Source organism: Candidatus Limnocylindria bacterium (assembly GCA_036523395.1).
Lineage (GTDB): Bacteria > Chloroflexota > Limnocylindria > P2-11E > P2-11E > CF-39.
In genome coordinates this window covers 1-55,141 of sequence record DATDEH010000056.1, presented here as the reverse complement: position 1 = coordinate 55,141, position 55,141 = coordinate 1, and the positions used below count along the sequence as shown (strand labels likewise).

The 55,141-nt window shown below is 68.4% G+C and carries 66 protein-coding genes and 1 riboswitch (1 of these 67 cut by a window edge); of the genes, 36 read left to right on the top strand and 30 right to left on the bottom strand.

The features are described 5' to 3' along the window. Positions 1–601 carry the beginning of an adenylate/guanylate cyclase domain-containing protein gene (locus VI056_07735; GenBank protein HEY6202920.1) on the bottom strand. Its footprint begins 2,597 nt before the window's first position, so 601 of the gene's 3,198 nt are visible here — the first part of the coding sequence; it begins with the start codon at positions 599–601; the stop codon falls past the left edge of the window. Between the two features lie 31 nt (positions 602–632). On the opposite strand from VI056_07735, the gene lepA reads away from it, so the two are divergent. From lepA to VI056_07715, 4 genes are all read left to right on the top strand, one after another. Further along, complete coding sequence (gene lepA, locus VI056_07730; protein HEY6202919.1) at positions 633–2,444, top strand: translation elongation factor 4; 1,812 nt, start codon at positions 633–635, stop codon at positions 2,442–2,444. Beyond that, positions 2,441–2,941, top strand: coding sequence for a hypothetical protein (locus VI056_07725; GenBank protein ID HEY6202918.1), 501 nt, complete (start codon positions 2,441–2,443; stop codon positions 2,939–2,941). Before lepA ends, VI056_07725 begins: the two co-directional genes overlap by 4 nt. Further along, complete coding sequence (gene hemW, locus VI056_07720; GenBank protein ID HEY6202917.1) at positions 2,938–4,248, top strand: radical SAM family heme chaperone HemW; 1,311 nt, start codon at positions 2,938–2,940, stop codon at positions 4,246–4,248. The genes VI056_07725 and hemW overlap by 4 nt, the downstream gene beginning before the upstream one ends. A 91-nt stretch (positions 4,249–4,339) precedes the next feature. Further along, positions 4,340–4,696, top strand: a complete 357-nt coding sequence (locus tag VI056_07715) for a hypothetical protein (GenBank protein HEY6202916.1) — start codon at positions 4,340–4,342, stop codon at positions 4,694–4,696. Positions 4,697–4,871: 175 nt separating this feature from the next. Here VI056_07715 and VI056_07710 read toward each other — a convergent pair whose 3' ends face one another. Next, positions 4,872–5,789 (bottom strand): hypothetical protein, encoded by a 918-nt coding sequence (locus VI056_07710; protein HEY6202915.1) that lies wholly within the window; start codon positions 5,787–5,789, stop codon positions 4,872–4,874. A gap of 482 nt (positions 5,790–6,271) precedes the next feature. On the opposite strand from VI056_07710, the gene VI056_07705 reads away from it, so the two are divergent. Further along, positions 6,272–6,949 (top strand): Crp/Fnr family transcriptional regulator, encoded by a 678-nt coding sequence (locus VI056_07705; GenBank protein HEY6202914.1) that lies wholly within the window; start codon positions 6,272–6,274, stop codon positions 6,947–6,949. Continuing rightward, entirely contained in the window at positions 6,949–7,335 is a 387-nt protein-coding gene (locus VI056_07700; protein ID HEY6202913.1) for a response regulator transcription factor, read from the top strand. The genes VI056_07705 and VI056_07700 overlap by 1 nt, the downstream gene beginning before the upstream one ends. Here VI056_07700 and mscL read toward each other — a convergent pair. Beyond that, entirely contained in the window at positions 7,332–7,757 is a 426-nt protein-coding gene (mscL, locus tag VI056_07695; protein HEY6202912.1) for a large conductance mechanosensitive channel protein MscL, read from the bottom strand. The genes VI056_07700 and mscL overlap by 4 nt on opposite strands. 144 nt (positions 7,758–7,901) lie before the next feature. On the opposite strand from mscL, the gene hrcA reads away from it, so the two are divergent. From hrcA to VI056_07675, 4 genes are all read left to right on the top strand, one after another. Further along, entirely contained in the window at positions 7,902–8,948 is a 1,047-nt protein-coding gene (gene hrcA, locus VI056_07690) for a heat-inducible transcriptional repressor HrcA (GenBank protein ID HEY6202911.1), read from the top strand. Positions 8,949–8,951: 3 nt separating this feature from the next. Beyond that, positions 8,952–9,500 (top strand): nucleotide exchange factor GrpE, encoded by a 549-nt coding sequence (locus VI056_07685; GenBank protein ID HEY6202910.1) that lies wholly within the window; start codon positions 8,952–8,954, stop codon positions 9,498–9,500. Positions 9,501–9,505: 5 nt separating this feature from the next. Beyond that, positions 9,506–11,425 carry a molecular chaperone DnaK gene (gene dnaK, locus VI056_07680; protein HEY6202909.1) on the top strand — a complete coding sequence of 640 codons (1,920 nt, stop codon included), beginning with the start codon at positions 9,506–9,508 and terminating at the stop codon, positions 11,423–11,425. Between the two features lie 211 nt (positions 11,426–11,636). After that, a complete protein-coding gene (locus VI056_07675) occupies positions 11,637–12,329 on the top strand; it encodes a hypothetical protein (GenBank protein ID HEY6202908.1) in 693 nt (230 codons plus the stop codon). Here the strand turns inward: VI056_07675 and VI056_07670 are convergent. The 4 genes from VI056_07670 to VI056_07655 all read right to left on the bottom strand — a co-directional run bounded on the left by VI056_07670 (position 12,326) and on the right by VI056_07655 (position 15,174). Beyond that, positions 12,326–12,709, bottom strand: a complete 384-nt coding sequence (locus VI056_07670; GenBank protein ID HEY6202907.1) for a cupredoxin domain-containing protein — start codon at positions 12,707–12,709, stop codon at positions 12,326–12,328. The two genes, VI056_07675 and VI056_07670, sit on opposite strands and share 4 nt — an antisense overlap. A gap of 11 nt (positions 12,710–12,720) precedes the next feature. Beyond that, the gene (locus VI056_07665; protein ID HEY6202906.1) at positions 12,721–13,767 is read right to left on the bottom strand and encodes a DUF2330 domain-containing protein; all 1,047 of its coding nucleotides are present in this window, start codon (positions 13,765–13,767) and stop codon (positions 12,721–12,723) included. Positions 13,768–13,830: 63 nt separating this feature from the next. Further along, entirely contained in the window at positions 13,831–14,664 is an 834-nt protein-coding gene (locus VI056_07660) for a hypothetical protein (protein ID HEY6202905.1), read from the bottom strand. Positions 14,665–14,667: 3 nt separating this feature from the next. After that, positions 14,668–15,174 (bottom strand): hypothetical protein, encoded by a 507-nt coding sequence (locus tag VI056_07655; protein ID HEY6202904.1) that lies wholly within the window; start codon positions 15,172–15,174, stop codon positions 14,668–14,670. A gap of 20 nt (positions 15,175–15,194) precedes the next feature. Here VI056_07655 and dnaJ point away from each other — a divergent pair, with 20 nt between their 5' ends. From dnaJ to VI056_07640, 3 genes are read left to right on the top strand one after another with little or no spacing between them, the layout of a single operon-like run. Continuing rightward, positions 15,195–16,301 carry a molecular chaperone DnaJ gene (gene dnaJ / locus VI056_07650; GenBank protein HEY6202903.1) on the top strand — a complete coding sequence of 369 codons (1,107 nt, stop codon included), beginning with the start codon at positions 15,195–15,197 and terminating at the stop codon, positions 16,299–16,301. Next, complete coding sequence (prmA, locus tag VI056_07645) at positions 16,298–17,167, top strand: 50S ribosomal protein L11 methyltransferase (GenBank protein HEY6202902.1); 870 nt, start codon at positions 16,298–16,300, stop codon at positions 17,165–17,167. Before dnaJ ends, prmA begins: the two co-directional genes overlap by 4 nt. Beyond that, on the top strand, positions 17,167–17,874 hold the full coding sequence (locus VI056_07640) for an RsmE family RNA methyltransferase (GenBank protein ID HEY6202901.1): 708 nt from the start codon (positions 17,167–17,169) through the stop codon (positions 17,872–17,874). The genes prmA and VI056_07640 overlap by 1 nt, the downstream gene beginning before the upstream one ends. Positions 17,875–18,257: 383 nt before the next feature. Here the strand turns inward: VI056_07640 and VI056_07635 are convergent, their stop codons facing one another. Further along, the gene (locus VI056_07635) at positions 18,258–18,923 is read right to left on the bottom strand and encodes a glycerol-3-phosphate acyltransferase (protein ID HEY6202900.1); all 666 of its coding nucleotides are present in this window, start codon (positions 18,921–18,923) and stop codon (positions 18,258–18,260) included. Between the two features lie 20 nt (positions 18,924–18,943). On the opposite strand from VI056_07635, the gene VI056_07630 reads away from it, so the two are divergent. From VI056_07630 to VI056_07600, 7 genes are all read left to right on the top strand, one after another. Beyond that, entirely contained in the window at positions 18,944–19,279 is a 336-nt protein-coding gene (locus VI056_07630) for a histidine triad nucleotide-binding protein (GenBank protein HEY6202899.1), read from the top strand. A gap of 133 nt (positions 19,280–19,412) precedes the next feature. Further along, positions 19,413–19,580, top strand: coding sequence for a 30S ribosomal protein S21 (rpsU, locus tag VI056_07625; GenBank protein HEY6202898.1), 168 nt, complete (start codon positions 19,413–19,415; stop codon positions 19,578–19,580). A gap of 64 nt (positions 19,581–19,644) precedes the next feature. Beyond that, on the top strand, positions 19,645–20,139 hold the full coding sequence (locus tag VI056_07620) for a GatB/YqeY domain-containing protein (protein HEY6202897.1): 495 nt from the start codon (positions 19,645–19,647) through the stop codon (positions 20,137–20,139). Further along, entirely contained in the window at positions 20,136–21,095 is a 960-nt protein-coding gene (locus tag VI056_07615; protein ID HEY6202896.1) for a PhoH family protein, read from the top strand. Before VI056_07620 ends, VI056_07615 begins: the two co-directional genes overlap by 4 nt. Continuing rightward, positions 21,092–23,209, top strand: a complete 2,118-nt coding sequence (locus VI056_07610; GenBank protein ID HEY6202895.1) for an HDIG domain-containing metalloprotein — start codon at positions 21,092–21,094, stop codon at positions 23,207–23,209. The genes VI056_07615 and VI056_07610 overlap by 4 nt, the downstream gene beginning before the upstream one ends. Next, a complete protein-coding gene (gene ybeY / locus VI056_07605; GenBank protein HEY6202894.1) occupies positions 23,107–23,718 on the top strand; it encodes an rRNA maturation RNase YbeY in 612 nt (203 codons plus the stop codon). The genes VI056_07610 and ybeY overlap by 103 nt, the downstream gene beginning before the upstream one ends. Further along, complete coding sequence (locus VI056_07600; GenBank protein ID HEY6202893.1) at positions 23,715–25,400, top strand: serine hydrolase; 1,686 nt, start codon at positions 23,715–23,717, stop codon at positions 25,398–25,400. The genes ybeY and VI056_07600 overlap by 4 nt, the downstream gene beginning before the upstream one ends. Positions 25,401–25,410: 10 nt before the next feature. Here VI056_07600 and VI056_07595 read toward each other — a convergent pair whose 3' ends face one another. After that, a complete protein-coding gene (locus VI056_07595) occupies positions 25,411–26,571 on the bottom strand; it encodes a glycosyltransferase 87 family protein (protein ID HEY6202892.1) in 1,161 nt (386 codons plus the stop codon). 74 nt (positions 26,572–26,645) lie between these two features. Between VI056_07595 and VI056_07590 the strand changes: the two genes are divergently transcribed. Further along, positions 26,646–27,446 carry a class I SAM-dependent methyltransferase gene (locus VI056_07590; GenBank protein ID HEY6202891.1) on the top strand — a complete coding sequence of 267 codons (801 nt, stop codon included), beginning with the start codon at positions 26,646–26,648 and terminating at the stop codon, positions 27,444–27,446. On the opposite strand, the gene VI056_07585 is transcribed toward VI056_07590, so the two are convergent. The 3 genes from VI056_07585 to VI056_07575 all read right to left on the bottom strand — a co-directional run bounded on the left by VI056_07585 (position 27,382) and on the right by VI056_07575 (position 30,000). Then, positions 27,382–28,182: a glycosyltransferase gene (locus VI056_07585; GenBank protein HEY6202890.1), complete on the bottom strand. Its 801-nt coding sequence runs from the start codon at positions 28,180–28,182 to the stop codon at positions 27,382–27,384. The two genes, VI056_07590 and VI056_07585, sit on opposite strands and share 65 nt — an antisense overlap. A gap of 70 nt (positions 28,183–28,252) precedes the next feature. Next, positions 28,253–29,071, bottom strand: a complete 819-nt coding sequence (locus tag VI056_07580) for an ABC transporter permease subunit (protein HEY6202889.1) — start codon at positions 29,069–29,071, stop codon at positions 28,253–28,255. Next, complete coding sequence (locus tag VI056_07575; GenBank protein HEY6202888.1) at positions 29,071–30,000, bottom strand: ABC transporter ATP-binding protein; 930 nt, start codon at positions 29,998–30,000, stop codon at positions 29,071–29,073. Before VI056_07575 ends, VI056_07580 begins: the two co-directional genes overlap by 1 nt. A gap of 40 nt (positions 30,001–30,040) precedes the next feature. Between VI056_07575 and VI056_07570 the strand changes: the two genes are divergently transcribed. From VI056_07570 to VI056_07550, 5 genes are read left to right on the top strand one after another with little or no spacing between them, the layout of a single operon-like run. Beyond that, positions 30,041–31,681, top strand: a complete 1,641-nt coding sequence (locus VI056_07570) for a GAF domain-containing protein (GenBank protein ID HEY6202887.1) — start codon at positions 30,041–30,043, stop codon at positions 31,679–31,681. Next, a complete protein-coding gene (locus tag VI056_07565) occupies positions 31,678–32,346 on the top strand; it encodes a response regulator transcription factor (protein HEY6202886.1) in 669 nt (222 codons plus the stop codon). The genes VI056_07570 and VI056_07565 overlap by 4 nt, the downstream gene beginning before the upstream one ends. Before the next feature lie 25 nt (positions 32,347–32,371). Further along, a complete protein-coding gene (locus VI056_07560; protein ID HEY6202885.1) occupies positions 32,372–32,923 on the top strand; it encodes a hypothetical protein in 552 nt (183 codons plus the stop codon). Further along, positions 32,920–33,855, top strand: coding sequence for a saccharopine dehydrogenase NADP-binding domain-containing protein (locus VI056_07555; protein ID HEY6202884.1), 936 nt, complete (start codon positions 32,920–32,922; stop codon positions 33,853–33,855). Before VI056_07560 ends, VI056_07555 begins: the two co-directional genes overlap by 4 nt. A 10-nt stretch (positions 33,856–33,865) precedes the next feature. Further along, positions 33,866–35,581 carry an ATP-binding protein gene (locus VI056_07550; protein ID HEY6202883.1) on the top strand — a complete coding sequence of 572 codons (1,716 nt, stop codon included), beginning with the start codon at positions 33,866–33,868 and terminating at the stop codon, positions 35,579–35,581. A 9-nt stretch (positions 35,582–35,590) separates the two neighbouring features. On the opposite strand, the gene VI056_07545 is transcribed toward VI056_07550, so the two are convergent. After that, a complete protein-coding gene (locus VI056_07545) occupies positions 35,591–35,785 on the bottom strand; it encodes a hypothetical protein (GenBank protein HEY6202882.1) in 195 nt (64 codons plus the stop codon). Between the two features lie 90 nt (positions 35,786–35,875). Here VI056_07545 and VI056_07540 point away from each other — a divergent pair, with 90 nt between their 5' ends. The 7 genes from VI056_07540 (at position 35,876) to VI056_07510 (ending at position 41,668) form a co-directional block, all read left to right on the top strand. Continuing rightward, positions 35,876–36,568, top strand: a complete 693-nt coding sequence (locus tag VI056_07540) for a response regulator transcription factor (protein HEY6202881.1) — start codon at positions 35,876–35,878, stop codon at positions 36,566–36,568. A 130-nt stretch (positions 36,569–36,698) separates the two neighbouring features. Next, on the top strand, positions 36,699–37,844 hold the full coding sequence (pstS, locus tag VI056_07535; protein HEY6202880.1) for a phosphate ABC transporter substrate-binding protein PstS: 1,146 nt from the start codon (positions 36,699–36,701) through the stop codon (positions 37,842–37,844). A gap of 5 nt (positions 37,845–37,849) precedes the next feature. Then, positions 37,850–38,788, top strand: coding sequence for a phosphate ABC transporter permease subunit PstC (pstC, locus tag VI056_07530; GenBank protein ID HEY6202879.1), 939 nt, complete (start codon positions 37,850–37,852; stop codon positions 38,786–38,788). Between the two features lies 1 nt (position 38,789). Further along, positions 38,790–39,674 (top strand): phosphate ABC transporter permease PstA, encoded by an 885-nt coding sequence (pstA, locus tag VI056_07525; protein ID HEY6202878.1) that lies wholly within the window; start codon positions 38,790–38,792, stop codon positions 39,672–39,674. Between the two features lie 34 nt (positions 39,675–39,708). After that, positions 39,709–40,566, top strand: a complete 858-nt coding sequence (gene pstB / locus VI056_07520) for a phosphate ABC transporter ATP-binding protein PstB (GenBank protein ID HEY6202877.1) — start codon at positions 39,709–39,711, stop codon at positions 40,564–40,566. Next, complete coding sequence (gene phoU / locus VI056_07515; GenBank protein HEY6202876.1) at positions 40,563–41,261, top strand: phosphate signaling complex protein PhoU; 699 nt, start codon at positions 40,563–40,565, stop codon at positions 41,259–41,261. The genes pstB and phoU overlap by 4 nt, the downstream gene beginning before the upstream one ends. Then, positions 41,258–41,668, top strand: a complete 411-nt coding sequence (locus tag VI056_07510) for an arsenate reductase ArsC (GenBank protein ID HEY6202875.1) — start codon at positions 41,258–41,260, stop codon at positions 41,666–41,668. Before phoU ends, VI056_07510 begins: the two co-directional genes overlap by 4 nt. On the opposite strand, the gene VI056_07505 is transcribed toward VI056_07510, so the two are convergent. From VI056_07505 to VI056_07460, 10 genes are all read right to left on the bottom strand, one after another. Continuing rightward, entirely contained in the window at positions 41,665–42,279 is a 615-nt protein-coding gene (locus VI056_07505; protein ID HEY6202874.1) for a VOC family protein, read from the bottom strand. The two genes, VI056_07510 and VI056_07505, sit on opposite strands and share 4 nt — an antisense overlap. A 37-nt stretch (positions 42,280–42,316) precedes the next feature. Then, the gene (locus VI056_07500; GenBank protein HEY6202873.1) at positions 42,317–43,069 is read right to left on the bottom strand and encodes an energy-coupling factor transporter transmembrane component T; all 753 of its coding nucleotides are present in this window, start codon (positions 43,067–43,069) and stop codon (positions 42,317–42,319) included. Then, positions 43,066–44,490: an ABC transporter ATP-binding protein gene (locus VI056_07495; GenBank protein HEY6202872.1), complete on the bottom strand. Its 1,425-nt coding sequence runs from the start codon at positions 44,488–44,490 to the stop codon at positions 43,066–43,068. Before VI056_07495 ends, VI056_07500 begins: the two co-directional genes overlap by 4 nt. A 16-nt stretch (positions 44,491–44,506) precedes the next feature. Continuing rightward, a complete protein-coding gene (locus tag VI056_07490) occupies positions 44,507–45,088 on the bottom strand; it encodes an ECF transporter S component (protein HEY6202871.1) in 582 nt (193 codons plus the stop codon). After that, on the bottom strand, positions 45,085–45,735 hold the full coding sequence (locus VI056_07485) for a thiamine diphosphokinase (protein ID HEY6202870.1): 651 nt from the start codon (positions 45,733–45,735) through the stop codon (positions 45,085–45,087). The genes VI056_07490 and VI056_07485 overlap by 4 nt, the downstream gene beginning before the upstream one ends. Before the next feature lie 37 nt (positions 45,736–45,772). Then, positions 45,773–45,878: riboswitch (TPP riboswitch) on the bottom strand. A gap of 140 nt (positions 45,879–46,018) precedes the next feature. Continuing rightward, positions 46,019–46,144, bottom strand: coding sequence for a hypothetical protein (locus VI056_07480; protein ID HEY6202869.1), 126 nt, complete (start codon positions 46,142–46,144; stop codon positions 46,019–46,021). An 11-nt stretch (positions 46,145–46,155) separates the two neighbouring features. Beyond that, positions 46,156–47,385: an ammonium transporter gene (locus tag VI056_07475; GenBank protein ID HEY6202868.1), complete on the bottom strand. Its 1,230-nt coding sequence runs from the start codon at positions 47,383–47,385 to the stop codon at positions 46,156–46,158. A gap of 133 nt (positions 47,386–47,518) precedes the next feature. Further along, positions 47,519–47,866: a VOC family protein gene (locus tag VI056_07470; GenBank protein HEY6202867.1), complete on the bottom strand. Its 348-nt coding sequence runs from the start codon at positions 47,864–47,866 to the stop codon at positions 47,519–47,521. Between the two features lie 16 nt (positions 47,867–47,882). Continuing rightward, complete coding sequence (locus VI056_07465; GenBank protein ID HEY6202866.1) at positions 47,883–48,347, bottom strand: SRPBCC domain-containing protein; 465 nt, start codon at positions 48,345–48,347, stop codon at positions 47,883–47,885. Beyond that, the gene (locus tag VI056_07460; protein ID HEY6202865.1) at positions 48,322–48,657 is read right to left on the bottom strand and encodes a metalloregulator ArsR/SmtB family transcription factor; all 336 of its coding nucleotides are present in this window, start codon (positions 48,655–48,657) and stop codon (positions 48,322–48,324) included. Before VI056_07460 ends, VI056_07465 begins: the two co-directional genes overlap by 26 nt. Before the next feature lie 262 nt (positions 48,658–48,919). Here VI056_07460 and glnA point away from each other — a divergent pair, with 262 nt between their 5' ends. Then, positions 48,920–50,299 carry a type I glutamate--ammonia ligase gene (gene glnA, locus VI056_07455; GenBank protein HEY6202864.1) on the top strand — a complete coding sequence of 460 codons (1,380 nt, stop codon included), beginning with the start codon at positions 48,920–48,922 and terminating at the stop codon, positions 50,297–50,299. Positions 50,300–50,309: 10 nt separating this feature from the next. Further along, positions 50,310–50,495 (top strand): hypothetical protein, encoded by a 186-nt coding sequence (locus VI056_07450; protein ID HEY6202863.1) that lies wholly within the window; start codon positions 50,310–50,312, stop codon positions 50,493–50,495. Between the two features lie 3 nt (positions 50,496–50,498). Here VI056_07450 and VI056_07445 read toward each other — a convergent pair whose 3' ends face one another. The 7 genes from VI056_07445 to VI056_07415 form a co-directional block, all read right to left on the bottom strand. Beyond that, positions 50,499–50,630, bottom strand: a complete 132-nt coding sequence (locus VI056_07445) for a hypothetical protein (protein ID HEY6202862.1) — start codon at positions 50,628–50,630, stop codon at positions 50,499–50,501. Next, positions 50,612–50,827 carry a hypothetical protein gene (locus VI056_07440; protein ID HEY6202861.1) on the bottom strand — a complete coding sequence of 72 codons (216 nt, stop codon included), beginning with the start codon at positions 50,825–50,827 and terminating at the stop codon, positions 50,612–50,614. Before VI056_07440 ends, VI056_07445 begins: the two co-directional genes overlap by 19 nt. A 27-nt stretch (positions 50,828–50,854) precedes the next feature. Further along, positions 50,855–51,556, bottom strand: a complete 702-nt coding sequence (locus VI056_07435; protein ID HEY6202860.1) for a cyclase family protein — start codon at positions 51,554–51,556, stop codon at positions 50,855–50,857. 9 nt (positions 51,557–51,565) lie between these two features. Then, complete coding sequence (locus VI056_07430) at positions 51,566–52,396, bottom strand: arginase family protein (protein ID HEY6202859.1); 831 nt, start codon at positions 52,394–52,396, stop codon at positions 51,566–51,568. Between the two features lie 66 nt (positions 52,397–52,462). After that, positions 52,463–52,612 (bottom strand): hypothetical protein, encoded by a 150-nt coding sequence (locus tag VI056_07425; protein HEY6202858.1) that lies wholly within the window; start codon positions 52,610–52,612, stop codon positions 52,463–52,465. A gap of 57 nt (positions 52,613–52,669) precedes the next feature. Next, positions 52,670–53,773 (bottom strand): aminotransferase class I/II-fold pyridoxal phosphate-dependent enzyme, encoded by a 1,104-nt coding sequence (locus VI056_07420; protein ID HEY6202857.1) that lies wholly within the window; start codon positions 53,771–53,773, stop codon positions 52,670–52,672. A gap of 22 nt (positions 53,774–53,795) precedes the next feature. Beyond that, positions 53,796–54,398 (bottom strand): hypothetical protein, encoded by a 603-nt coding sequence (locus VI056_07415; protein ID HEY6202856.1) that lies wholly within the window; start codon positions 54,396–54,398, stop codon positions 53,796–53,798. Positions 54,399–54,471: 73 nt separating this feature from the next. On the opposite strand from VI056_07415, the gene VI056_07410 reads away from it, so the two are divergent. Continuing rightward, complete coding sequence (locus tag VI056_07410; GenBank protein HEY6202855.1) at positions 54,472–55,065, top strand: glycerophosphodiester phosphodiesterase; 594 nt, start codon at positions 54,472–54,474, stop codon at positions 55,063–55,065. The last annotated feature ends 76 nt before the right edge of the window (positions 55,066–55,141 follow it).

Here is a 55,141-nt window from a genome sequence, read left to right as displayed (position 1 = left end):
GCTGCGCGAGGTCAGTTTCCCGGCCGAGGAACGGCGCGCGCTGCGTGCGCCGTCCCTGGAGCTGCTCGAGCAGGGTCGCGGCGACGAGCGGCGTGGCTTTCCCTTTCGCGCTGACACGTTGCTCGTCGCCGAAACGGAATGCGCCGGCCACCGCACGTCGTGTTCGCTCGCCGACGAGGATCGCTCCCTCTTCCGCGTGCTGCTGAAGGCGAGCGGCGGCGTTCACAGGGTCGCCGGTGACGAGGAAGTCGCCTCCGGCCGTCTCGCGCGCGGCCACCACCTCGCCGGTGTTCACGCCGATGCGAAGACGCAGCGCGGAGGTCAGTGGGTCTGCGGCCACACGCTGCCGCAGTGTCAGGGTTGCGGCGAGCGCGCGGTCGGCATCGTCGCCGTGAGCCTGTGGGATCCCGAACACCGCCATGACCGCGTCGCCGATGAACTTCTCCAGCGTGCCTCCGTGCTCGGCGACGACCTCGCGCGCGATCTCGTAATAGCGGCCGAGGATGGCGCGGACGTCCTCCGCATCACTGGCTTCGCCCATGGCGGTCGATCCCGTCACGTCGGCGAAGACCACGGTCACGACGCGACGCTCCTCGGGCACAGCGGGATTCTGCCACCCTACTCTGGAGGCGATGTCCGACCCACAATCGCGTATCCGTAACTTCTGTGTGATCGCGCACGTCGATCACGGCAAGACGACGCTGTCCGACCGCCTCATCGAGCTGACCGGCACGGTCGCGCTGCGGCAGATGCGGGACCAGCTGCTCGACTCGATGGAGCTCGAGCGCGAGCACGGCGTCACGATCAAGGCCCGCGCCGTGCGCATGGCATGGACCGGCCGCGACGGCGAGATCTACGAGCTGAACCTCATCGACACCCCCGGCCACGTCGACTTCAACTACGAAGTGAGCCGTTCGCTCGCCGCATGCGAGGGCGCGCTCCTCCTGGTCGACGCGTCGCAGGGGATCGAGGCGCAGACGCTCGCGAATGCCTACCTCGCGATCGAGCAGGGCCTCGAAGTGATCCCGGTCATCAACAAGATCGACCTACCGAGCATCGACCTCGACATCGTCCGCGAAGACCTGCGCACGACGCTCGGCTTCAGGGACGACGAGATCCTTCTCGCGTCAGGCAAGACCGGTCAGGGTGTCGCCGACCTGCTCCACGCCGTCGTCGAGCGCGTGCCGCCGCCAAAAGGCGACGCGACCGCACCGCTGCGCGCGCTCATCTTCGATTCGCACTACGACGCCTACAAGGGAGTGGTCGCGCACGTGCGTGTCGTCGACGGCCTTCTCAGCGCCGAGGACCGCATCCTGCCGATGGCGACGCAGAAGGCGAGCGAGATGCTCGAGCTTGGCGTCTTCGCGCCCGAGCCGCGCCCGATCACGCGTCTTGCCGCGGGCGAAGTCGGCTACGCCGCGACCGGACTGAAGGCCGTCGCCGACTGCCGCGTCGGCGACACGCTCACGCTCGCATCGCGACCAGCCGCGGCGCCGCTCCCTGGGTACCGGCCCGCGAAGCCGATGGTCTTCGCCGGGTTCTACCCGCAGCGCGCCGAGGACTACCCATCGCTGCGCGACGCGCTCGAGAAGCTGCGGCTCAACGACGCGTCGCTGATCTACGAGGCCGAGACGTCACAGGCGCTCGGGTTCGGCTTTCGCTGCGGGTTCCTGGGTCTGTTCCACCTCGAGATCATCCAGCAGCGTCTCGAGCGCGAGTACGACATGGATCTCATCGCGACCTCACCCTCGGTCGAGTACCGCGTGATCACGCAAAAGGGCGACGAGGTCGCGGTCGACAACCCCGCGATGCTCCCCGACCCGGGCACGATCGAGGAGATCCGCGAGCCGTGGATGACGACGACGCTCATCACGCCGACCAATTACGTCGGGCCGATCATGGATCTGGCGCAGGGCAAGCGCGGGACGCTCCTCGATATGAGCTACGTCGACCCGACGCGCGCGATGTTGAAGTACGACATGCCGCTGTCCGAGGTCATCGTCGACTTCTACGACCAGCTGAAGAGCCGTTCGCAGGGCTACGCCTCGCTCGATTACGAATTCGCCGAGTACCGCGCCGCCGATCTCGTGCGCCTCGACATCCTCGTCGCGGGAACGCTGGTCGACGCGCTGTCGGTCATCGTGCACCGCGACAAGGCGCAGCACATCGGTCGTCTCCTCGTCCACAAGCTGCGCGGCCTCATCCCCAAGCAGATGTTCGACGTGCGCATCCAGGCCGCGATCGGCGGAAAGATCATCGCCAGCGAGAACGTCAGCGCGAAGCGTAAGGACGTGATCGCGAAGTGCTACGGCGGCGACATCACGCGCAAGAAGAAGCTGCTCGAGAAGCAGAAGGAAGGCAAAAAGCGCATGAAGATGGTGGGATCGGTCGAGATCCCCCAGGAGGCCTTCCTCGCCGTGCTGCGCATCAAGGACGACGCATGAAGCAGCCCAAGCTGCAGTTCGACCATCCGACACAGACGAATGCCTCGACATTCCTACAGGCGATCGCGGCCGGTGACGCCGCGACCGTGTGGGCCTGCCTCTCGCGCGAGACGCGCGGTCTGCTCGAAGGGCTCTACGCGGGGCATGCCGGGCTCGCGCTCCACCGCGCCGCGGGAGTTGGCGAGACCGAGGACGACGCGAGGCTCGTGGAGATCGTCGTGCCGCTGCGAGCGTCCGTGCTCGGTGCGCTCGGCGGGGCCGAGAAGATCGGCGCCTACGGCGTGGCCGGAGCGCGACTCGTCGATCGGAACACGGCGTACGTGTTGTTGCTGCCCGACTTCGGCGACGAGCGCGTCGTGACCGAGGACGAGTGGCGCCCCTCGCACCTGCTCGCCTTCGTGCACGAGTCCCGCGATTGGCTCGTCGACCTTGCGCGAACTTCGGAGCTGTCAGCCGACGCCGAGCTGCCTGATCTTCTCGGAGCCATTCGCCGATGAACGGGATGTCGGTGCGAGACGAGCGAGGCGCGGGCGACGCGCCGAGGGCCCCCGCGCGCGAGGGGTCCCCGTCCCGAAGGGACGGGGTTTCGCGCGTTGAGAGGGTTTCGGCGCGTCGCCCGCCGAAAGCGCTGGGCGTATACGTGCACATCCCGTTCTGCGCATCGCGATGTCCCTATTGCGACTTCGCGACGGCTCCTGCTCGGACTGCGCTCCGCTCGCGTTACCTCGATGCCGTCGACGCGGAGATCAGGCGCGAGGGTCAGCGGTTGGAGAAGCCGCGGGTAACGACGCTGTTCTTCGGCGGCGGAACTCCCAGCCTCCTTGAACCTCGCGAGATCGCGCGGCTCGGAGCCGCTCTCGGGGACGCATTCGATCTCCGACCAGTCGAGGCGACCGTCGAGGCGAACCCAGCGACACTCGATCGCGCGCGGCTCGAGGCGTGGGCCGGCCTGGGGATCACGCGCCTGTCGCTCGGCGCCCAGTCGTTCTCGCCCGCCGGCCTGCGCGCCCTCGGCCGCACCCACCAGCCCGAGGACATCGCGCCCGCGGTGGCCGCCGCGCGCTCGGTGGGTTTAGACGTCAACCTGGACCTGATCTTCGGCTGGCCGGGGCAGACCGCCGCGGGGTGGCGGGAGGACCTCGAGATCGCGACGGCCCTGGGGCCGGACCACCTCTCCTGCTATCCACTGGAGCTCGCGCTCGAGCCGGAGGAGGCCGTGGCCAACTGGCCGGGGGCCGGCTGGCGGTCCGTCGAGCGGTGGCGGCGGCGGTCTGCGGCGGCGCAGCCCGACGAGGACGGGATCGCGACGCTGTACGAGCTGGCTGAGGCGTTCCTGGCACGTAGCGGCTACCGGCACTACGAGATCGCGAACTGGGCGCGTCCCGGCAAGCGCTGCCGCCACAACCTCGGCTACTGGCGTAACGGCGACTGGCTCGGTGTGGGCGCGGGTGCGCATTCGCACGTCGCCGGCGTGCGCTCACGCAACGTGGGAGTGCTGACCGCCTACATCGGCGCGATCGATCGAGGCGATGAGCGGATCGTCGACGCGGCCGCCGACGCCGCGGTGGACGGCGCGATGCTCGCGCTGCGTCTCGACGAGGGCCTCGACCTGGTCCGTTACGGCTCGCGCTTCGGGCCGGACGCGGTGTTGCACGTTCGGAGCGCGCTGCGCTCGCTCGACGGCACGCGCCTCGTGCGTTGGTCCGGCGAGCGCGTGCGCCTCACCGCGCGAGGCCGCTTGCTCGCGAATGAGGTGTTCGTCCGACTGCTTCCCGACGACGTGAACTCGTTGGCACCGGTCTAGTACGACTACGCGCTTGCGGCGAAGTGCCGAACGCGATATGACACGCACAGACAGCACTTCTCCCAGCGCGAAAGAAATTTGGGGAGGCCTCATGCAGGACGAGAACACCGGTAACGATTGGTCATCGCAGAAGCAGCCTGGATCCATCTGGCCCGCACCGCAGCCGTCGGGTACACCGCCAACGCCACCGTCATCGATGGGTGGCGGTTCGATGGGCGGCGCCTCGAAGCCCAGCGCCGGCCGGAAGAGCACCGCCCGCAAGAAGACGACCGCGAGGAAGAAGACGACGGCTCGTAAGAGCACCGGTCGCAAGAAGACCACCGCCAAGAAGAAGACCACCGCGCGCAAAGGCACCAAGCGCAAGTCGACAGCGCGCAAGGCGACGCGAAAGAGCACCGGCCGCAAGTCGACTGCGCGTAAGAGCACCGCACGCAAGCGCCGCCGCTAGTTCGCGTACCCACTGAAACGTGACACGCCGCCCGGAAGGGGCGGCGTGTCTCATTTACCTCAAGAAACCGGCTAGTTGCGCTTGCCGCGACCCATCCCGGGCTTCCGCCCATGGTTGGCCTTCTTGCTGCGCCAGCCCAGCTTGCCGGTCGTCTTCTGCTTCTTTTGCCCCTTGCTCATGCGGCGTCGTGCCCTCCACTGAAGAGATGGAGCTGCAGCGCCCGCGTCGGCGGGGCGATCAGCTCGGTCACGAGCCATTGTGCGATGTCCGCGCCCGGCGCGTCCGCCGCGAGGCCGACGCGCGAGCGCGCGTTCTCGAGGCGCTTTCTCGTCGCGCGGGGATCGAGGCCGATCGCCCGCGCGGTATCGGCGAGCGAACGCTCGAGCACGTCGTGAAGGACGAAAACGCCGAGGTCGGCGCCGCGGAGCGCGTGGCGGCCGACGAGGTCGCGCAGGCCCGCGCCGAACAGGCGTCCGGTCGCCACGGCATCGCGGATCGTCGATGCGGCCGCCCCGTCCAGCTCTCCGATGCGAAGGAGCGCCGCGATCTCGCCATCAGGAAGGTGGCGCGCCTGCTCGAGCGATGCGAGGAAACGCTGGACGACCACATCGTCCGACACGACGGGGAGGGCGGCTCCCGGAGCGATGGCCGCGATGCGCTCGAGGGCCGCGCCCAGCCCGCGTCGGAGTCCGTCGAGGTCTACGAAGCGCACGACCTCGACGACCGCGGGGTTGCCGAGCAGCAGGCGCGATACCGTCCGCTCGCGCTCGACGACGAGGACGACCGGCACGGCGTGCTCGCGTGCGAGCTCGACCTCGATGCCGACGCCGAAGGACGGGATGCCCGCATACGCCACGACGACGCGTGCCGAGGTCACGTGCGCGCGGTCGATGTCGTATACGGCACGCGGTTCCAAATGGGCGGCGGCCACGGGACCCGTCACGCGGTGGGGAAGGTAGGCGCGGAGGCCGACCGACTCCACCACCTCCGCCAGCAGCTCATAAAAGAGCCGCATGCGTGCGCCCTCCTCGAGCGCTGTGAGAGCGCCCGAGACGTACGCCTCGCCGGTGCGGACCGTGGTCTCGCCGTCCATGGGCGGTCGATTGTGGAGTGGCCGTCAAGGGCCGGACAGGAACGGCGACAGATCGAAAGCCGCCGCAACGTAGGCCATCCGATAGCACGTAAGGTGGGCGGAGCGGGCGCCGACGGGATGCGTGACAGCAAGGATGCTCGCCCAGCGTTCACCCGTCGCCCGATGGATATGTGGCGCGGTTCTCGAACGTCACGGGGATCAACCAGACCCTGAGTCCGTCCGGGCACGCCGCGCTTTAGCCCGAACTGCTGGCCGGAGTCGTCCGAGATCTGGAACGGCGGAAGGCCGTTGCACGCGAGGAAGAACGCGCCGCAGGGGCCACCGAGTACAAGGACAAGGCCCAACCATCCGACAAGCCGCCAGCGTGGCGCAGCGCTCATCGGGGCAGGCTCGTTGCTCCACCTTTGCTCCACGCGCATGTGCGCGGTGAATTCCTCGTCGTCCGAGACGCCCTTCGCGGTTCGAATACCTAGAATCGCGCCGTGCCGGAGACACGTCTCCCGGACCACCTGCGGCGCTATCCGCTCTTCGCCAAGCTCGACGATGCCGAAGTTGCGCAGCTTGCCGAGCGGATGCGCATGCGGTCGTTCAAACGCGGCGAGGCGCTCTTCCGTAAGGACGATCCGGGGATGCACCTCTACGTGGTGCTGGCCGGAGCGGTGAAGATCGCGCTCCCGGGCGAGTTCGGTCAGGAGGCGCTGGTCTCGATCATGCGCACCGGCGACTTCTTCGGGGAGCTCGCGCTGTTCGACGGCAGCCCGCGCTCCGCCTCGGCGACGGCGCTCGAGGACACCCGGGCCGCCCTTCTGGCGCGCGACGACTTCCTCGCGTTCCTCGAGGCGCATCCGGCGTCGGTCCGCGTCGTGCTCGATGCGCTCGCGAAGACGATCCGCAGGCTGTCGGATCGGGTCGAGGACCTCATCTTCCTGGACGTGCCGAGCCGGGTCGCGAAGTACCTGCTCGATCTCGCGCAGGCGGACGGCACCGCGAAGCTCGAGCTCACGCTCACGCAGGACGAGCTGGCGGCCTTCATCGGCGCGTCGCGCGTGTCGGTGAACCGTGTGCTCGGGGACCTCGAGCGGCGCGAGATCATCGGGATCCGCCGGCGCCACATCGTCATCGTTGATCCCGAACGGCTTGCGAAGGAGATCCGGGTCTAGTGGCGCGAAAGCGTCCTCTGGTCCTGGTGGTCGAGGACGATCCCGCTCTGGGCGACGTGATCGTCACAGCGCTGCGGGACGACGGCCTTGACTCGAAGCTCGCGAGCGACGGCGACGAGGCGATGCGGCTCGTGGACTCGCTGGAGCCCTCGTGCATGGTCCTCGACCTCATGATGCCGCGACGCGACGGCTTCTCGGTGCTGCGCGAGCTGCGTTCGGATGGCCGTCTCGTGAAGATGCCCGTCGTGGTGGTGACCGCGATGTTCGGCCTGTCCGAGCGCAACTACGCGACGGAGCTGGGCGCGGCCGACTACGTCACCAAGCCATTCGAGCTCGATGATCTTGTCGGCCGCGTCCGCGCGCTGATCAGCCCGACGCCGGTCTAGGTTCGCGCACCCGCCGTCAGCTGGCTGGTGCAGTACCGGCAGCGCGTCGCCGAGGCAAGGATCTCCTCGCCGCAGAACTGGCAGATCTTCGTCGGTGCGCCCTTCGGCACGAACGTTCGCGCGATCACGAACACCACGAAGGCGACGATGATGAACGTGATCACCGTGTTGATGAACACGCCGTAATTGAGCGTCGCCAGCCCCGCGTCCTGCGCCGCCTTCAAGCTCGCGGGATGCTTTCCCGAGAGGTCGACGAACAGGTTGTTGAAATCGACCCCACCGAGGAGCAGCCCCACGGGCGGCATGATGATGTCCTTCACCAGGGAATTGACCACCGCCGCGAGCGCCACGCCGATGATGAACGCGAGAGCCAGCGCGAGCACGTTCGCCTTGAGCAGAAAGTCCTTGAACTCCGACCCCATCGATGGAACCTCCACGCCTACGTCAGTGTGTGGCAATCAGCACGCTGGGTGCCAGCCGAACGACCGGCTTAGCGAGCGTTACAGGCTTGACGACGACTGCGGTGCCTTGCTAGGGTATTAGCACTCTCGATGGGAGAGTGCTAAGTGCCTCAGAAGAGCGATCAGCTCCCACAGCTCGGCGAGCGGCAACGTGATCTGCTGCGCGCCGTCATCCGTGAGTACATCGCCACGGCCCAGCCGGTGGCCTCAGCGGCGCTCGTCCGTCAGTACCGCCTCGATGTCTCGTCGGCCACGGTCCGGAGTGAGCTGGCCGCGCTCGAGGAGATGGGTCTCCTCACGCATCCGCACACATCCGCCGGACGCGTTCCGACAGATCTGGGGTACCGCTACTTCATCGAGAGCCTGATGCCGCGGCCGAGTCTTCATCCGGAGGAGCAGCTCACGGTGAGCCACCAGTTCCAGCAGGCGCTCTCGAACACGTCGGAGTGGCTGCGTCTCGCGGCCTCGACGCTCGCTCGTCTGACGACCGAGGCGGCCATCGTGACGCCACCGGCATCGGGCCGGGCCACGCTGCGGCACGTCGAGGTGGTCCCGATCAGCGAGAGGCGCGCCCTGGTCGTCGTCGTCTTCGAAGGAGGCACGGTGGCGCAGCAGCTGATCGAGCTGCGCGTCGCGACGACGCCCGAGCATCTGCGTTCGCTGTCATCGCGTCTCACCGAGGCGCTGCTATCTCGCGACGCCGCCGGTGTGCGCGGCGCGACTCGGAGCGAGACGGGTGTCGACTCCGAGGTCGCCGGAGCGATCGCGCGAGCGCTGGACGACCACGACGCCGCGCGGACGCATGACGTCTATACCGATGGCATCCAGAACATCCTCGCGCAACCGGAGTTCGCGGCCGGCGGACGGATGCAGGACATGCTGCGGCTCCTCGAGGACCGCACGCGCCTCATCGACCTGCTGCCGCCGACGCTCGGCGACGACGAGGTGCATGTCGCGATCGGCAGCGAGCACCGGCTGGAGCCACTCCGTGGCTGCAGCCTGGTGTTCGGACGGTACGGTGCCGGCACGGAATACCTCGGATACGTCGGCGTCGTAGGTCCGACGCGCATGGACTACGCGCGCACCATCGGCGCGGTGCGCTACGTCGGATCGCTGATGAGCGATCTCGTTCGAGTCATGGAGGGTCACTAGATCATGGACGACAAAGCACGAAAGGCGGAGGAGCTGCTCGAAGAGCGTCTTCGGACGCGGACGAATGGGCCGACCCACGGCGCGGTCGCCGATGTGGAGCCCGAACCGCCCACGACGCAGTCCAAGGTCGAGGAGCTCACGAGCGATCTCCAGCGCATGACCGCGGACTTCGCGAATTACCGCAAGCGCAACGAAAGCGAGCGGAACGAGTTCGCCAAGTTCGCAAAGGCGGATCTCATCGCGAAGCTGCTCGACGTTCTCGACGGCTACGACCGCGCGCTTGGCACGGTGCCGGAGGATCTGAAGGGTCAGCCGTGGGTCGAAGGGATGTGGCTCGTTGAGCGCAAGCTGCGCACGGTCCTCGAGGCCGAAGGCCTCGACGTGATCGACTCGCTCGGCAAACCGTTCGACCCGTATCTGCACCAGGCCGTCGCGTACGTCGAGTCCGACAAGCCCGAGGGCACTGTCATCGAAGAACATCAAAAGGCGTACCGACTGCACGACCGGGTCATCCGCCCAGCGCTCGTCACGGTCGCCAAGAAGAAGGAGTAGCGAACATGCCAAAGGTCATCGGTATCGACCTGGGCACCACCAACTCGGCCGTGGCGTACATGGAAGGTGGAGAGCCCACGATCATCCCGAACGCGGAGGGTGGACGGATCACGCCGTCCGTCGTCGCGTTCACCAAGAGCGGGGAGCGTCTGGTCGGCCAGGTCGCGAAGCGGCAGGCGATCACGAACCCGGAGAACACGATCTACTCGATCAAGCGCTTCATGGGGCGGCGTTTCACCGACCCCGAGGTGCAGCGATCGTTGAAGCAGGTCCCATACAAGGTCGGTCAGGCAAGCAACGGCGGCGTCGAGGTCGTCCTCGCCGACAGCCGCAAGCTCACGCCGCCCGAGGTCTCGGCGATGATCCTCGGCAAGCTGAAGACCGACGCCGAGGCGTTCCTCGGCGACAAGGTCACGCAGGCGGTCATCACCGTTCCCGCGTACTTCGACGACAGCCAGCGTCAGGCCACGAAGGACGCCGGCCAGATCGCTGGCCTCGAGGTCCTGCGCATCATCAACGAGCCCACCGCGGCCGCGCTGGCCTATGGGCTCGACAAGAAGAAGGACGAGCTCGTCGCGGTCTACGACCTCGGCGGCGGGACCTTCGACATCTCGATCCTGCAGCTCGGTGAAGGTGTCTTCGAGGTCAAGGCCACGAATGGTGACACGCACCTGGGTGGCGACGACTTCGACGCGCGGATCATCGACTGGCTCATCGAGGAATTCAAGAAGGATCAGGGCATCGATCTGAAGAACGACCGCATGGCCCTTCAGCGTCTGAAGGAGTCTGCGGAGAAGGCGAAGATCGAGCTCTCGAGCACGCAGCAGACCGAGATCAACCTGCCGTTCATCACGGCGGATCAGGCCGGTCCGAAGCACCTCGTCATCACGCTGACGCGGAGCAAGCTCGAGCAGCTCATCGGTGACCTCGTCGAGAAGACGGTCAGTCCCGTCAAGAAGGCCATCGCAGACGCGGGCGTGAGCGCGGACAAGATCGACGAAGTGGTCCTGGTCGGTGGCATGACGCGCATGCCGCTCGTCGTGGAGACCGTGAAGAAGCTGTTCGGCAAGGAGCCGAACAAGAGCGTCAACCCTGACGAGGTCGTGGCGATCGGCGCCGCGATCCAGGCCGGCGTGCTCAAGGGCGAGGTGAAGGACATCCTTCTCCTCGACGTCACGCCGCTGTCGCTCGGCATCGAGACCCTCGGTGGCGTCGCCACCAAGCTCATCGAGCGCAACAGCACCATTCCGACGTCGAAGTCGCAGATCTTCACCACGGCCAGCGACGGCCAGACCCAGGTGGAGATCCATGTCGTCCAGGGTGAGCGCGAGCTCGCCGCGGACAACAAGAGCCTGGCGCGATTCATCCTCGACGGCATCCCGCCTGCTCCACGAGGCGTTCCGCAGATCGAGGTGACGTTCGACATCGACGCGAACGGGATCCTCAACGTCAAGGCGAAGGACAAGGCCAGTGGCAAGGAGCAGCACGTCACGATCACCGCTTCGAGCGGCCTCAGCAAGGACGAGGTCGAGAAGCTGGTGAAGGACGCGCAGGCGCATGCGGAGGAGGACCGCCGCAACGTCGAGCGGATCCAGACCCGCAATGAAGCCGACACCTTCGCGTACCAGATCGAGAAGACGCTCCGCGACCTCGGCGACAAGGCTCCCGCCGAAATCAAGAAGGATGTCGAGGAGAAGATCGCCGCGCTGCGCGAGACGCTGAAGGGCGACGACACGCAGCGGATCAAGACCGCGATGGAGGAGCTGCGAGTCGCGTCGATGAAGATCGGCGAGGCCATGAACCAGCAGCAGCCGCCCTCAAACGACGGCCAGCCACAGCAGCCCGAGGGCGAACCCGCGGGTGCCACGGCCGGCGACAAGAAGGACGGCGACACCATCGAGGGCGAGTTCAAAGAGCAGAGCTGATAAGAGTTCGCGCGAGCGAACTCAGACGCGCGAAGAGAGGCGCCGCTGGAGGATGACTCCATGCGGCGCCTCTTCCTCTATGTGGTCCTGCTGCTCGCGGCCTGTGCCCCGACGCTGATCGCCGCGCAGGCGGTCCGCTCCGAGCCCGCATCAAACTCCCACGGCGCCGCCACACGTTAGGACCAGGCGGGCAAGCCCCATCATGAAAGTGATGCCTCGTCTGCTCATGCAGGGCGCTCTCGCCGTTGCGATCATCGCCGCTGGCCTGGTGGTCGGACAGCAGTTGCGCGCGTCGCGCGAGCGGCTCGGGACCGGTCAGGCTGGGAGCGCTGCGAGCGTCCAGCCGACGACGGCAGTCCCGACGCCGATGGCGACGATGCAGGTGACCGCCCCGCCACGGCAAGCGACGCCGGCGCCTGCCGCCCGGACGGTCGTGCCCACCCCGTTCACCACTCCGTATACCGGCGCGAAGCACCTGCTGAGCGGGACGGTGACCGTGGGCGGCGCGCCGGTCCGCGGCGCTCAGGTCATGGTCTTTCCGTCCGACCCGTCCAACCACGGACCGACGCCCGTGCCACCGGAGAGCGCGAGCGCGATCACGGATGCGCGAGGCGCGTACCAGGTCAAGTCGAGCGCGATCGCGAGCGCGAAGCTGTTGATCACTCAGCCGCAGTACTGGGCCAGCGATGCTGGATTACTTGGGTCGTGGGACTTCGACGAGACGCGCCGCTGGGACGCGCTTCCGAATCCATTGGTCCTCGACCGTCCCGCAGCCACCGCGACCGTGGGCCACTACGGCGTGACCGGCTTGTTCGATCGCAAGTACGTCGCGACGCTCGGCTATGTCGATGGTGGGTGGCGCGTCACGAGCTTCGCACTGCCAGTGCTCAGCGGACCTCACTAGCCTCTGGCGACGAGCGCTCCGACCATTCCGTAGGCCTCGTGCCCAGGGAAGTGGCAGATGTACGTGTACGTGCCGGGCGCGAAGGTGAGCGTAGTCAGTTTGGTCGACATCGGCGGGAGCGAGACCTCATCGGGACGGTCACCGTGGACCGGCTCGGTGCCGGTGCGATGCCGGTCGTGGAACGCGGCGTCTCCGATGAGCCACTCGTGGTCGATCGGGTCGTCGTTCACGATCGTGAAGGTGATCGGCACTCCGGCTGGCACCTCGATGCGATCTGGCGCGAAGTGCGAGTAGTGGATCCGGACGCCGACCTGCGTCGGCGTGGCGGCCTGCGCCGTGGCGCAGGCGCTCGCCGCGAATGCGGCGAGCGCGAGCGCCACCAGGGCGCGCCTCACGGCTTGACCGACCGTGGGGCGAACCTGCCGACGAGAAGGAGCGCGCCGAGTCCGAGGATCGCGATGCCCATGAGGGCGACCGGCTGGCTCGATGAGTTGTTGCTTGCGGGAGTCGTCGGGTTCGCAGGAGCCTCGAGTCCGGCGGCGACACGAGACGCGACGGTCCCGTTCGCGCTGACCGCGAGGTCGTACGTCAGCTGGCTCGCCGACGCGTTGATGGCGAGCTTGGTGAGCCAACCCATCTCAGGGACCCAGTCCATGCCCTTGTCGGAACGAAGGTCGTCCAGCAGCGACGCCGATGCGGTCGCGCTGTGCTCGAGCTGCATGCCGTTGCCGATCGGCGCGGGGAGCAGCACAGGCTTGCGATCCGTCAGGAGATAGACATCCGCGGTGATGCGATCGTTGGCGTTCTTGCCGGTGCCGAGGATCCGCAGCGGGACCCAGGGATTCGCGGTCGGGATCGTGATGTGGACCGGCGTGCCGTCGCCGATGTTCTGGCCCTTTGCCTTTGCCGCGTCGGCGTCGAAGACGGCGGCCAGGAAGATCGGGCTACGCGCGGCGTAGAAGTCGAGCACCTCGGGTGCGTCAGCGGGAAGACGGAAGCCGTGCTCGGTGGCCCACCGTCCGACGGCCTCGCCGCCGCCCTTGAGAACGCTGATGTCGAGCGCGTCGATCTTCACCTGCATCAGGACCTGCGCGTCCTCGCGCGCACCCGCCGACGCGAGAGCGGTCGGCGCGAAGAGCGAGCGCTTCGCGAGCTCGGTCTCGCGGATCAGGCGCTGGAGCGTCCAGTCGCCGCCCTTTTCGACCGACGTCGGAACACCCGGAAGCGGTACGAGCGAGCCGAACTGCCCGCTACCGCCCTGGAACTTGAACGCGGTGACGTAGTGCTCGATGCCATCGTGGTAACCCGCGAAGGTCGTGGTGCGGAGCAGGTTGACCGCGCCGTTGGGGCCGATGAGGCCCGCGCAGGCTGCGGCTGGCTGCGTGCTCACGACGAAGGCTGCGACGAGTGCTGCCGCGCCGGCGATGAACCGTCTCATACCGTGTCCTCCTTCCGGCCATGGCCGGATGGCGGTATGACGGCGAGCCGGGCGGAAGGTTCCCTAGGCCGGATTTCTGGGCAAATACGCCGCGCAGAGCATGCCGAAATACGTCGGCGCCTCGTACGAAAGGAACTCGCCGTGCCAGCGGTCGGCGATCGCGCCGTGGAGCATCAGCATCTGCCAGAAGCTGTCGGCCTTCGCCTCGGCGACGAACGCTTTGTCGAATCGCAGCAGCTCACCGAGGGCGTCGCTCTTCACGAGCTCCACGACCTTGTCGTCGAACTCTTTGGATGCCGGGCTGAACCCATAGGGACCCTTCGGGTCATGCGCGTGTCCGTGATCGCACGAGGCGATGAGCGCGACGCGCTTGCCGGATGTCTCGGCCGCTTTCGCGATCGCACGGCCTGCGGTCACGTGCGCGTCCCACGGAAGATCGCGCGCCGGCGCGACCATGACGATCGGCTTGGGCGGCTCATCCCGGCCGCCCATGAAGTGCAGCGGCACCTGCGTGCCCCAGTCCATCGGGAACACCGCCGCCGCCGTGTCGTTCGCGCCGTAGCTCACTGCCGCGATAGGAACGCCTGCCTCACCGACCGCGACGGCGATGTCGATCGCGAAGTCGCGGTCCACCGGGACGCGCATCGCGATCGGCGTCGCGCCGCTCTCGAGCGTCCCAGCCATCGTGCCCGCGAGGACGACGGCCATGCCGCGCTCGACGTGGATGTTGTGCGGCGTCAGCACGACGGTGACCTCCGGCGAGGCTACGGCGAAACGGCGCCCGAGATCCTCCATCGCGGCGCGCGTCTTGGCGGCGAGCGCGCGCTCCTCGGGCTTGCACCATTCCGCGATCGCCATGCTGCCGTGCGGCGCGATCGCCGCGAACACCAGGGCCACCGGTCAGCTGAGGCGCGCGGTGACCATCGCGAGGATGATGAGCGTGCCGATGACGATCTGGACGCGACCGATCATCTGGATGCGTTTGATGATCTGGCCCGCTTCGGCCGCGGCGGCCGCGTCGCCCGCGGCGGCTTTCGGACCGAGCGTCAACATCCGCTGCGTCCACGGGACGACGGTCCTGCGGACGAGGATGTACAGCCCGAAGGCCAGGAGGATGCCGAGGCCCAGGACGATGCTCCAACGTGACCCGAGGGGGTCCTGAAGCTGTTGGGCTCGGCCCGACGCGAACAGGTTGAGCACGCCGGTCACGAGCGTGAGCTCCGCCACCCGGAGGATGTAGAAGATCTGCCGCGGCGCCAGCTGCGCCATGACCGGCCCGCGCGCTGGCGCGGGGGCGGCGAGGAGGGCCGGCAGCTGCACGAACAGCGTGTAGAAGCCGCCGCCGATCCAGAGGATGCCGGCGAAGACGTGCAGGAACTGTGTAATGAAGCGGAAGAGGTCAGCCATGAGCCGGGATAATGACAGTGATGGCTGGGACGCGCATCGACTACTACGAGCTCCTCGGCGTGCCGCGCACCGCGACGACGGATGAGATCCGCAGCGCGTACCGGAAGCTCGCGCGCCAGCACCACCCTGACACGAGCCAGACGTCCGACGGCGGCGAGCGCTTCAAGGCGATCACCGAGGCGTACGAGGTGCTCTCCGACGCTGAGCGGCGCCAGCGTTACGACATGTTCGGGAACGGCCAGGGTCTGGGCGACTTCGGCATCGGCGATCTCTTCGAGACGTTCTTCGGCAGCGACTTCCGCCGGCGCGAGCCGCGCGGACCGATGCGCGGCGCCGATCTGCGCATGGAGATCGAGATAGAGCTCATCGACGCCGTGAAGGGCGGCGCGCGCACGATCCGCGTCCCGCGCCTCGAGACCTGCGAGCGCTGCGAGGGCAGCGGCGCTGAGCCCGGCTCGAAGATCTCGACCTGCGCCACCTGCAACGGGCGTGGCGAGGTCCGGCAGGTGCAGCAATCGGTCTTCGGTCGCTTCGTGAACGTGTCGACCTGCCCGCGCTGCGGCGGCTCGGGCAAGACGGTCGACGCGCTCTGCACGCGCTGCCGCGGTGAGGGTCGCGAGCGCCGTGACCACGAGCTTCCCCTCGACATCCCCGCGGGGATCGACGACGGGCAGCAGCTGCGCGTCGCCGGCGAAGGCGAGGCCGGCCTGCGCGGCGGACCCTCAGGAGATCTCTACGTGCTCATCCGGCTTCGCGAGCACGCGTTCTTCCGTCGCGAGGGCGACGACCTCGTGCACGTGCTCCGGATCTCACCGGCGCAGGCCGCGCTCGGGGCAGACCTCGAGGTCCCGACGATCGAAGGCGCGACCGCGGCCGTGAAGGTGCCGAGCGGCGCTCAACACGGGCAGATGGTCCGTCTGCGCGCGAAGGGCGTGCCGCATCTCGGCTCATCGGGCCGTGGCGACCAGCTCGTGTACCTCGATGTCGCGATCCCGCGCACGCTGACGAAAGAGCAGAAGGCGCTCTACCGCCAGCTGCATGAGATCGAGGGCGCGCCCGAGCAGCACGACGAGGGCGACGCACGCAACGTCTTCGACCGCATCAAGGACGCCATCGGCGGCGAATGACGCCGCCGATCCGCTGGCTCGAGATCGCCGTTCCCGCGCACGCCGAAGCCGTCGAAGCGGTGAGCGAGATCCTGTCGCGCGTCGGGTACAACGGCATCGCGGTCGAAGTCCCGCTCGAGCGGGGACGCGGCGCCGACCACACGGTGAAGGCGTACCTCATCGAGGACGCCGACGTTTTCGCGAAGGTGTCGGACGTGCGTGACGCGCTCGGCCACCTTCAGGCGTTCGGCCTCGGCCCGATCGGCGAGCTCACCGCGCGGCTCGTCGACGACAATGACTGGCTCGAGAGCTGGAAGGCGGAGTTCGTGCCGATCCGCATCGGTGCCTTCGTCGTCCGGCCGACGTGGTCCGAGGCCTCTGGTGACGCGGTCGAGCTCGTCCTCGATCCCGGAATGGCGTTCGGCACTGGTCTGCATCCGACGACGCAGCAGTGCCTCGAAGCGCTTTCCACGTTGGCACTCGAGGGCAAGAGCGTTCTCGATGTCGGTACCGGCTCGGGGATCCTCGCGATCGCCGCGGCGAAGCGCGGCGCGTCTCCCGTCGTCGCCGTCGATACGGACACGCTCGCGGTGGACGCGGCGCGTGAGAACGCGGTCGGCAACGGCATCGCGATCCCGGTCGGGGTCGGAAGCGCCGCAGACGTGCCTGGTCGTTTCGAGGTCGTCATCGCGAACATCGTCGCGCCGGTGCTTCAGCGCATCGCGCCGCACCTCGCGGCGCGACTCACGAGTGGCGGCACGCTCCTTCTCGCCGGCATCAGCGCGCCGTCGGAGGCCGCGACGCGCGAGGCGTTCTCGCACGTGCGCCTCGAAGTCCTCGATCGCAACGAGCGCGACGACTGGGTCGCGCTCGCGCTGCGTCGCTAGTGCACCGCTTCTTTGTCGGTGCCGAGACGCTGCGCGCGGACCGCGTGACGCTCACCGGCGCGCAGGCGCGGCAGATCGCGACTGTCCTGCGCCTGCGCGCTGGCGACGAGGTCGCGCTCGTGGCCGACGGCGCCGAGGCCGTCGTCACTCTGGAGACCGTGCGGCCGACGTCCGTGACCGCGGTCGTTCGCGAACGCGGCTTCACGCCAGGGGAGCCGACCGTCGCGCTCACGCTCGCGCTACCGGTGCTGCGGGGCGATCACGACGAGGAGGTCGTGGAGGCCGTGACGCAACTCGGTGTTTCGCGGATCGTTCCGTTCACCAGCGCCCGTTCCGTGGTACGTAGCCTTAGCGAGGCGAAACGCTCTCGCTGGGAGCGCATCGCGCGCGAAGCGGCCGAGACGGCGCGGCGCGGGCGCATCCCACAGGTCGATGCGGCTCTCTCATGGACACAGCTGTTCGGTGCTCTTCCGGCGCCCGTCCTCGTCGCGTGGGAGAGCGAGCGGCGCGCGCGTCTGCGCGACGCAGTGCCACAGAGTGCGCGTGAGCTATCGCTCGTGATCGGACCCGAGGGGGGGATCGCCGACGACGAGATCGCGCTCGCGCGGCAGCACGGCGCCATCACGGTGTCTCTGGGCGGTCGGAATCTCCGGAGCGAGACGGCAGCGATCGCGGCGGTCGCGGTCGCGATGGATCGCTTCAGCTAAGCGGCGCGACCTCCGCCGCCGCCATCATCGTCGTCGCCCTCGTGCGATCGTTTCGCATCGAGCCACATCACGAACGAAGCCTCGGACAGCTTGCGCGCCGGACCCTCGGTCGGCTCGCGCCGCTGCCCGTCGTTCCGCCGAGCGGGGCTCCGCGGGAAGAGCACTAGGCTGCCCAACCGTCCACCTCGCTCCACTTCGATGGCAGCGCCCGTATTTGAGTGCGACGCTGGGCGTTTCCACGCCACGCCGCGTAGCAGCCGAAGCAGCCGCCTGACAGGAACGCCGCCAGCGACACCCGCGGGTAGAAACCATCCAACGGCGGCACACCGTGCGGCAGAGCACGCCGGATGCCGCGCGTCGCCGAAGGGCTCGCGCGGAGTGCTCTAGATCGCCACCACTCCACGCTCCTGGAGCTCGCTACGGTCGTACAGCGCCCGGTTGGCGAGGACGCGCGCGGCCGGCGCGCCGGTGTCGAGGTCCCTTCGGAGACCGGCGGTGATCCGGCGCAACAGGATGAGGCCGAGGACGATGAGGCCCGCGACGACCGTCGGCGTGGTGCCCTCCTGCTCCCAGATGACGGCCGGAAAGATCGCGAACGACAGGATGCTCGCGAGAGGGAGCAACCGAGTCGGCCGCGGGTGGACCACTCGGACGCTGAGCAAGCCGAAGTAGAGCGGCACACCCATGATCAGCGCGGCGATGGGATCGGCTGCGAGGGCGAAACCCCATCCGGTCGCGTTCGCTCGGCCGCCATCGAACTGGTGGAACACCGGCCACATCTGACCGACGAGCGCGGCGACGCCGCACGCGAGCTGCACCTCGACGGGGAACTCGAGTGCGCGGGAGATGAGCACGGCGAGGAAACCCTTCGCGCCGTCGAGCGTCCCGCCGAGGATGCCCTGCGCAAGGCCGACGGTCTTCGCCAGATTCCCACCGCCGAGCTTGCGCTCTCCGACCGCCCGCAGGTCGACGCCCTTCGCGCGTGCGATCCAATACGGAAAGGAGATGGAAGACAGGAGGTAGGTGACGATGACGGCGGCTAGGTGCACGTCGGTATTCTCTTGGCTGCGTGGACGACTGCCTGTTCTGCCGCATCGTGGCTGGGAAGATCCCGGCGACCATCGTCTACGAGGACGACGACGTCATGGCCATCAATGACGTCTTTCCGCGCGCCCCGTTCCACGTTCTTGTCGTCCCCAGGAAGCATGTGGAGAAGCTCTCCGGGCTCGAGGACGAGGTCCTTGGCGGCCAATTGCTCCAGGCAGTCCGGCGCGTCGCTCGGCTGGGAGGGGTCGCCGAGAACTTCCGCCTGGTCGTCAACAACGGCGATCACGCCGGCCAGACGGTCCCGCACCTCCACCTCCACGTCCTTGGGGGTCGCGAGTTCGCCTGGCCGCCTGGTTAAAAGCGCGTATTTGTATCGTGCCTGCGACGCCCCTGCACGGGTATCATGGTGCCCGTCGGCCTCTGTGGGGGGCCGGCATTCTGTCTCTGGCGACCAGTCTGATAAGACCGAAGGGCGGGTGATCCAAGGACCGTTGTCTGAAGTGATCGTTGGCGATGGCGAGTCGTTCGAGGCCGCCCTTCGCCGATTCAACAAGAAGATCCAGCAAGCCGGGATCCTCGCCGAAGCCCGCCGCCGTGAGTTCTACGAGCGCCCCGCCGCCCGTCGCAAGCGCAAGGAAGCCAAGCGGCGCAAGCGCTAGTTCGGGGAGCCCCGCCGTCGCGTCCCCTCTGAAACAGAGGCTCGAGAGCGATCTTCGGGCCGCCATGAAGTCGGGCGACACGTCCCGCCGTGACACGCTGCGCTTCGTGCTGGCCGCCATCCAGCGCGAGGGCGTCGACCGTCTCCAGGCAACGATCGAGCGCCTCTCCGCTGAGGGCAAGGACGAGGCGTCGCGGCTGGCGTACGTCGCCGAGCACCGCCCAGCCGACCTCGACGACGTCGCGGTGCTCGACGTCCTTCAGAAGCAGGCGAAGATGCGCCGCGACTCGATCGACGCGTTCCGCAAGGGCGACCGGCCGCAGCTCGCCGCAAAGGAAGAGCAGGAGCTCGCGATCATCCAGGGCTACCTGCCCACGCAGATGTCGGATGCCGACCTGCGCGCGATCGTCGAGCGCGTCGTCGCCGAGACGGGTGCCGCCGGTCCGCGCGACATGGGAAAGGTCATGCCGAAGGTGCTTGCGGAGACGAAGGACCGCGCCGACGGCAAGAAGGTCGCGGGTCTCGTCGGCGCGATGCTGAAAGAGAAGGCTGCTTCGTGAGTGCCCCCGCGCAGATCACCATCCTGATCCCCGACCCCGCCGAGATGATGTTCGTCACCGGGAACAACGACGCGAATATCGACCGCATCGAGCGCGAGTTCGGCGTGAAGATCGTGTCGCGCGGTGCGGAGCTGCGCATCATGGGCGACCCGGGGAACGTCGCGCGTGTCGGCGAGCTCGTGAGCGCGATGCGGACGATCTCCGATCGCGACGAGAATCTGCGCAAGCCCGCGCTGGAGCGGCTCATCGGCGACGCGAAGGACGCGCCTATCAGCACGCCCGAGCTGATGCGCGACGTGGTCGCGACGACGGTGCGCGGCAAGCGCATCACACCGCAGTCGCCGAACCAGCGGAGTTACGTGGAGGCGATCCGCAGTCACGATCTCGTCTTCGCGACAGGTCCGGCCGGCACGGGAAAGTCATATTTGGCCGTTGCGCTCGGCGTCGCGGCGCTGCGCGATCGGAAGGTCGCGCGGCTCATCCTCACGCGGCCAGCGGTGGAGGCGGGAGAACGGCTCGGATTCCTTCCGGGTGATCTCACGGAGAAGATCGATCCGTATCTCCGCCCGCTGTACGACGCGCTCTACGAGCTGATGCCACCCGAGCGATTCACGCGCGCGATGGAGCGCGGCGAGATCGAGGTCGCGCCGCTGGCCTTCATGCGCGGAAGAAGCCTGAACGAAGCGTTCATCATCTTGGATGAGGCACAGAACGCGACGCCCGCACAGATGAAGATGTTCCTCACGCGTCTCGGGTACGGCGCGCAGGCGGTCGTGAACGGCGACGTCACTCAGGTGGATTTGGAAAAGGACCAGCGTTCCGGACTGGTCGTAGCACGCGAGATCCTCAAGGACGTCGAAGGCATCGCCTTTGTTGACTTCAACGAGCGTGACGTCGTTCGCCACGAGCTCGTCGCGCGGATCGTCCGGGCGTACGATCGGTACGAGAAGAAGTGATCCGACTCCCTTCAGGACGGCGGATCGAGCAGCTGCCCGTCGCGCTGCGCAACACACTCGGCGCGACGACGGCGCGCATGTACGTGTTCGTGATCGCCACCGGGCTGCTGACGGCGATCGCGCTGCTCCTGTCGCCACCGGCGACAGTGGGCTACGACGTCGGCACGCTGGCGGACCGGACCGTCAAAGCGCCGCGCTCCGTCGCGTTCGTCTCGGAAGCGCTCACCGCCGCTGAACGCGAACGGGCCGCCGCGGCGGTGGCGAAGGTCTACACGCGCAACCCGGCCGTGGTCGCGAGCTCGCGCGACCGGCTCGCACAGGCGGTCGCGGCCATCGGGCGCGTGCGGTCCGACACAGCGCAGACGCGGGAGCAGCGCATCACCTCGCTCACACGTCTCGCTGAGGTCGCGATCAGTCCCGCGGTCGCACCGCTGATCGTCGACATGAACGGCGCCGAGTGGGACGCGGTGTCGAAGGAAGTCGACAACGCGCTGCGCACCCTTTATCAGCCGGGGATCCGGCCCGAGCAGCTTGAGACGGCGCGTGACGCATCCGCGACCTCACTGCCGCCGGCGTGGACCGATCGTCAAAAGACAGCTGGCACCGCGCTGGTGCGCCAGTTCGTCGACGCGGACGTCGCACTCGATCCGATCCAGACGGCCAGCGCGCAGCAGGCAGCGCGCAGCGGCGTACAACCGGTGCAGGTGCAGGTCGTCGCGGGCGAGGTCGTCGTACGCGAGGGCAGCGTCGTTGGTGATCTCGATCTCGAGAAGCTGCGCGTCCTCGGTCTCGTCAACACCGGCATCGACTGGCCGGGCGCGGTCGGCCTCACGATCTGGGCGGTCCTCATCGCCGCGGTCCTCGCGCTGTTCATCGAGCGCTATGCGACGGAGGCGTGGAACGACACCAACAGGATGATCGTCGTCGCGCTCTCCTTGCTCGCGGTCACGATCGCCGCGCGCGTGCTCATCCCGAGCCACACGCTCCTCGTGTACTTCATCCCGTTCGCGGCGGTGGCGATGATCATCACCGTGCTCGTCGGCGGGCGCACGGCGCTCGCGACGCAGATCGCCGGCGCGCTCCATGTCGGGATCCTGTCGGGGCAAGTCGAGCTCGTCGCCTATGTCTTGGTGCCCGCGCTGCTCGGCATGGCCGCTGTGCGCCGCGCCACGACCGCGCGCGAGTTCGCGGCGGGCGCGGGCTCGGTGGCGGTCGGCAACCTCGGCGTGGTCGTCGCGTTCACGCTGGTCGGACAGTCGACCGATCCTGTCGGTGCGGCGCAGCTCGCGGCCGCGGCGCTCGTGAGCGGTGCGGCCTCTGGGCTGCTCGCGTTCGCGGGCACCGCGATCTTCGGGCACCTCTTCCGGATCACGACGGTGTTCGAGCTACGCGAGCTGGCGGACCCGAACCACCCGCTCCTGCGACAGCTCCTGCTCCGGACGCCCGGCACCTATCACCACTCGCTTCTGGTCGCGAACCTCGCCGAGCGAGCGGCTGAAGTCATCGGGGCTGACCCGCTCGTCGCGCGCGTCGGCGCGTATTACCACGACATCGGCAAGATGCGGAACCCCACAGGGTTCATCGAGAACCAGACCGGCACCAATCCGCATGACGAGCTCGACCCGATGGTGTCGGCCGGGATCGTCGCGGCGCACGTCCGCGATGGACTGTCGCTCGCGGACCGGTATCACCTGCCGCCGATGATCCGCGAGATGATCCCAGCGCATCACGGCACCAGCGTCGTGAAGTACTTCTATCAGCTCGCGCAGCAGCGCGGGCAGAACCCTGACGAGTCGGCGTTCCATTACCCCGGGCCGCGCCCGCGCACGAAGGAAGCCGGCATCGTGATGCTCGCGGACGGCACCGAGGCTTCAGTGCGCTCGCTCGCGGAGAAGAAACCGGAGACGATCCGCGCCATGGTCGAGCGGATCGTCGACGATCGTCTCGCGGAAGGCCAGCTCGACGAGTGCGACCTGACCCTGCGCGACATCACGCGGATCAAAGACGCCTTCTGCGAGCTGCTCCTGGGCGTGTACCACGAGCGGATCCCGTACCCGGAAGACCGGATCGCGCGCATCCCTCCGGCGTCCGGCCAGGCGGCGTCCGACCGCTGAAGATCGCGGTCCGAGGCGAAGCGCCTTGTGACCTCGGGCCGGCGCGCCGCGCGGTCCGCGCCGCGCTCCGCCCCTACGGAGTGACGCAGGATGCGGAGCTGGCGCTCGCGTTCGTCGACGATGCGGCGATGCGCGGCCTCAACCTGCGATATCGGCGAAAAGACCGTACGACCGACGTGCTCTCGTTCGGGCAGTCACTGCCGCGTGGCGCGAAAGGGACGGCCGCGGCGACGTCGCTCCGGCGCGAGGCGGACGGCACGCTCGAGCTCGGCGACGTGGTCATCAGCGGCGCCCAGGCCGCACGGCAGGCGAAGCGGCGGCGCTGGCCCCTGGCGACGGAGGTCGCTTTCCTGGCCGCTCACGGGGCACTCCATCTGCTGGGATACGAAGACGACACCGGCGCCGGGTATAGAGAGATGCTGCAACTCGGCCGCGACGCGCTGAAAGGTGAACGAACAGTTAAACCGGTGAAACACCGCGCTCGCCTGCGCGTTACTTCACAGCGATGAGAGGGAGCGCCCTCGTCCTGGCCGCCGTGCTCGCCCTCGCGGGCCTGGTGCCCGGCGCGCCCGCCGCCGCGGGCACCGGCGAGCTCGTGCAGCACCTCGATCAGCTCGTCAGCACGTTTCCGGGTGGCGCGGGCCTGTGGATCGCCGACCCGAACCTGAGCACGCCGCTCTACTCCCACGATGCGGACGAGCCGATCATCACGGCGTCGCTCTACAAGCTCGCGGTGCTGGCCGAGGCCGAGCGGCGCGTCGATGCCGGGCAGCTCCATTACAACGACATCATCAAGATCGAGGACGAGGACATCACGGAGGATGGATCGTTCGAGGTCGCGGGCACCGAGCTCACCTTGGATGAGGCGCTCGAAGCGATGATCACGATCTCCGACAACGGTGCCGCCATCGCGCTATGGCACGTGCTCGGTCCCGAGAACATCAACGCGACGCTGTCGCACGCCGGCATCAAGGATTTCCACGTATTCCTCAACTGGGATGAAGACAACGTCGCGACGCCGCGCGCTGTCGGCATGCTGCTGACGCTGCTCGCGAAGCGTCAGCTCATTTCGGCCGCGGCGTCCGATCGGATGCTGGCGCGCCTCGAGCGACAGCAGATCAACGATCGGCTGCCGGCCGCGCTTCCCGCGGGTGTGGTGGTGGCGCACAAGACCGGTAACCTCCCCGGCCTCACGCACGATGCGGGCATCATCTTCGCGCCGTCAGGGCCGCGCGTCGTCGTCGCGATGACATGGGATGCCTTCGACGCGGACGCGCACGCCTTCATCGCGAATGTCGGCTCCCTCGTGTACAGCGCGCTGCTCGAGCCGCCGGCCAACGCGCGCTACGAGGTTCCGCGCACCATCACGAGCGTGGACGCCGGATCATCCTCGCGGTTCACCGTGCCGATCACGAACGCCGGCAGCGCGACGTGGAGCGCCAGCGGTCCGGATGCGGTCCGCTTGATCTGGGAGATGCGCGACAGCAAGGACGTCCTCGTCGCGACATCGCCGACACCGATCGCCCTTCCCGCGCTCGCGCCGGGCCGCAGCGCGAACGTCGGTGTCGTGCTCGCGATCCCGCAGGTGCCGGGCGACTACAAGGTGACGCTCGGTCTCGTCGACGCGAACGGCAAAGGTCTCGCGAAGCTTGGTGCGACGACGGCGTCGTTCCAGGTGCGCGCGCACCAGGCGTACATCGTGAGTGCCACGACGGTAGTGCCCACGATCCTGCACCGCGGCGAAGCCTCGCTGCTCGTGACGAAGTACACCGCGCTGCCCACCGCGGGCACGGCGCCGCACGCGCTGGTCCTCTCGTGGCGGCTCGTCGACACGAAGACAAGCCGGTCGGTCGCGACAGGGGCGATCCCTCTCGGCACGCTTCAGTCCGGCGCCACCGGCACCTTCTTCGCGCCCTTCCTCGCTCCGGCGGTGCTTGGCTCCTACCGTCTCGCGTACGACGTGCGTGAAAAGAACGTTGCCGCGAGCGAGACGTTCACGGCGAACGTGACGATCGTCGGTGCGCGTACGTTCCCGGACGACGAGGGTGGCCGCACCCCACCGGTCATCACGCCGATAGCGACGCCGTCGCCATCGCCGCGAATGCGCTTCCCATCGCCAACGGGCGGTGTGATCCCGAACCCGCAGCTGCCGACGCTGCCCCTCCCGCGCGGTCGCACGTCGACGCCATAGACGCCGACCCTCAGGCCGGCGTGATCTCGGCGCGTTGCCGCCACAGCACTGCGATGCAGCCGACCGCGACCGTGAGCGGCACGAAGATGTTGAAACTCTCGTTCTGTCTCGCATCGGCTACGACGTAGAGCAGGACGGGCACGATGAGGAATGCCCCGAAGCCGACCGCAGCGAAGGTCACGCCGGCACGCCGTGAACGCCTGCCCACGACGGCGGTGGCGATCACGAGAGGCACGATGAGAAGCAGGTGGTCGTACGACCACGAGTAGATAGGCGCCGTCGCGGAGATCGCGAGCCAGACAGCGAGGAACGCGTCGCCGCGTGGTGTGAAGGCCAGGCCCGCGCCGACCAGCGCGAGCACCAGACCGGCTGCGATCACCGCACCAAGGGGCCCGATCAGATCGCCCAGCCCGTTCGCGAGCGTCGTCGGCGGCTGGACCGCCAAACGCTGTTCGAACAGCTTCGTCCGCCACGCTTCGAGCCATCCCGGGAAGGCAAGCCAGCCGATCGCGATCGCGATGGCAGGGGGGACCGTCGCCAGAGCAAGGTAGCGCGGGCCCCAGCGCGCGTTGGCGGCGCGCGCGAGCGCAGGGAAGGCGAACACAACGAGTTGTGGCTTCGTCGTGAGCAGGAACGCGGCGACCAGCGGCCCGCGGCGCCGCTCGCGGACCGCCACGACGGCCATCACGAGCACCGCCAGCAGCACGAACGTCCACTGACCGCTCCACATATTCGCGCTGCCGGGCTGCGACGCGAACAGCGCCAGGCCCGAGAGGAAGTGCACCAGCGGCGGAGCCGGATCGAGACCGCGGAGCAGCAGGCGCAGCGCGAGCGCGGCGAGCGCCATCCCTCCGAACGTCCAGATGCCGGACGCTATGGGCACCGGGAGAAGCGCGAACGGAAGGGCCGCCAGCGCGATCCACGGCGGGTATCCGAAGACCGTCTCACGCGGCGTCGTGGTGCCATAGCGCGCGGCCGTCCCGAGCCACGCCGAAGGCTCGTAGGGATTGCCTCCATCGACGACCGTGCGCGCTCCCGCCCACGTGTACGTGAAGTCGTTGTGCCCGACAACGCGGTCGCGGACGTCGAAGAAGCCGAAGACGAAGAGGAGTACAAGACCGAGCGCGAGCCCGCTCGCGAATGCCAGATCGGCGACGCGGTGCCGGGTCACCCTATCCTCGAGCGATCGGACCAGCTCTCGTCTCCCATCCATGCCCACTCTGCGGCGGCGGTACGGACCGCGTCATGTACGAACATCGCGGACGGATCGTCGCGTGTCAGGTATGCGGGCTCGCGCGGCGCGACCCGATCCCAGCTCCGGGCGACCTCCGCGCCATCTACAGCGCGGAGGACTACTTCCAGCTCTCCAGTGCCACTGGCATCGGCTACCGCGACTACTTCGCCGATGCGACGGTGTACCGGCCGTACTTCCGGCGCAAGGTCGCGATCCTTCGGCGCTACGCGACCCCGCCTGGCGCGCTGCTCGAGCTGGGTGCCGGCGCGGGATTCGCGCTCGAGGCGGCCCGTGATGCGGGCTGGGACGTGCACGGCCTCGAGCTCTCCAGCGGTGCTGTGGCATGGGCGCGCCAGCGCTTCGGCGTAGACGTGGCGGTCGGTGGCTTCGACGACCTCCGCGATCACGAGTGCTGGGATGTGATCGCGGCGTTCCAGACGATCGAGCATCTGGTCGATGTTCGCTCAGCGCTCCGTCAGGTGCGCGAGGCGCTGCGGCCGCGCGGTCTGGTGTTCCTGACGAGCCCCGACCACGGCAGCCTGAGCCGAAAGGCGACGCGCGGGCTCTGGCCCAGCTATCGCCCCGAGCACCTCGTGTATCTCGACCAGCGCTCCCTCCGGCGACTCCTCGAGGAAGAGGGGTTCCACATCGAGCTCATCGGCGCCGATGATCCGCTCCTCGTGCCGCTGCATCGGCTGTTCGAGCGCGCCGCGCACTACTACCTTCGGCGGCGCGTCGAACCCCCCGTCATACCTTGGTGCCGGGTACCCGTATGGCTTGGGGATATGCAAGTGATCGCTCGTAAGACCTGACCGGTCCCCTCACGCGTACCGCGAACACGAGGCGGTGCCGCAGCTTCAGACGGAGGAGTGCGAGCGCGACGCCTATCGAGCCCGACAGCCCGAAGCGCAGTCGGCTGTCCGGATCGTGCCGCCATAGGGCTGGCCGTTGGCTGATGCGGATGCGACGCTGCGCGGCCATGACGAGGATCTCGGTGTCGAAGAGCACGCCCGTCTCTCGCGACCTCGCGAAGAGCTCGCGACCCAGCGCGCCGCGATACGCCTTCAGTCCGCACTGAGCGTCGGGGACGCCACGGATGAGGAGCAGCTGCGCGAGGAGCGCGTAGAGCTTGCCCATCGCTTCGCGTGGTCGGGTCTGCCTTCGCTCCAGGCGCGTTCCGGGCAGAGCGCGCGAGAGGATCGCGATCTCCGCATCGTCGAGGTCATTGAGGAGAAGTTCGAGCTGTTCGATCGGAGCGGACAGGTCCGCGTCGGCGAACGCGACGACATCACCATGGCTGGCGACGATCCCAGCCCGCACCGCCGCGCCCTTGCCCATGTTCCTCGGAAGCTGCAGCAGCTCGAGCCTGGGCCAGCGGACCGACCATTCGCGCACGAGACCGGCCGTGCCGTCGGTGCTCCCATCGTCCACGACGATCACCTCAGCGTCCCGGTGCCCGGCACGGGCGAGGTGCGCCGACAGGACCTCGAGCGATCGCGAGAGCCGTTCGCGCTCGTTGTAGGCGGGAATGACGATCGAGAGCTGCATGTGGCCGAATCATAGGAACGCGGTCCTCGATGAGCGGCCGCAGGGCGGTATCAGGCGACTTTGGGGCTCGCTACCGCCACCTTGCGAGGATGTTCTCGCGCTGGAACGCGAGACGCGCGAAGAAGAAGACGGCGAGGTCGACGACGATGAGGAAGGCCGTGAACTGCAGGAACGACTGGTTGTCGAGGACGACGCGGCCGGTGACCTCCGCGATACCGAGCCCGACGACGGGCACGACCACGAGACCGCCGATCTGCTGCGCGACGCGCACGTCGTTCACGCGCGTCGAGATGAGGATTCCCAGGGTGACCGACAGCAGGGTCAGCAGCGGCACCATCACGATGATCGCGAGCACCCATCGCGGCGCGGTCACTGCGCGCACCGCGGCCTGGCTCCCGATCGCCGACACCGACAGCAGGTAGATCGAGTACGCCAGCCACGTCACGATCACCGAGGGGATGGTCGATGCGAGGCACTTCGCGAGCAGGAGCTCTCCGACGCCGACCGGCGTCGCGAGCAGCGGCTCAAGCGTGCGCGCCGCCTTCTCGCCGATGACGGAGAAGATCGCCATCGTCAACGGCACCACGGTCGGGATCAGCATGAACAGGATCAGGAAGTACGTCGCGATGAAGCCCTGGATGGCCTCCTTCGGATCGAGACCAACGACCGCGGGCGCCGCGGCGTACATCGCCTGCACGTCGCGGTCACTTGGCGGATTCGCCGCGGCCGCAGCCACCGCTCCGATGCCCGCGGCGAGGATGACGATCGGTGGGAGCAGCGTCATCGCGACGAGCAGCCGGTTGCCCAGCGCTTCGCGCCACTCGCGCAGGCAGACCGCGCGCACCAGCGCGCCACGCTCGGGCGTCCGCGCCAGTGCCAGCGTCGCCACTACTTCTGTCCTTCCACGATGCTCAGGTAGACCTCTTCGAGGTGCACCTTGCGCTCGATGACGTACGCGATCTGAGCGCCGCCGTCGACGAGTGCGCGCACGAGGAGTGGGTTCGTCCGTAGCGGGTCCGCCGCCGACACGATGATCGATCCGTTCTCCAGGCGCGCTTCTCTCACTCCGTTCACGGCCCGCACGCGCACGAGGTCTTCCGCGCGCGGCGTCGGCATGAGCCGGATCTCCGTCGCGCGCCCGTACAGCTCGGCTCGAAGATGATCCGGTGTGTCGATGCGGATGACCGACTGCCGGAAGAACGCGATGCGGTCACAGAGGCGATCGGCTTCGTCGAGGTTGTGCGTGCAGAGGAAGACGGTGCGTCCCTCGCCGCGCACCGCGACGATGAACTCGCGCACGGTCTTCGCCGCGTCGGGATCGAGACCGGTGGTCGGCTCGTCGAGGAAGAGCACGCGCGGCTCGTGCAGTGCCGCGCGCGCGATCGCCATCTTCTGCTTCATGCCGCGCGAGAACGTCGCGACCGCTTCGAGGCGCCGGTCCCACAGGCCCATGAGCCGCAGGAAGTGCTCGGCCTGACGCGCCGCCGTCGTGCGATCGAGCCCGTACAGCGTCGCGAAGAACACGAGGTTGTCCCAAGCGGACTGGCGCTCGTACAGGCCCGGCTGCTCGGTGAGGATCCCGACCGCCGCGCGGATCTGGGGATCCTGGCGCCCCAACTTGTAACCGGCGACCTCCGCCGTCCCCGATGTCGGACCGATGAGCGCGCAGAGCAGGCGCAGCGTCGTCGTCTTTCCCGCGCCGTTCGGTCCAAGAAAGCCGAACACCTCGCCCTCGCGGACCTCGAGGTCGAGCCCGTCGACCGCGACGAGCGTGCCGAAGCGCTTGGTGAGCTTCTCTGTCCGGATCACGGTCTGCACGTCGCGAGTCTATTGGCGCATCGTCCCTATCCTTTGAGTTGTGACTCCCACCGATGCCGAACGGAAACTGCGTGAGCTTTCCTTCCTCCATGAGGTCGCGCAGCTCGCGTCCTCCGCACGCGACTGGGACGAGATGCTTCGCATCGTGATCGACCGCACCACCGACGCGATGCGGGCCGAGGTGTCGAGTCTGTATCTCCTCGAGAAGCGTGATGGCCTGGTGCGTCTCGTCGCCACGAACGGGCTCAACCCGCGAGCCGTCGGCCGCGCGACGCTCCGCGTGGGGGAGGGCATCACGGGCTGGGTGGCGAACGCGCGCGTCCCCCTCGCCGTGCGCGACGTGCGGAACGAGCCGCGCTGGAAGAACGTCCCGTCCGTCGACGTCGACCGATTCACCTCGATGCTGTCGGTGCCACTCGTGTCGCGCGACGAGGTCATCGGCGTGATGAACGTCCAGACCCGCGAGCCGCGCGACTTCGACCGCACCGAGATCGACTTCCTCCAGACGATCGCGAACCAGGTCGCGGGCATCATCGAGAAGGGGCGGCTGCAGCGCGAGTCCGAGCGCAAGCTGCGCGAGGTCTCGGCGCTCTTCGAGGTCTCGAACGTCCTGACCTCGACCCTCGATCTCGACGAGGTGCTCGCGCTCATCGTCGATCGCCTGGTCCGGGTCTATCCCGGATCGGTCGGCGCCATCCTGCTCCGCGACGGGGACGTCGTGCGCGAGCGCGCGCGCTCGGGTGAGATCGGGAAGGCCCTGCTGCAGACGGCGCGCCGATCGATGGACGAGGCGCGGCCGATCGTCGAGGGCGAGCATGTCGCGCTGCCGCTCCTGGCGGGCGACCGGCTCCTCGGCGCAGTCGCGCTGCGCGTTCCCAGCGGGACCGAGCTCGCGGATGAAGAGGTCGCGTTCGTCGGCGCCCTGGCCAACCAGGCCGCACTCGCCATCGACAAGGCGGCGCTCTACGCGCTCGAGCGACAGAACACGGAGACCCTGCGCGAGCTCGAGCGAGCACGCACCGAATTCGTCGCCGTCGTCACACACGACCTGCGAACGCCGCTCTCTGTCATCCGCGGCTACCTCGATCTGCTCGCGGAGAAGAACGGCAACCGCAAGATCCCGATCGACGAGGCGGTGCAACAGGTCGTTCGGCTCGACCAGCTCGTCGATCGCATCCTCGCGGGAGTGCGCGTCGAGAATCCCGACTTCACGCTGCGCCGCACCCGCTTCGACCTGCGCGTGACGGCCATCGCTGCGTTGAAGGAGGTCGCGCCGCTGGCCCGTCGGCACAAGCTCGTCGCTCCGCGCGAGGGGACGGCGATATGGGTGCGCGGCGACCGGCGCCGCACCGCGGAAGTGCTCGCGGGTCTCGTGCACAACGCGACGAAGTACGCGCCCGAGGACACGCGCATCGCCGTCAAGGTCGAGCGACGGCGCGACCGCGGTGTCGTGCGCGTGACGGACGAGGGACCGGGGGTCGCCGCGCAGGATCGCGCGCGGATCTTCGAGCCGTACGTCCGCGCCGCGGCGCACGCCGGACTGCCCGGCTCCGGCATCGGCCTCTTCGCGTCGCGGCGCGTCGTCGAGGCGCAGGGCGGCGACATCTGGTACGAGGAGAACGCGGGCGGTGGCAGCGTCTTCGCGTTCAGCGTGCCGCTCATGAAAGAGGTGCGCGCGTGACGAGCGTGCTGGTCGTCGACGACGAGCGCGCGATGGTGGGCATGGTCGCGGCGCTCCTCGGCGAGGACGGCTACGAGGTCGTGACCGCCTACGACGGGGAGGCCGCGCTCAAGCGCCACGCGGAAGAGTCGCCGGACCTCGTGATCCTCGATCGCGGCCTGCCGAAGATGTCGGGCGACGACGTCTGCCGGCGCATCCGTGCCATCTCGTCAACGCCGATCCTCATGCTCACCGGCGAGAAGGGGAGCGACGAGCGCGCGCGGCTGCTCGACCTCGGCGCCGACGACTATCTCGAGAAGCCATTCTCGAGAAAAGAGCTCTCGGCCCGCGTGCGAGCGCTCCTCCGTCGCGCCGCGCCCACTGCGCGCGCGAGCCCCGCGGCATCGATCGGGAAGCTCACGGTCGATGCGCGCGCGCATCAGGCCACGGTCGCGGGCCAATCACTGGATCTCACACCCACCGAGTTCCGCCTGCTCGCTGCGCTCGCGGGCCATCCCGGCGAGGTCGTGGATCGTCGCGCCCTGCTACGGGCGGGCTGGCCTGACGAGCGCGATCCCGATCCCGAGTGGCTCAAGGCGCACCTCGCTCGGCTTCGCTCGAAGCTCGACCTAGCGGGAGCCCCATCACTTTCCAACGTGCGCGGCGTCGGCTATCGCCTCGGTTAGGCGGGCGGAGATCGCCCCGCCCATCGTGTGCGCGGCGCTCAACTTCGCCGCCGCGTTCGCCTTGCTGTTCGTGCTCGCGCCGGCGACGCCGCTCGTTGCCGATCCGGTGGAGCGCCTGGATTACGTGGGTACGCATCTCCTCGAGTGGCGGCTAGGTTGGATGACGTGGATCGCGGCGGCGCTGTCGCTGCTGTGGTTCTACTGGTGGTGGCGCGACCGCATCAACGGCTCGTACGTCCCGCTCATCTTCGGCGGCCTCGGGCTCGTCGCCGACGTCACGGCCGAGCTGATCCTCATCGTCGGCGGCATCGAGACGTACCTCAGTGCCTCGCCTTTCGCGTTCACGCTCACCGGCGGGGTCGCGAACGGGCTCTACACGGTCTGTGGCATCGGGCTGACGCTCGCGACCCCGCTGCGTGGATGGGAGCGCGCGTGGGCGGGGGGCATGTGGGCCGCCGGCATCCTCCTCAGCGTCGGCGCGCTCGCGAACATCCCGGCCATCACCGCCGGCGCGACCGCGGTTCTCTTCGCGCTCTTCTGTCCGTGGTGCGTTTACCTCGCGGCGAGGCTCCGGTGAGACGCGTCGTGGTGATCGGCGCCGGCTTCTTCGGCCGCGTGATCGCGCGCCGTCTCGCGGACGTCGGGGTCATGCCGATGGTCGCCTCTCGCACGAGTGGTGAGCTGCGCCTCGATGTCGAGGACGGCGCCTCGATGCGAGCCGCGCTGCGCCAGGGCGATGTGATCGTCGACACGGCCGGGCCGTTCCAGCAGCGCTCGACCGCGCTCGTCGAAGCCGCGATCGGGCTCGGCTGCGACGTCGTCGATCTGTCCGATTCGCTCGGCTACGCGCGCGCCGTGCTCGCGCTGCACGAGCGCGCGGTCGCGAATGGCGTGCGGGTCTTCACCTCCTGCAGCGCGATCGCGACGGTGGCCGCGTCGGCCATCCGCGCCAGCGGGCGTGTCGCACCCGAGACATGCGACCTCTTTCTCGCGCCGGCGTCCGCCGACACGGGCAATCCGGCGACGATCCGGGCGTTCCTCGCGTCGGTCGACTGGTCGCGGTCGCGCGAGTTTCCCGCCGATCGCCGGCGCGGCTACCGGGTCGAGAGCGCGGCCGCGGTGGTGCTGCCTCGCTCGTGGCCCAGCCTGCGCTGGGTCGACTTCTGGGTCGACCCGAACGCACCGTTCGCGGCGAAAGGGGTCGCGCTCGCGTCGCGCCTCGGGCTGACCGGCGCGTTCTCCGCGGTCGCGCCCGTCTCGGCGCGTCTCCTCGGCCGCCGCGACGGATCGTTCTCCATCGCGATCAGCGAGGCCGGGCGATACTCGCTCACGCGTCTCTCCGCGCCCCGCGGTAGCTATCTCATCGCCGCGGAGCCGGCCGTGATCGCAGCGGAGTCGCTCGCGCGCGGCATCGATGACCCGCCGGGGGTCGTGCCGGCCGACAAGCAGGTCGATCCCGACGTGCTCTTCGCGCGCCTCCGCGCTCTCGCCGTGGACGTGCGCACCTAGAGTGGTGCTCGTGCCGCGCTCGATCCGCGCACGCGTCCTGCTCGGGTCGGTCATCGCCATCCTCGTCGCCCTCGCGGTCGTCGCCGTCGCTGTCCCTGGCATCGCGACGCAACACGAGATCGACGTGCTGGGCGCGCGCCTGGCATCCGAGGCCGCGCTTGCCGGGGACCTGTCGCGCGACCTCTTCGTGCGCGCGGATGCCGACGCGCTCGACCTGCTCGCCAAGCGCATCGCATCCGATGCGAGCGTGCGCGTGACCTTCGTCGCGACCGATGGAACGGTGCTCGGCGAGTCCGACGAAGACCGTCGGACGATGGAGAACCACGGCTCACGGCCCGAGATCGTGCCTGCCCTCGCTGGTGGCGAAGGACGCGCGGTCCGTTTCTCGACGACCTTGGGACGCGATCTCCTGTACGTCGCCGTGCCGGTGCGCATCGGCGACACCATCGTCGGCGTTTCGCGGCTCGCGCTCCCGCTCGTCGCGGTCGACGCACTCGCCGCGCGTCTCTCGCTGTCGCTACTCGCGGCAGCGGTCATCGCCGCGGTCGTTGCGATCGTCGCCGCTTGGGTCATCCAGCGCGCCATCGCGCGCCCGATCGAACTGCTCACCGAACGCGCGGAAGCGCAGGACGCGGCGTTTGAGATACGCGGTCCGGTAGAGGTCGAGCGACTGGCGGCTGCGCTCCGGCGTTCCTCGGCCGCAGTGCGAGTGGAGCATGCGGCAGCGGAAGCGGAGCGCGATCGGCTCGCGACACTGATCGACCAGCTCGGTGACGCGATCTTCATCGCCGATGCGGACGGGCGCGTGCTCCTCGCCAACGCGGCGGCGCGCGCGACCGCCGGAGAGGGTGTGATCGGGCGCCAGCTCCCCGAGGTGATCCGCCACCACGAGACCCTGGGCGCGATCGCTTCGGCCCGCGAGGGCCGCGAGGCGACCGCAACGATCGAGCGCGCCGAGCCGCGCCGCTTCCTGCGCGCGTTCGCGCGGCCCCTCGAGCGCGGTCAGATCCTTGTCGTCATTCAAGACCTCACGACGCTGCGCCGCCTCGAGACAGTGCGTTCGGACTTCGTGGCGAACGTTTCGCACGAGCTGCGGCGGCCCATCACCTCACTGAAGGCGATGGCCGAAGCGCTGGAGGAAGGTGCGCTGGACGATCCCGCCGCGGCCCGCGACTTCGTCCACCGCATGCACCAGGAGATCGACGGCCTCGCTCAGCTCACGAACGAGCTGCTCGCCCTCACGCGGATCGAGTCGGGTGCCGAGACGCTCGCGCTCGCGCCTCAGTCGCCCGGCGATCTGCTCACCGAGTGCGCGCGGCGGATGGGACCGCTCGCCTCGCGCGCCGATGTCGCGCTGCTCGTCGAACCGACTGACGCCCCGCCCGTCCGCGCCGATGGCGACCGAGTTGGGCAGGTGCTGGCGAATCTCGTGCACAACGCTGTGAAGTTCACGCCCGCCGGCGGGAACGTCCGGCTCTCCGCGGCGCGCGATGACGGCCGCGTCGTCTTCAGCGTCTCCGACACCGGGGTCGGCATCGAACGCAAGGACCTCGAGCGCGTGTTCGAGCGCTTCTACAAGGCCGATCGGTCGCGGTCGGGCGGCGGCACGGGGCTGGGCCTCGCGATCGCGAAGCACATCGTGCAGGCGCACGGCGGCGACATCGAAGCCCGGAGCGATGGACCGGGCCGCGGGACCACCTTCCGCTTCACGCTGCCGCTGGCGTAGCGGGCGCGGTCAGGCGTAGAGGCAGTGTTCCGTGAACGGGCGGAACGCGACGAGTGGCCCATCCATCTCGGGAACGATGCCGGTGACAACGACGTCGCGGTCGACGCGCAGCGGCTCACCGCGGCGATCGACCCCGATCGAGTCGTTCCGGAAGATCACCACGCCGACCCGTACCCAGGGATGCACGAAGCTGAGCTTCGTCACCGTGATCACACCTAGCAGCGTCGCGCGCGATTGTCACCGTGCCGTGAACGCGCGGTGAACGTTCGAGGCGGATGGTAGGCTCGGCCGCAGGTGGCACGGATCGTTCTCGTCGACGACGACGCGAATCTGCGTCACACGCTCGGTTACGCGCTGCGCCAGGAAGGCTTCGAAGTGTTCGCGGCCGAGGACGGCGAGCGTGGCCTCGAGGCGTTCCATCAGAGCCGGCCGGACGTCGTTCTCCTCGACGTCATGCTTCCGAGTCTCGATGGGTTCGAGGTTTGCCGACGCATCCGCAAGGAGAGCGATGTGCCGATCCTCATGCTGACCGCGCGCGACACCGAGCTCGACAAGGTCGTGGGCCTCGAGCTCGGCGCCGACGATTACCTCGCGAAGCCCTTCTCAACGCGCGAGCTGGTTGCGCGGGTGCGCGCGCTGCTTCGAAGAACGCGCCAGACGGTGACCCCGGTGGGGGAACGGCTCGAGAGCGCGGGGCTCCTGCTGGACGCGGTCCGCCACCGGGTAACGCTTGAGGGTCGCGAGATCGCGCTCAAGCCGAAGGAGTTCGACCTCCTCGCGTTCTTCATGGCCCACCCGGGGCAGGTGTTCGGCCGGGAGCAGCTGCTTGCGAGCGTCTGGGGCTACGACTTTGCCGGCGACTCGCGCACCGTCGACACGCACGTGAAGACCCTCCGCGAGAAGCTCGACGACGACGCCGAGCACCCGTTGTGGATCGACACGGTCCGTGGCGTCGGCTATCGCTTCCGCGAGACGGCACCCCCTTAGGCCGATCCCGGCCCGAGACCGGGCGTTCACCGAGCGTTCACACAGCCCTCACCCTCCACACATCCCGCAACACGAGCCTGTCACCAGGTGCCGCGAGGCTGGATGCGAGATGAGTGGAGGTAGGAGAGAGATGAAAAAGCCCCTGATCGCGTCCACCCTGGCGTTCGCGACTTTGCTCACCGCCTGCGGCGGCGCGACCCCAGCCGCGACGAGCGTGCCCAGCGGTGGCGGCCCCGCGGCAGCCGACCCGTGCGGCGTGCCCGTGAAGGGCAAGTGCCCGACCGAGGCGAGCGCACTCACCGGCGCGGGCGCGACGTTCCCGGCGCCGATCTACACGAAGTGGGTCGACGAATACAACAAGCTCACCGGCATCCAGATCAACTACCAGGCCGTGGGCTCGGGCGGCGGCATCAAGTCGTTCACCGACAAGACGGTCGACTTCGGCGCCTCCGACGTGCCTCTGACCGATGCGCAGATCGACGCCATCACCGGCGGCCTCTACATGGTGCCGACGATCATGGGTGCCGTCGTCCCGACCTACAACATCCCGAACGTGACGGCGTCGCTCAAGTTCACGCCCGACGCCCTTGCCGGGATCTACCTGGGGACGATCACGAAGTGGAACGATCCGAAGATCGCGAGTGAGAACACCGGCGTAACGCTCCCCGACACGGCGATCACGACCGTTCACCGCTCGGACGGCTCCGGGACCACTGGGGTATTCACCGATTACCTCTCGAAGATCAGCGCGGACTGGAAGACCAAGGTCGGCTCCGCCACATCGGTGAACTGGCCGGGCGGTGTGGGCGGCTCGGGCAACGCCGGCGTCGCGGGTGCCGTGAAGAGCACCCCCGGCGCGATCGGTTATGTCGAGCTCATCTACGCGATCCAGAACAAGATCACCTACGGCGTCGTGAAGAATGCTGCCGGCAAGTACGTCGAGGCGAGCCTGGACTCGACGACCAAGGCTGCCGACGGCTTCACGATGCCCGACCTCGGCAACCTCAAGGGCCAGCAGGCGAAGATCTCGATCACCAACTCGAGCAATGCGGACGCCTGGCCGATCTCGACGTTCACGTTCCTCGTCGTCGGCAAGGACATCTCGGACAAGGCGAAGGCCCAGGCGATCCTCCGGTTCGCCTGGTATGGAACGCATGAAGGGCAGGGCTTCGCGAAGGAGCTCGGATACGCACCACTGCCATCTGGTGTCGTCACTTCCGCCGAAGCGGTGCTCCGTGCGGTGACCAGCGGGGGCACCGCGGTCCTGCCCAAGTAGCCCTCGTGACCCGCACCTTCGACCGAGCGTTCGCGACTGGCGTGGCGGCACTGGCGCTGCTGGTGCCGCTCACGCTCGTCGCGATCGCGGTACTCCTTCTGATCGGCGCCTGGCAGTCGCTCACGACCTTCGGGTTCTCGTACTTCACGACGACCGTCTGGGATCCGGTGCACTTCGTTTTCGGGGCCGCGGCCTATGTCTACGGGACCGTCGTCACCACCGTGGTGGCGGTGGCGATCGCCACTCCGATCGCCGTCGGTTCCGCGATCTACCTCACCGAGTTCGCGCCGCGCGCGGTGCGCGCGCCCGTCTCTTTTACCATCGAGCTCCTCGCGTACATCCCCAGCATCGTCTACGGCCTCTGGGCGATCTTCGTGATGGTCCCGGTGATGCGCTCCGTCATCGAACCGGGACTGCAGGCGACCCTCGGCCAGCTGCCGGTGATCGGCAGGCTCTTCAGCGGAACGCCCATCGGGCTCGATCTGCTGAGCGGCGGCGTGGTCCTCGCGATCATGATCCTGCCGATCCTCATGGCCGTATCCCGCGAGGTCCTGCTCGCTGTCCCGCCGACGCAGCGCGAGGCGATGATCGGCCTTGGCGCGACCAGGTGGGAAGCCGTGAGCCGGGCGGTACTGCCGTACGCGCGGCCAGGGATCATCGGCGGCGCGGTCCTCGGTGTCGCTCGAGCCTTCGGCGAGACGATGGCCGTGACCATGGTCGTCGGGAACTCGTCGCGCGACATCAGTGGTTCGCTGTTCATCCCGGGCTACACCATGGCGTCGGCGATCGCGAATCAGTTCGTGGAAGCTGACAGCGACCTGTACTTCAGCGCGATCGTCGAGATCGCGCTGGTCCTTCTGCTCGTGGGGATCGTCGTGAACGCGGTCGCGCGAGTGCTCATTCGGCGCTCGATCGCCGATCGTCCCGCGGGCGCGGTGGTCTGACATGGCCGTTGCGGTGGCCACTCCGTCATCGGCGATCCCGGCGCGTCATCGCGTCATCGCTCGGAGACGCGTTGCGGAGGGCGCCGTCATCGCGCTTCTCCTGCTCGCGACGCTCGTCGCGGTGGCGCTCCTCGTCACGATCCTCGGCTACGTCATCGTGCGTGGTCTGCCTGCGATCGACCTGGCGTTCTTCACCGAGCGGCCGAAGCCCTTCGGCGAGGTCGGCGGCGGCATCGCCCCCGCACTGATCGGGACCGTCCTCCTCGCCGCCGTCTCGGGCGCGATCGCGATCCCGGTCGGGATCGCCGCGGCGATCTTCGTCGTCGAGTACCGCTCCGGCCGCTTCGCAGCGCCGGTGCGCTTCGCGGCAGAGCTCATCGCGGGACTGCCATCGATCGTCATCGGTGTCTTCGTCTGGACGCTGCTCGTCAGGGGCCTCGTCGGCCACTACGCCGCGATCGCTGGAGCGGTCGCACTCGCGGTGATCATGGTCCCGATCGTCGCGCGCACCGTCGAGGAGGTGCTGAGGCTTGTCCCGAATTCGCTGCGCGAGGCGGCGCTCGCGCTCGGCGCCCCGCGGTGGAAGGTCATCCTGTCGATCGTCCTGCCCACCGCGCGCGCGGGATTGCTCACCGCCTCGATCCTCGCGCTCGCGCGGTCGGCCGGGGAGACCGCTCCGCTGCTGCTGACCGCTCTCGGCAACGATTTCTTCAGCACCGACCTGCTGCGGCCGATCGGTGCCCTGCCACTCGCGATCTACCGCTATGCGATCTCGCCGTACGACGACTGGCACACCAAGGCGTGGGGCGCCTCGCTCGTCCTCGTCGTCGTGATCGGTGCGGTCGGCATGGTGCTGCGGGTCGTGGCGCGGCAGCGGGTCCGCTGACGCGGTGGAAGGGCAGAAGAGAATGTCAGTGACGATGCCGGACACCGAAACACGCGAGCGGCACGACGAGGCTGCCACGCCGCGGTCGCCCGTGGCCGAGTCGCCGGCGACACCACGCGCGATCGCGCTGCGCACGGAGAAGCTGTCCGCCTATTACGGGGCGGCGCAGGCGGTCGGCGACGTCGATCTCACGTTCGAGGTCGGCGCGGTGACCGCCATCATCGGGCCGTCCGGCTGCGGCAAGTCGACGCTCCTCCGTTGCCTCAACCGCATGCACGAGACGACACCGGGCGCACGCGCCTTCGGTCGTGTCATGCTCGGCGACGTCGAGGTCTACGCGCCGGCGACCGATCCGGTCGAGGTCAGGAGCATGGTCGGAATGGTGTTCCAGAAGCCGAACCCGTTCCCGATGATGAGCGTGTACGACAACGTCGCGGCGGGTCCGCGGCTTCGCGGCTGGAAGATGACACGTCGCGAGATGGACGACCTCGTCGAACGGAATCTCCGCCGTGCCGCGCTGTGGGATGAGGTGAAGGAAAGGCTGCATCGCTCCGGCGCCGCGCTCTCGGGCGGGCAGCAGCAGCGGCTCTGCATCGCGCGCGCGCTCGCGACGGACCCGAGCGTGCTGCTGATGGACGAGCCCTGCTCGGCCCTCGACCCGATCGCCACGTACAAGATCGAGGAGCTCGTGCGCGAGCTGAGTCACGAGGTCACGATCGTGATCGTCACGCACAACATGCAGCAGGCCTCACGCGTGAGCGAGCGGACCGCGTTCATGCTCGCCGCGGACGATGGCGTCGGCCGCCTCGTCGAGTTCGGCCGGACCGACGACCTGTTCACGATGCCGAAGGATCCACGTACCGAGGCGTACATCACGGGGCGCTTCGGATGACCGTGCGCTCGATCCACGCCCGCGCGGCGCTCGACGACGGCCTGGCGCAGCTCCAGGCCGACCTGCGCGCGATGACCAGCCTTCTCGATGTCGCCGTCGAGCGCAGCGTGCTATCGCTGCAGACCCTCGATCAGCGTCTCGCGGGGCTCGTGATCGCCGGCGACCAGCAGATCAACAAGATGCGCTTCTCGATCGAGGACCGCGCGATCCACCTCATCGCAACGCAGCAGCCGATCGCCGGCGACCTGCGGTTCATCGTGGCGACGCTCATGGTCGTCTCGGAGATCGAGCGCATGGGCGACTACGCCGCGGGTATCGCGAAGGTCACCCAGCTCCACGAGGGCCGGCGGCTCCTGAAGCCGCTCGTCGACGTGCCCGAGATGGCCCGCCTCGTCCGCGAGATGCTCCGCGAGGCGGTCGACGCGTTCCTCCAGCGCAACGAGCACACCGCCGAGCGGGTCGCGTTCCAGGACGATGAGGTCGACCGCCTGTACAACATCGTCTACCGCGAGCTGCTCCAGTACATGACCGAGGACCCGACCACGATCGATCGCGCCACGTGGCTGCTTTGGGTCGCGCATAACCTTGAGCGGATGGGCGACCGGATCCAGAACATCTGCGAGCGGACCGTGTACGAGGTCACCGGTGTGATGCGCGAGTTCACCTCGCACAGCCCGCGACCGCCGGAGGAATGACCACGAAGCGCGTCCTCTTTCTCTGCACGCACAACTCGGCGCGCTCGCAGATGGCGGAGGGCTACCTGCGCGCGCTCGGCTCGGGACGCTTCGAGGCCATGAGCGCGGGCACGCGCGCCCGAGGTCTACACCCGCTTGCGGTGCAGGCGATGGCGGAAGAGGGGATCGACATCTCGCTCCAGGAGTCCAAGAGCCTCGCCCAGTTCGTCAACGACGCGTTCGATGTCGTGGTCACGGTATGCGACGACGCGAACGAGTCATGCCCGTACTTCGCCAACGCGAAAGAGCGTCGCCACTGGTCGTTCCCGGACCCATCCGCGGCGCTTGGCGACGACGAGACTCGGTTCGCCGCGTTCCGCGAGGTGCGTGACGCGATCCGCGAACGCATCGAGCAGGAGTTGCTCTAGCGCGCTCCGCGCGGACTGGCGAAGTTGACATCGGTGAGCCCGTCGAAGTCCGTCCGGATGATCTGGATCTCGGGTGCCCCGCGAGCGCGGAGCCTTTCATAGCTCTTGACGACCGAGCGTTCGTCGCGCGCCGCGACGACGAGGGACGCGATACCGGCGACGCCGTTGGCATGCCGCGCCGCGTGTCCGGCCGGGACGCGAAGATCTCGCGGCGTGAGATCTTCGATCAGGAATGGCAGCGGCGCGCGAAGGAACGCGGCGCGCCATCGCAGCAACACGCCATCGGGACGCGTACGAGCGCCCTCGGCCGGCTCGCGCACGACCAGGTCGGTCAGCGCGGATACGTCCTTCGCGAGGTCGTCCGAGAGCACAGCGAAGTCGGCGAAGCCGCCATTCGTCGCGTGGCTCCACCAGCGATGGGTGGGATCGGGTCTCCGGAACCCGACGATCTCGAGGTAGCTGCCGTCGGCGAAGCAGACGAGAGCGTTGTGCGTCACGCCGCCGGCGTGCTCGCCACCCGGCGTGACAGTGAAGCCTCGACGCCTGTGGTCCTCAACTGCCGCCGCGAGGTCGCGTGCGACATAGACGACGTGATCGAGCATCTTCAGCATCACGTTGTAGTAGCACCGCCGTGTCGCCGGCGTCTGGCTAGAACGCGATGAGCGGTCGCCACGTCCCGAGCGCGATGCTGAGTGAGGTCGCGCCGGCCGCCACCACCAGCGCGCCGGCGACGAGCACAGCGTCAGGCAGCGTGAGCGCACGTGGACGGGCGAGCGTGCGGCACGGCTGCGCGCCGAAACCGCGCGCGTCCATCGCGAGAGCGAGGCGCGTCGCGCGCCGGATCGCCGCGACGAGCAGGCCGAGCGCGCGACCGGGGAACGCCCGCAGCCGATCCACATAGGTTCGGTCCGCCTCGATGCCGCGCGCACGGCGCGCGAGACCGAGCACGTCCCACTCGCGCGAGAACAGCGGGAAGAGCCGGAACGCCGCGAGCGCGCCGACGACGAAGCGCGACGGCGCGTGCGCGTGCTCGACCAGCGCGTCGGCGAGATCGGTCGGATCGATCGTGGCGACCGCGAGCATGCCGGCGAGTGAGACGCCGATGATGCGCAGCGCGATCGCTGCGCCGGACACCGGGCTCTGCGACAGCACCGCGTTGAAGATGCCGAGGCTGGCCGCGCCGATGAGGAGGGGGGCCGCGCGCGCCATGAGCGAGCGCGGCGGAAGTCCGCTGAAGCGTGCGGCCACCAGTAGCGCACCTACGACGACCCCTGAAGTGAGGAGGTCTACGGTGATGAACAGCGCGAGCATCAGGATGAGCGCAGCGACGATCTTCGCCATCGGGTGCAGGCGTGCGAGCGGCGCGCGAGGGTCCGGGACCAGCGGCTCGAGGAGCCTCATGCGGCGCGACCGCCCGCGAGGCGCAGGGTCCGATCGCCAAGCGACGCGACCAGGTCCTCGTCGTGCGTCGCGAAGAGCGTCGCGCCGCCGCCGTCGCAATGAGCGGCGAGTAGGGACACGAGCTCGGCGTACGTGCGACGGTCCTGTCCGAACGTCGGCTCGTCGAGCACGAGGAGTGGCGGCGCCGTCGCGAGCGCGGTCGCGACCGAAAGGCGGCGCTGCTCGCCACCCGAGAGCGTGAACGGATTCGCGGCAGCGAGGTGGGTGAGTCGCAGCCGTTCGAGCAGGTCCATCGCGATCCGCCGTGCGTCGGGCGCATAGCGCCCCGCACGCAGCGGGCCGACCATGAGCTCCTCGTCCACTCGACCGGTGACGAACTGATGCTCGGGATCCTGGAAGACCGTGCCGACACGCGTGACGAGCCGGCGCGCGGGAAGCGACCACGGCTCGGCGTCCTCGAGCGCCACACGTCCCCGCGCAGGTCGCAGCAGCCCCGCGATGATGAGGGCAAGAGTCGACTTCCCAGACCCGTTCGGTCCGGTGACCGCGAGGGCTTCGCCCGCGCGCACGGCAAGGTCGACGCCGCCGAGCGCCCAGGTTTCGGCACCCGGGTAGCGGAATGCGACGTCGTCAGCGCGCGCGAGCTCAGGGCCGAACTTCGTGCGTGGGATCGGGCCTGCCGGCGGCGGACCGGGTACCCAGACGCCGAGCTCGGCGAGCCGCGGGCCGTGGCGCGCGAAGATCTCCTGGGGTGAGCCATCCGCGACCACACCGCCGCCCGCCTCGATGACGACTACGCGATCGACGAGCGGCAGCGCCTCCGTGATGCGGTGCTCGACGAGCACGAGCGTCATCTCCCTCAGCTCAGTGAGCGTGTCGCGCACCGTCTGCGCTCCGTCGGGATCGAGATTCGCGGTCGGCTCGTCGAGCAGCAGCAGACGTGGCCGCAGCGCAAGCGCACCGGCGATCGCCAGGCGCTGCTTCTCGCCCCCCGACAGGGCCGCGGTTGGGCGGTCCTCGGGATACGGGAAGTGCACCTGCGCAAGGGCGCGGTGCACGCGTGGCCAGATCGCCGCCGTTGGAAGGCAGTGGTTCTCGAGCCCGAACGCGACGTCGTCCCCGGCGCGCGCCATGACGAGCTGCGTCTCGGGATCCTGGAACACGATGCCGATCGCGTCGCGCGCAGCGTGAGGCAGCCGACCGTCCACGCGGAGCTCGCCTTCGGATTCGCCGCCTCCGCTGGCATCGAGGAGGCCCGCGAGCGCCCCGAGCAGCGTGCTCTTGCCGGCGCCGGACGCGCCGAGCAGGAGCACGCGCTCGCCGGGATCGACGTGCAGGTCGAGGCCACGCACCGCCCAGGCCTCGCGCCCAGGATGGCGCCAGCCCCAGCCCTTGGCCTCGATCGCCGCGCCCGCGCTGATGGTCACGCGAGGGACTCTAGATGCGCTGCTGGGACCGACCCGATGGGAACTGCGCGAGCACGCCGGTCTGCACGAGCGCGCGGGTCAGCCACCACGAGCCCACGCCCGCGATGACGATCGCGGAGATGAGCATGAAAGCGCCGATCACGAGCTGATCGGTGAGCGGCAGCTCCGCGTAGTACAGCGGCGTGTCGTGGATCCACGCGCCGATGGCCGCGAGGGCCGCGGCGAGCAGCGCCGCCGTGAAGTGCCAGCGTCGGTACCGGAAGAGCGCGAACGCGAGCTCGGCGCCGGCACCCTGGAAAAGACCGGAGAGCGCGGCGTCGAGACCCCACTGCGATCCGAGAATGAGCGAGACGCTGGCCGCGACGAGCTCGGCGAAGAGCGCGGCGCCGGGCTTCTGCACGACCAGACCCGCGACGACACCCGCCGCGAGCCAGGTTCCGTACAGGATGTTCTGCGCGGGCGGGACGGCGAGGAATGCGGGAGTCGCTGCCGCCCACAACGCGTTCCAGGCCCAGAACACCACGCCGAATGCGACTGCGATCGCCGCCGTCACGACGATGTCCACCGTTCGCCAGGACACTCGCGAGCTCACGAGACACCTCCACTTGCTGTTTCGATGACGAGCAGCACGCCGCGGTCACATGAGACCGTGGCGCCTGCGGACATCACGACGTTGGAGAGACCGCGCGCGGCACCGAAGTGCAGCACCTCGCCGGCCAGCGGGTACTTCAGCCCCTGAGTGCGGACGCCGGAGGCGTCGCCGCTGACCGCGAGCAGGGTCACGAGGTCACCGGCAGCGCCGTCAAGCTCGAGCCCTTCGCCGCCGTGCAGCGCGCGCACGGTCACCTTGCCGCGGACCGCGCGCAGCCTGCGTCCGCGGTAGATGTCGGCCGCGATGAGCAGCGTGTTCGCGATCTCGTGATCGAAACGCGCGCCGCCGAGACTGCCGAGCAGCACGATGTCATCCGCCTTGGCTGCGGTGGCGTAGGCGATCGCGAGCTCGAGATCCGACTCGTCCTTCTCGGGCGAGTAGGGGACCACCGTGACTCCTTGGGCGGCGTAGTCGGCGGCGCGGTCCACTCCGAGCGAATCGAGGTCGCCCACGATCGCGTGGGGGACGAAACCCCAGCGCTCGAGCGCGAGCGTCCCGCCATCGGCGGCCACGACGAGCTCGGCGCCCGCGAGATGCGCGCGATCGTCCGGATCGACGTCACCATGCGCGATCACAACGGCTTTCAAGAAACAAAAAAGCGGCGCATCCGAGCGCCGCAGCGAGGTCTCACGCGTTCCGACTCCCTACGCTGACATTACTCAGATCAGGTTCTGGGGTCTGCGGTTCACCGCACTCTCAGCGCCCCGTGGGCGCTCCCCCGTCGTATTCAATTGTTCGTCGAGTGTACTTCGTACCCTTTAGGGGGGTTGCAGGGGGTTCTCCCCCTGCGATGAGACAGGGGGTTCTCCCCCTGCGATCAGCGGACGCGCGACCGTTGGAGCCGCGCGTCCGCGATGCGACCGTTGGGTGTTAAGCGGCCTGTGCGGCCTCGGCCGGCTTCTTGACCGACTCGATGTGGACGACCTCGCCCTTGGTCGGGGCGATCAGCCAAGCCACCACCAGGACCGCGAACGATGCGAAGGCTGCGAGTTCCATGTCTACCTCCCTTAGATCGTGTACGCGGCTTCGCGGTGTTGCGACGCGTCGAGACCGAGGACCTCTTCGCTCTCCGGTACGCGCAGTCCTACGAAGACATCGATGAGCTTCAGGATCACGAAGGTCATGACCGCGGAATATGTGACGGACGCGAGGACGGCGATCGCCTGCACCCCGAGCTGTCCCGGGTTGCCGAACACGAGGCCGTCTTTGCCGGCCGCGTTCACCGCGACGGTCGCGAAGATGCCGGTCGCGAGCGCGCCCCACATGCCTCCGATGCCATGCACTCCAAAGACATCGAGGGCGTCGTCGACTCGCAGTCGCTTGGTGACCTGGATCCCGACGTAGCAGAAGGTGCCGGCGCCGAGGCCGATAAGGATCGCGGCCGAGACATCGACGAAGCCGGATGCCGGCGTGATCGCGACGAGACCGGCGACCGCGCCGGCCGCGGCACCGAGGACGCTCGGCGCGCCCTTGTGCAGCCACGAGACGGTCATCCAGGTGAGCGCGGCCATGGCCGCGGCGGTGTTGGTGACGACGAAGGCGTTCGCGGCGAGACCGCCCGCGTTGATCGCGCTGCCGGCGTTGAATCCGAACCAGCCGAACCAGAGGAGCGAGGCGCCGAGGACGGTCATGGTCGCGTCGTGCGGCTCGATCGGCTCCATGCCAAGACCCTTGCGCCGACCGAGCACGAGCGCCGCGACGAGCGCGGAGACACCGCTGGTGATGTGCACGACGGTGCCGCCCGCGAAGTCGAGCGTGCCGAGCTCGCGGAGCCAGCCACCCGTGCCCCAAACCCAGTGCGCGACGGGGTCATAGACGAACGTCGCCCACAGGAGTGTGAACACGACGAAGGCCTTGAAGCGCTTGCGCTCCGCGAAGGCGCCGGTGATGAGCGCGGGCGTGATGACTGCGAACATCATCTGGAAGACCATGAAGCCGAGGTGCGGGACCGTCGGCGCGTAGTCGGGGTTCGGCGTCTGTCCGACGCCCCGAAGCGATAGCCAATCGAGCCCCCCGATGAGACCGCCGTGATCGGGACCGAACGCCAGCGAGTACCCCCACAGCACCCACTGCACGCTGATCAGGCACAGGATGAAGAAGCTGTGCATGATCGTCGCGAGGACGTTCTTGCGACGGACCAGCCCGCCGTAGAAGAAGCCGAGCGCGGGTGTCATGAGCATGACGAGTGCGGCGGACGCGAGGAGCCAGGCGGTGTCGCCAGCGCTGATGTTTTCCATGCCCGTAGCCTGCGCAGCGGGCGCGCCCCGGTCAGTAGCGCATCGGGAGCCCTCGGTTTCGGTTCGGTTCTAGGCGCCGCGCAAAGGGGCCGCTCTTCACGGACCTTTGCGCGGCGCGGGAACTAGTGCGTGGTCACATTCCCTTGGCGAGGCCGATGACGTTGCCCTCGGGGTCCGCGAACATCGCGAGCTCGACGGGGCCCGCCTTCATCGGCGGCATGACCGTCTTCCCACCGAGCTTCTCGACCTTCGCGAGCGTGCCCTTCAGATCCTCGGTCTCGATGTAGAAGGTCACGCTGCTCTTGCCGGTGCGCGATGGACCGATGCCGCCGTTGATGCCGTGCCCGTTGGCGCCCGTGTCGACCATCGCGTAGTCCTCGGGAGCTTCGGTGAGCTTCCAATCGAACGCCTTGGCGTAGAAGTCGCGGAGCTTCTTGTTGTCCTTCCCAATGACCTCGAAGTGCGTGACGGGATACGCCATGTCCTGTGTCCCCTTTCTATTCCTGCGTCTTGGCAGCGGTGTGATGCCCGGTGTCGGTGCCCACGTCGCGGCCCTCGGCGACGTTGATGAGCCGCGGGAGGAAGTAGTCCCAACCTTCGGTGTGCGACGCGAGCGCGCCGTCCGGGAGGCCGCGATGCACGAGTCGGAGTCGCGTGCCCTGGCCGTCCGGCTCAAGGTCGATCTCGACCGTGCTCGAGCCCGGCGGGACGACCGGGCTGTCCTTCCAGCCCCAGGTGAAGACGACGCGCCGTGAGGGGATCACCTCGACGAATCGGCCGTCGACGATGTCCTTCTCGTTCTGGAAGTCGACGTGGAACTTCCCGCCCGGTCGCGGCTCGAACTGCGCGATCTTCCCCTTCCAGCGGACGTATTCGTTCGGGTCGGTCAGCAGCCGGAAGACGGTCTCCGGACGCGCGGCGATGGTGATGACCTTCTCAATTGCCTTTGTGTCGACGGTCACGACGGGTCCCCCTTTGCTCGTCCTGCTCCGCCGCCTGCTTCAGCAGCCGCAGGTTCTCGTCCCAGTACGACTCAAGGTAGGCACGCAATTGCGCGATGCTCTCGGGCCGCGCCCGGTACAGGCGCTTGGTGCCGCTTCGTCTTTCGCTCACCAGGCCCGCCTCCTTCAGGACGCGCAGGTGCTGCGAGATCGCCGGGCGGGTCACGTCGAAGTGGCTGGCGATCACGCCTGCCGCGAGCTCCGAGGTCCAGACCAGGCGAAGGATCTCCCGCCTGCGGGGCTCGGCGATGGCGCGGATCGCGGCTTCCATGTCCACATGTGAGCACACACTTACGAAAGTGTCAACTTACATATCTGGGGTTGCAGGGGGTTCTCCCCCTGCGATGAGCGGTAGGCACCGTTCCACAACCCAAGCGAAACCCAGGCCCCGTTCACCCGAAGGGACTCGCGCGGGATGCTCTCGGTCAACAACACGTGTGGGGAGTTGACCGATGACGTTGACCATCGAGCGCGAGCGCCCCGCGACCGCCGCGCCGCCCACCCCGAAGACCTCACCCAAAGACGTACTGGCGATGGCGAAGAAGGAAGGCGTCCAGATCGTCGACCTCCGCTTCGTCGACCTGCCCGGCACATGGCAACACTTCTCGATCCCGGTCGAAGAGCTCTCAGAGGGTCTCTTCGTCGACGGCATCGGCTTCGATGGCTCGTCGATCCGTGGGTTCCAGCACATCCACGAGAGCGACATGCTGCTCTTGCCGGACGCGACCTCGACGTTCATCGACCCGGTGCTCGAGGTGAGGACGATGGACATCGTCTGCGATGTCATCGACCCGATCACGCGCCAGCCGTACTCGCGCGACCCGCGGTATGTCGCGAAGAAGGCGGAGGCGTTCCTGCCGACGACCGGCATCGCGGACATCGCGTACTGGGGACCGGAGATCGAGTTCTACATCTTCAACTCGCTCCGCTTCGACCAGAGCGCGAACTTCGGCTTCTACTACATCGACTCAGAGGAAGGCATCTGGAACTCGGGGTCGAACGGGACGCCGAACCTGGCGCACCGCCCGCGCTTCAAGGAGGGCTACTTCCCGGTCCCGCCGGCCGACAAGCTGCAGGACCTGCGCTCGAAGATGGTCCGCGCGATGATCGCGTCGGGCATCGCCGTCGAGGTGCATCACCACGAGGTCGGCACCGCCGGTCAGACGGAGATCGACATCCGCTTCGGCACGATGGTCGAGACCGCGGACAAGGTCCTGAAGTACAAGTACATCGCGAAGAACGTCGCGGCGAAGAACGGCTACGTCGTGACCTTCATGCCCAAGCCGCTGTACGGCGACAACGGGTCGGGCATGCACACTCATCAGAGCCTGTGGAAGGACGGCCGCAACCTCTTCTACGACAAGGGCGGCTACGCGCTCCTGTCGGAGACGGCGCGCCACTACATCGGCGGGCTCCTGAAGCACGCGCCCGCGATCCTCGCGTTCGCAGCTCCGACGACGAACTCGTACCGCCGGCTCGTGCCGGGCTACGAGGCGCCGATCAACCTCGTCTACTCGCAGCGCAACCGGTCGGCCTGCGTGCGCATCCCGACGTACTTCGACAAGCCCGAGGCGCGGCGCCTCGAGTTCCGCGCGCCGGACCCGTCATGCAACCCATACCTGTCGTTCTCCGCGTGCCTCATGGCCGGCCTCGACGGCGTGATCAACCAGATCGAGCCGCCGACCCCGATCGACGAGGACCTGTACGAAGGCGAGCACCGCTCCGTCAAGCAGACGCCGGGCTCACTCGAGGAGGTCCTCGACGCGCTCGACGCGGACCGCGACTTCCTCATGCGCGGGGGCGTTTTCACCGAGGACCTCATCGAGGAGTGGCTAGGCTTCAAACGTGCAAGCGCTAAGCAGGTGGCCCTGCGGCCGCACCCGTACGAGTTCCATCTCTACAGCGACGTGTAAGGAGACTCAGATGACAGCGGTGATCCAGTGGCGTGAGCCGGGGAGTGGAAAGCACTGGGCGCAGCGTGCGCTTCCCGAGCCGCCGCGGCATCTCCGTGTGTCGAAGAGCGCGACGGTCCCGACCGACAAAGTCGGTCGCGATCTCGAGGCCTGGCTGGGCGATCTCACCTTGGCGACCACGCACGACGCCGACTGACGATTAGACCGCGCTGCGGGCCCGCGCGTCGCGAATGACGGGCAGGGCCTGCAGCGCGAGCACCAGCGTGGCGACCCAGTACGAGACGAACGCGAGAACACCGCCGGCGAGCGCGGTCACCAGGTAGACCGCCACCAGAGCGACCGCGCCGTGGAGCGCTGGTCGCGAGCCGCGGCCGACCAGAACGACGGGATGGCGAACGCGATCGCTGCCGGTAGATCGAAGAGCTCGACGAAACCGCGCTCGCGATACGACACGAGCGCGTTAAGCGCGAATACCGCGGCTGGGACGGCGAGCGCGACCGAAGCGGCATAGAGCCGAGGCCGATCCATGTTCCGATCGTGGCTTGCGCCGAAGGGCTAATCATCGATCAGCGCGACCGCGCGTATCGGCGATCCGGTCGCGCCGTCCATCTTGAGCGGTAGCCCGAAGAAACGGAAGCGCTTTCCGCGCAGGCCCTTGAGTCCGACGAGGTTCTCGATGATCGGGATCTGGCGATCGGGATGGAGCAGCAGCACGTGTCCCGGGCACTCAGCATTGCCAAGCTCTTCCGCGACGCGCCCTTCGAGGTTCGGATGATCGACGCCGACGCACTTCACGTCGCGCTCGACGAGCCATTCGCAGGCTTCCTTCGTGAGGCCGCGCGCCCCGAGGAAGGCATCGCCGCCCCAGGTGCCCGACCAGAACCGCACGAGCACGATGTCGTCCTTACGGATCTCGACATGCTGCTTGTCGACCGCGGCCGCGAGCATCTCCGCCGTCACAGGCTCGTCGGCGCGCTTCGCGCTCACGTCGATGCACACCGCGTCGCCGTACAGCTTCTCGAGCGGCAGCTCCGCAATCGATGCACCGCGCGGTGTGCGCCGCACGCCGTCGTAGAAGTGGAGCGACGCATCGACGTGGGTGCCGGTGTGGTCTTCCATGATGAGGAGCTTCGTGGAGAAGCCGAGCTTGAACGTCGCGGCGTTCATGTACGGCAGCATCGTGAACGGCGGTTTGATGTCCCACGTGCGGAGTCCGTCCTTGAGCGTCAGCGTGAGGTCGACTAACCGCGTGGGCACGCGATGATGCTAGGCGAGGACCTTCGATCGGAAGACTGAGAACAGGTCTGCGATCGCGCTCGGGAGCTTGCCGCCCGGATCCTGTCGGGCGTCGTACCCGCAGAGCTCGAAGCCACGGACATCGGAAATGGATGCGAGCGACGCGATGGTCTCGCCGAGCAGCGCCAGCGACACGCCACCGGGGGCGGGGAACACGACCGCGCTGACCTCGGCCGGATCGACCACGTCGATGTCGACGTGCAGCCAGATCCTCCGTTTGCGCGCGAAGGCGATGACGCCCGCGGTGTCCGCCTGCTCGGAGTCGAAGCGGATGCGCGTGACCTTCGAGCGGTCGAGATTCGTCCGCTCGCCAGCGTCTAGAGCGCGCCCGCCGACGAGCGCGACGTGGTCCTCGGCGATCTTGTGCGAGCCCGGCCACAGGAGCGGCGCGACCGAGCGGCCGCAGACGTGCGCCAGGCACATGCCGCCGACGTAGTGGGACGGCGTCGTCGCGAGCGTGTTGAAGTCGCCGTGGGCGTCGAAGTACACGAGCGCCAGCTCGGGCTCGACCGGGAGCGCACCCGCCAGGCTGCCCGCGATGAGGGTGCATTCGCCGCCGAGCACCGCGCAGGCGGCGCCGGAGCGCATCGACGACCCGATGGCCTCGCCGAGGGTGCGGCAGGCCTCGCGCGCCGCGCTCACCCAGCGGTCGCGCGGGTTGAACGGAACTCGGACGTGCTTCTCCGGTCCGAGTCGTCGAACGAAGTGCTCGGAGAGCGCGCCGGGAGCGGCTGCCATCCCCGCGAAGCGCGTCTCCGTGACCACACCGGCCTCGAAGAGATGCAGCGGACGAGCCGCCATTTGTGGGCGCATCTTAGGGCGCTCGGTCGCCTGTCCGGAAGCCTCCCGGACGCCCAGGAGGCCCTTTTAGAGCTTTATGAGACCACTCTGGTTCAGCGCCAGGCAGATGATCGCGATAGCCGCGAGCGGCCACTTCGACCAGCGGCCCGAGACGAGCATGAGGATGCCGCAGACGAGCGCGATGAGCGCGAGCAGAAGGCCGACGGTGATCGTCATGAACTACCTCCGTGTGCTGCCCTGCTGGGCGAGCAAGAGTATGGCGCCGCGGCCGGTTCAGTCCCCGAGCGAGGTGAGCAAGCGGTCGATCGCCGCGAGGCCGGCGTGCAGGATCCGCGACTCCATGCCGTAGCCGATGCGCAGGTGCCGCTCGGCGCGGAAGTGGATGCCGGGGACCACCATCGTCGAATACTCGCGGATGAGCCGATCGACGAGGGCCATCGACTCGAGCGGGAAGCGGTAGCTGAAGAAACAGATCCCCCCTGCCTGCGGAACCGTCCAGTGGAGCTCGCGCGAGTGCGTTGCCGCCCAGTCCTCGAGCTTCGGCCAGCGCTCCCCGAGGATGAAGCGCGCCCGCTTCAGCAACTCGTCACGCCGCTCGAGGGCGATCTCGGCCAGGGACTCGGACACCGTCGCCGGCGCGATCGTCGTGTAGTCCTTGAGGCGAAGCGCGTTCTGGACCTCCGTTTCGGAGGCGACGAGCCATCCGATGCGCAGGCCCGGTAGCCCGTACACCTTGGAGAGCCCGCCCGTGACGACGATCCGCTCGCCGCGCCCTGAGAACGACGCGCTCTCCACGCTGTCGAGCTCGGCGCCGCGGTAGACCTCGTCGGACAGGATCCACGCTCCGTGCTTCGCGGCGATCGCCACGACGCGATCGATCTCGCTGTGCGACAGCACCTGGCCGGTCGGATTGTTCGGGGTGCAGACGCAGATGAGCTTCGTGCGCTGGTTCACCGCAGCCGCGAGCGCGTCGAGATCGATCCGCCAGCTACGCTCCTCGCGCAGCCACACCTCGCGCACACGCGCGCCGAGGCCCTGAGCGATGCCGTGCACCTGCATGTAGTTCGGCATGACGACGACGACCTCGTCGCCGGGCGAGACGAGCGTCAAGAGCGCGAGGAAGTTGGCCTCGCTCGTCCCGGTCGTGATGAGCACGTTCTTCGCGTCGCTTCCGGAATGGAATCCCGCGATGAGCGCGCGCGTTTGCTCGCGGCCCACGCCCTCGGCGTAGCCGAGCTTCGAGCGCATGAGCTCTTTCTGATCACGCGCGATCTCTTCGAGCGTCATGGCCTCGACGCCTGACTCGGACAGGTCGTACTTCACCCGGTGCTCCCAGGTGGACTGCATGCGCTCCATGTCGAAGATGGGGAACTTCATCGCCGCGCGGTCCAGTCTGGCATCAGCGCTTCTGGGCGTCCGCGCGGAGCCGCTCGAGCTGCTTCTTCGCGAGCTCGAGGACGTACGGGCGTTCGAATGAGCCGGGCTGTCCTGTGACTTCGACCGCATCGACGACGTTGGCGTAGCGAAATAGGACCGTGAGCGTGATCAAATACCCGTCGCCTGTCGGCTGCTGAAATGTGAATGCGCGCGCTTCGTCGCCGACGGTGTCGCCCAGAGCCGTCTCGATCGACCCGAGCTCGAGCGCTCTCTTGCGGAACTCGTTGGCCGTCGCGACCGCTGCCCCTTCATCGGCCGTCGCGACGAGGATGGAGTCGACCGCGCAGCAGACGAATGGGTCGCCGTTCCTGACGAACGTTCGCACGTAGCCGACCGCGAGTCGCTGTTTCAGCTCGGCCTGCGTCGCGCCCAGACCGTTCGCGAGGTCGTCGGGTGTCATCTCCTCGTCCTTCTCCATCACGTACTCCGCCGCGAGGTCAGCGGGCTGGAGGATCACGTTCCGGAGGGCCGCGCGGACCACCGGCGCGGGCGAGGCGCTCGGCGTCGGCGCCGGAGCCGCGCAGGCAACCAGGACGGCGACGATCAACGCTGAACCGAGCTTCAAGAGGTCAACAGTAGTGACGCGCTGAGCGGCAAGGCAGAATCGCGTTATGCGCCGCATAGGACACCGAGGGGCGATGGGTCATGCCCCCGAGAACACCATGGCGTCGTTCCAGAAGGCGCTCGAGCTCGGCTGCGATGAGGTCGAGACGGACGTGTGGCTCACACGGGACGGCCGGCTGCTCATCACGCACGATCGCCCAACGGAGAAGTCGTCGCTCTCCCTCGACGAGGTGCTCGACTTCTGCCGCGGTCGCATGGCCGTGAACGTCGAGCTGAAGTGTGAAAAGGACGAGACCCGCGCGCGCGACACGGGCGCGAGCGTCGCGAAGCGCCTTGCGGGACGCGGCTCTTCCGACGCGTACGTGTCCAGCTTCTGGTGGTCGGCGCTCGAAGGCGCGAGGGCCGCGGCGCCCACCGTGCGCCGCGCGTTCCTCTTTTCGGATTCGCCGGACCGCGCGGCGCTGCTCGCGAGCGCGCGGGCGCTCGGGCTCTGGGCGCTGCACCCGAATCGCGCATACGTGACATCGGAGCTGATCCGGGCCGCGCACGCGGCGTCGCTGAAGGTGAATGCCTGGACGGTGAACGATCCGAAGGAGATCGCGGCGTTCCGCAACTGGTCGGTCGACGGGATCATGTCCGACTTCCCGGAGCGCGTGCCTAAGGAGTAGTCCTCAGCCCGGCGTGCTCGATGCCCAACCGCGCGAGCGTTCGACAGCGCGCTGCCAACCGTCGTAGAGGAAGCGA

Excerpts from the sequence above, each read along its gene's own strand:
- hemW (HEY6202917.1), top strand. The coding sequence starts at position 2,938 with ATGAACGGGATGTCGGTGCGAGACGAGCGAGGCGCGGGCGACGCGCCG.
- VI056_07430 (HEY6202859.1), bottom strand. The coding sequence starts at position 52,396 with ATGGCGGCTCGTCCGCTGCATCTCTTCGAGGCCGGTGTGGTCACGGAG.
- VI056_07510 (HEY6202875.1), top strand. The coding sequence starts at position 41,258 with ATGACCACGAAGCGCGTCCTCTTTCTCTGCACGCACAACTCGGCGCGC.
- VI056_07710 (HEY6202915.1), bottom strand. The coding sequence starts at position 5,789 with ATGGACGGCGAGACCACGGTCCGCACCGGCGAGGCGTACGTCTCGGGC.
- pstS (HEY6202880.1), top strand. The coding sequence starts at position 36,699 with ATGAAAAAGCCCCTGATCGCGTCCACCCTGGCGTTCGCGACTTTGCTC.
- phoU (HEY6202876.1), top strand. The coding sequence starts at position 40,563 with ATGACCGTGCGCTCGATCCACGCCCGCGCGGCGCTCGACGACGGCCTG.
- VI056_07425 (HEY6202858.1), bottom strand. The coding sequence starts at position 52,612 with ATGACGATCACCGTCGGCCTTCTGCTCGCGCTCATCGCGCTCGTCTGC.
- VI056_07675 (HEY6202908.1), top strand. The coding sequence starts at position 11,637 with ATGCCTCGTCTGCTCATGCAGGGCGCTCTCGCCGTTGCGATCATCGCC.
- VI056_07665 (HEY6202906.1), bottom strand. The coding sequence starts at position 13,767 with ATGAGACGGTTCATCGCCGGCGCGGCAGCACTCGTCGCAGCCTTCGTC.
- VI056_07685 (HEY6202910.1), top strand. The coding sequence starts at position 8,952 with ATGGACGACAAAGCACGAAAGGCGGAGGAGCTGCTCGAAGAGCGTCTT.
- VI056_07450 (HEY6202863.1), top strand. The coding sequence starts at position 50,310 with ATGACAGCGGTGATCCAGTGGCGTGAGCCGGGGAGTGGAAAGCACTGG.
- dnaK (HEY6202909.1), top strand. The coding sequence starts at position 9,506 with ATGCCAAAGGTCATCGGTATCGACCTGGGCACCACCAACTCGGCCGTG.
- pstB (HEY6202877.1), top strand. The coding sequence starts at position 39,709 with ATGCCGGACACCGAAACACGCGAGCGGCACGACGAGGCTGCCACGCCG.
- VI056_07420 (HEY6202857.1), bottom strand. The coding sequence starts at position 53,773 with ATGAAGTTCCCCATCTTCGACATGGAGCGCATGCAGTCCACCTGGGAG.
- VI056_07410 (HEY6202855.1), top strand. The coding sequence starts at position 54,472 with ATGGGTCATGCCCCCGAGAACACCATGGCGTCGTTCCAGAAGGCGCTC.
- VI056_07470 (HEY6202867.1), bottom strand. The coding sequence starts at position 47,866 with ATGGCGTATCCCGTCACGCACTTCGAGGTCATTGGGAAGGACAACAAG.
- VI056_07585 (HEY6202890.1), bottom strand. The coding sequence starts at position 28,182 with ATGCAGCTCTCGATCGTCATTCCCGCCTACAACGAGCGCGAACGGCTC.
- lepA (HEY6202919.1), top strand. The coding sequence starts at position 633 with ATGTCCGACCCACAATCGCGTATCCGTAACTTCTGTGTGATCGCGCAC.
- VI056_07505 (HEY6202874.1), bottom strand. The coding sequence starts at position 42,279 with ATGCTGAAGATGCTCGATCACGTCGTCTATGTCGCACGCGACCTCGCG.
- VI056_07590 (HEY6202891.1), top strand. The coding sequence starts at position 26,646 with ATGTACGAACATCGCGGACGGATCGTCGCGTGTCAGGTATGCGGGCTC.
- VI056_07480 (HEY6202869.1), bottom strand. The coding sequence starts at position 46,144 with ATGGAACTCGCAGCCTTCGCATCGTTCGCGGTCCTGGTGGTGGCTTGG.
- VI056_07655 (HEY6202904.1), bottom strand. The coding sequence starts at position 15,174 with ATGGCTGACCTCTTCCGCTTCATTACACAGTTCCTGCACGTCTTCGCC.
- mscL (HEY6202912.1), bottom strand. The coding sequence starts at position 7,757 with ATGGGGTCGGAGTTCAAGGACTTTCTGCTCAAGGCGAACGTGCTCGCG.
- VI056_07620 (HEY6202897.1), top strand. The coding sequence starts at position 19,645 with ATGAAGTCGGGCGACACGTCCCGCCGTGACACGCTGCGCTTCGTGCTG.
- VI056_07500 (HEY6202873.1), bottom strand. The coding sequence starts at position 43,069 with ATGAGGCTCCTCGAGCCGCTGGTCCCGGACCCTCGCGCGCCGCTCGCA.
- VI056_07600 (HEY6202893.1), top strand. The coding sequence starts at position 23,715 with ATGAGAGGGAGCGCCCTCGTCCTGGCCGCCGTGCTCGCCCTCGCGGGC.
- pstA (HEY6202878.1), top strand. The coding sequence starts at position 38,790 with ATGGCCGTTGCGGTGGCCACTCCGTCATCGGCGATCCCGGCGCGTCAT.
- VI056_07440 (HEY6202861.1), bottom strand. The coding sequence starts at position 50,827 with ATGGATCGGCCTCGGCTCTATGCCGCTTCGGTCGCGCTCGCCGTCCCA.
- prmA (HEY6202902.1), top strand. The coding sequence starts at position 16,298 with ATGACGCCGCCGATCCGCTGGCTCGAGATCGCCGTTCCCGCGCACGCC.
- dnaJ (HEY6202903.1), top strand. The coding sequence starts at position 15,195 with ATGGCTGGGACGCGCATCGACTACTACGAGCTCCTCGGCGTGCCGCGC.
- glnA (HEY6202864.1), top strand. The coding sequence starts at position 48,920 with ATGGCGAAGAAGGAAGGCGTCCAGATCGTCGACCTCCGCTTCGTCGAC.
- VI056_07460 (HEY6202865.1), bottom strand. The coding sequence starts at position 48,657 with ATGGAAGCCGCGATCCGCGCCATCGCCGAGCCCCGCAGGCGGGAGATC.
- VI056_07475 (HEY6202868.1), bottom strand. The coding sequence starts at position 47,385 with ATGGAAAACATCAGCGCTGGCGACACCGCCTGGCTCCTCGCGTCCGCC.
- VI056_07715 (HEY6202916.1), top strand. The coding sequence starts at position 4,340 with ATGCAGGACGAGAACACCGGTAACGATTGGTCATCGCAGAAGCAGCCT.
- VI056_07725 (HEY6202918.1), top strand. The coding sequence starts at position 2,441 with ATGAAGCAGCCCAAGCTGCAGTTCGACCATCCGACACAGACGAATGCC.